General features: G+C 68.0%; 55 protein-coding genes, 5 tRNA genes and 1 other RNA gene (2 of these 61 cut by a window edge). 39 read left to right on the top strand and 22 right to left on the bottom strand.

Going from position 1 to position 57,453, the window contains the following annotated elements:
* The 37 genes from hisC to IFSED24_RS04980 form a co-directional block, all read left to right on the top strand.
* On the top strand, positions 1-84 hold the 3' portion of the coding sequence (gene hisC / locus IFSED24_RS05160; RefSeq protein WP_491334145.1) for a histidinol-phosphate transaminase. Its footprint begins 1,026 nt before the window's first position; 84 of the gene's 1,110 nt are visible here — the last part of the coding sequence; its start codon lies beyond the left edge, outside the window; the stop codon is at positions 82-84.
* Positions 85-87: 3 nt separating this feature from the next.
* Entirely contained in the window at positions 88-1,554 is a 1,467-nt protein-coding gene (gene cmk, locus IFSED24_RS05155; RefSeq protein WP_491334144.1) for a (d)CMP kinase, read from the top strand.
* Between the two features lie 137 nt (positions 1,555-1,691).
* On the top strand, positions 1,692-3,713 hold the full coding sequence (locus IFSED24_RS05150; RefSeq protein ID WP_491334143.1) for a 30S ribosomal protein S1: 2,022 nt from the start codon (positions 1,692-1,694) through the stop codon (positions 3,711-3,713).
* Between the two features lie 73 nt (positions 3,714-3,786).
* On the top strand, positions 3,787-5,148 hold the full coding sequence (gene mtaB, locus IFSED24_RS05145) for a tRNA (N(6)-L-threonylcarbamoyladenosine(37)-C(2))-methylthiotransferase MtaB (protein WP_491334142.1): 1,362 nt from the start codon (positions 3,787-3,789) through the stop codon (positions 5,146-5,148).
* A complete protein-coding gene (gene miaB, locus IFSED24_RS05140) occupies positions 5,145-6,521 on the top strand; it encodes a tRNA (N6-isopentenyl adenosine(37)-C2)-methylthiotransferase MiaB (protein ID WP_491334141.1) in 1,377 nt (458 codons plus the stop codon). Before mtaB ends, miaB begins: the two co-directional genes overlap by 4 nt.
* Before the next feature lie 78 nt (positions 6,522-6,599).
* Positions 6,600-6,920, top strand: a complete 321-nt coding sequence (locus IFSED24_RS05135; protein ID WP_491334140.1) for a LapA family protein — start codon at positions 6,600-6,602, stop codon at positions 6,918-6,920.
* Between the two features lies 1 nt (position 6,921).
* Positions 6,922-8,136 (top strand): hypothetical protein, encoded by a 1,215-nt coding sequence (locus tag IFSED24_RS05130; RefSeq protein ID WP_491334139.1) that lies wholly within the window; start codon positions 6,922-6,924, stop codon positions 8,134-8,136.
* 22 nt (positions 8,137-8,158) lie between these two features.
* On the top strand, positions 8,159-9,217 hold the full coding sequence (locus tag IFSED24_RS05125) for an SPOR domain-containing protein (RefSeq protein ID WP_491334138.1): 1,059 nt from the start codon (positions 8,159-8,161) through the stop codon (positions 9,215-9,217).
* The gene (gene mutS / locus IFSED24_RS05120; protein WP_491334137.1) at positions 9,217-11,922 is read left to right on the top strand and encodes a DNA mismatch repair protein MutS; all 2,706 of its coding nucleotides are present in this window, start codon (positions 9,217-9,219) and stop codon (positions 11,920-11,922) included. Before IFSED24_RS05125 ends, mutS begins: the two co-directional genes overlap by 1 nt.
* A gap of 71 nt (positions 11,923-11,993) precedes the next feature.
* Positions 11,994-14,246 (top strand): GAF domain-containing protein, encoded by a 2,253-nt coding sequence (locus IFSED24_RS05115; protein ID WP_491334136.1) that lies wholly within the window; start codon positions 11,994-11,996, stop codon positions 14,244-14,246.
* Between the two features lie 59 nt (positions 14,247-14,305).
* Entirely contained in the window at positions 14,306-16,180 is a 1,875-nt protein-coding gene (gene mutL / locus IFSED24_RS05110) for a DNA mismatch repair endonuclease MutL (protein ID WP_491334135.1), read from the top strand.
* The gene (gene miaA, locus IFSED24_RS05105; RefSeq protein WP_491334134.1) at positions 16,164-17,114 is read left to right on the top strand and encodes a tRNA (adenosine(37)-N6)-dimethylallyltransferase MiaA; all 951 of its coding nucleotides are present in this window, start codon (positions 16,164-16,166) and stop codon (positions 17,112-17,114) included. The genes mutL and miaA overlap by 17 nt, the downstream gene beginning before the upstream one ends.
* A gap of 78 nt (positions 17,115-17,192) precedes the next feature.
* Positions 17,193-17,268, top strand: a tRNA-Gly gene (locus IFSED24_RS05100).
* Positions 17,269-17,454: 186 nt separating this feature from the next.
* Positions 17,455-17,934 (top strand): hypothetical protein, encoded by a 480-nt coding sequence (locus IFSED24_RS05095; protein ID WP_491334133.1) that lies wholly within the window; start codon positions 17,455-17,457, stop codon positions 17,932-17,934.
* A gap of 4 nt (positions 17,935-17,938) precedes the next feature.
* A complete protein-coding gene (locus IFSED24_RS05090; RefSeq protein ID WP_491334132.1) occupies positions 17,939-18,577 on the top strand; it encodes a cytochrome c3 family protein in 639 nt (212 codons plus the stop codon).
* Positions 18,578-18,597: 20 nt separating this feature from the next.
* Positions 18,598-19,851, top strand: a complete 1,254-nt coding sequence (locus IFSED24_RS05085; protein WP_491334131.1) for a 4Fe-4S dicluster domain-containing protein — start codon at positions 18,598-18,600, stop codon at positions 19,849-19,851.
* Between the two features lie 6 nt (positions 19,852-19,857).
* The gene (locus IFSED24_RS05080; RefSeq protein WP_491334130.1) at positions 19,858-20,811 is read left to right on the top strand and encodes an RnfABCDGE type electron transport complex subunit D; all 954 of its coding nucleotides are present in this window, start codon (positions 19,858-19,860) and stop codon (positions 20,809-20,811) included.
* Complete coding sequence (locus IFSED24_RS05075) at positions 20,804-21,409, top strand: RnfABCDGE type electron transport complex subunit G (RefSeq protein WP_491334129.1); 606 nt, start codon at positions 20,804-20,806, stop codon at positions 21,407-21,409. The genes IFSED24_RS05080 and IFSED24_RS05075 overlap by 8 nt, the downstream gene beginning before the upstream one ends.
* The gene (gene rsxE / locus IFSED24_RS05070) at positions 21,406-22,017 is read left to right on the top strand and encodes an electron transport complex subunit RsxE (RefSeq protein ID WP_491334128.1); all 612 of its coding nucleotides are present in this window, start codon (positions 21,406-21,408) and stop codon (positions 22,015-22,017) included. The genes IFSED24_RS05075 and rsxE overlap by 4 nt, the downstream gene beginning before the upstream one ends.
* 9 nt (positions 22,018-22,026) lie before the next feature.
* Entirely contained in the window at positions 22,027-22,602 is a 576-nt protein-coding gene (locus IFSED24_RS05065; protein ID WP_491334127.1) for an electron transport complex protein RnfA, read from the top strand.
* Positions 22,603-22,621: 19 nt separating this feature from the next.
* Positions 22,622-24,700 (top strand): FAD-dependent oxidoreductase, encoded by a 2,079-nt coding sequence (locus tag IFSED24_RS05060; protein WP_491334126.1) that lies wholly within the window; start codon positions 22,622-22,624, stop codon positions 24,698-24,700.
* A gap of 144 nt (positions 24,701-24,844) precedes the next feature.
* The gene (locus IFSED24_RS05055; RefSeq protein ID WP_491334125.1) at positions 24,845-27,136 is read left to right on the top strand and encodes a FlgD immunoglobulin-like domain containing protein; all 2,292 of its coding nucleotides are present in this window, start codon (positions 24,845-24,847) and stop codon (positions 27,134-27,136) included.
* 80 nt (positions 27,137-27,216) lie between these two features.
* Positions 27,217-28,536 carry a DUF512 domain-containing protein gene (locus IFSED24_RS05050; protein ID WP_491334124.1) on the top strand — a complete coding sequence of 440 codons (1,320 nt, stop codon included), beginning with the start codon at positions 27,217-27,219 and terminating at the stop codon, positions 28,534-28,536.
* A 96-nt stretch (positions 28,537-28,632) separates the two neighbouring features.
* Positions 28,633-29,949: a ribosome biogenesis GTPase Der gene (der, locus tag IFSED24_RS05045; RefSeq protein WP_491334123.1), complete on the top strand. Its 1,317-nt coding sequence runs from the start codon at positions 28,633-28,635 to the stop codon at positions 29,947-29,949.
* An 11-nt stretch (positions 29,950-29,960) separates the two neighbouring features.
* Positions 29,961-30,704, top strand: coding sequence for a glycerol-3-phosphate 1-O-acyltransferase PlsY (plsY, locus tag IFSED24_RS05040; RefSeq protein ID WP_491334122.1), 744 nt, complete (start codon positions 29,961-29,963; stop codon positions 30,702-30,704).
* A complete protein-coding gene (locus IFSED24_RS05035) occupies positions 30,701-31,723 on the top strand; it encodes an NAD(P)H-dependent glycerol-3-phosphate dehydrogenase (protein ID WP_491334121.1) in 1,023 nt (340 codons plus the stop codon). The genes plsY and IFSED24_RS05035 overlap by 4 nt, the downstream gene beginning before the upstream one ends.
* 22 nt (positions 31,724-31,745) lie before the next feature.
* A complete protein-coding gene (locus IFSED24_RS05030; protein ID WP_491334120.1) occupies positions 31,746-32,162 on the top strand; it encodes a MerR family transcriptional regulator in 417 nt (138 codons plus the stop codon).
* A 101-nt stretch (positions 32,163-32,263) separates the two neighbouring features.
* A tRNA-Pro gene (locus tag IFSED24_RS05025) sits at positions 32,264-32,340 on the top strand.
* 87 nt (positions 32,341-32,427) lie between these two features.
* Positions 32,428-33,273 carry a tetratricopeptide repeat protein gene (locus tag IFSED24_RS05020; RefSeq protein ID WP_491334119.1) on the top strand — a complete coding sequence of 282 codons (846 nt, stop codon included), beginning with the start codon at positions 32,428-32,430 and terminating at the stop codon, positions 33,271-33,273.
* Position 33,274: 1 nt separating this feature from the next.
* Positions 33,275-33,970, top strand: a complete 696-nt coding sequence (locus IFSED24_RS05015; protein WP_491334118.1) for a glycosyltransferase family 2 protein — start codon at positions 33,275-33,277, stop codon at positions 33,968-33,970.
* Positions 33,971-33,972: 2 nt separating this feature from the next.
* Positions 33,973-34,872 (top strand): 5'/3'-nucleotidase SurE, encoded by a 900-nt coding sequence (gene surE, locus IFSED24_RS05010; protein WP_491334117.1) that lies wholly within the window; start codon positions 33,973-33,975, stop codon positions 34,870-34,872.
* Entirely contained in the window at positions 34,869-35,522 is a 654-nt protein-coding gene (locus tag IFSED24_RS05005; protein ID WP_491334116.1) for a protein-L-isoaspartate(D-aspartate) O-methyltransferase, read from the top strand. Before surE ends, IFSED24_RS05005 begins: the two co-directional genes overlap by 4 nt.
* On the top strand, positions 35,515-36,009 hold the full coding sequence (locus IFSED24_RS05000; RefSeq protein ID WP_491334115.1) for a COG2426 family protein: 495 nt from the start codon (positions 35,515-35,517) through the stop codon (positions 36,007-36,009). The genes IFSED24_RS05005 and IFSED24_RS05000 overlap by 8 nt, the downstream gene beginning before the upstream one ends.
* Positions 36,010-36,049: 40 nt before the next feature.
* Positions 36,050-36,127, top strand: a tRNA-Pro gene (locus IFSED24_RS04995).
* A gap of 127 nt (positions 36,128-36,254) precedes the next feature.
* The gene (locus IFSED24_RS04990; protein WP_491334114.1) at positions 36,255-36,899 is read left to right on the top strand and encodes a murein hydrolase activator EnvC family protein; all 645 of its coding nucleotides are present in this window, start codon (positions 36,255-36,257) and stop codon (positions 36,897-36,899) included.
* A gap of 17 nt (positions 36,900-36,916) precedes the next feature.
* Positions 36,917-37,432 (top strand): adenine phosphoribosyltransferase, encoded by a 516-nt coding sequence (locus tag IFSED24_RS04985; RefSeq protein WP_491334113.1) that lies wholly within the window; start codon positions 36,917-36,919, stop codon positions 37,430-37,432.
* A gap of 35 nt (positions 37,433-37,467) precedes the next feature.
* Positions 37,468-37,544, top strand: a tRNA-Arg gene (locus IFSED24_RS04980).
* A gap of 3 nt (positions 37,545-37,547) precedes the next feature.
* On the opposite strand, the gene IFSED24_RS04975 is transcribed toward IFSED24_RS04980, so the two are convergent.
* Entirely contained in the window at positions 37,548-37,943 is a 396-nt protein-coding gene (locus IFSED24_RS04975; protein ID WP_491334112.1) for a PqqD family protein, read from the bottom strand.
* A 194-nt stretch (positions 37,944-38,137) separates the two neighbouring features.
* Here IFSED24_RS04975 and IFSED24_RS04970 point away from each other — a divergent pair, with 194 nt between their 5' ends.
* Together IFSED24_RS04970 and IFSED24_RS04965 are read left to right on the top strand one after the other, a co-directional pair.
* On the top strand, positions 38,138-38,824 hold the full coding sequence (locus IFSED24_RS04970; protein WP_491334111.1) for a tetratricopeptide repeat protein: 687 nt from the start codon (positions 38,138-38,140) through the stop codon (positions 38,822-38,824).
* A gap of 58 nt (positions 38,825-38,882) precedes the next feature.
* Complete coding sequence (locus IFSED24_RS04965; protein WP_491334110.1) at positions 38,883-39,260, top strand: hypothetical protein; 378 nt, start codon at positions 38,883-38,885, stop codon at positions 39,258-39,260.
* Between the two features lie 128 nt (positions 39,261-39,388).
* On the opposite strand, the gene trxA is transcribed toward IFSED24_RS04965, so the two are convergent.
* From trxA to zapB, 21 genes are all read right to left on the bottom strand, one after another.
* Positions 39,389-39,718, bottom strand: coding sequence for a thioredoxin (gene trxA / locus IFSED24_RS04960; RefSeq protein ID WP_491334109.1), 330 nt, complete (start codon positions 39,716-39,718; stop codon positions 39,389-39,391).
* 41 nt (positions 39,719-39,759) lie between these two features.
* Positions 39,760-40,800, bottom strand: coding sequence for a DNA polymerase III subunit delta (gene holA / locus IFSED24_RS04955; RefSeq protein ID WP_491334108.1), 1,041 nt, complete (start codon positions 40,798-40,800; stop codon positions 39,760-39,762).
* A complete protein-coding gene (lptE, locus tag IFSED24_RS04950; protein ID WP_491334107.1) occupies positions 40,800-41,324 on the bottom strand; it encodes an LPS assembly lipoprotein LptE in 525 nt (174 codons plus the stop codon). The genes holA and lptE overlap by 1 nt, the downstream gene beginning before the upstream one ends.
* Before the next feature lie 4 nt (positions 41,325-41,328).
* Entirely contained in the window at positions 41,329-42,744 is a 1,416-nt protein-coding gene (locus IFSED24_RS04945; RefSeq protein ID WP_491334106.1) for a sigma-54-dependent transcriptional regulator, read from the bottom strand.
* Between the two features lie 90 nt (positions 42,745-42,834).
* Positions 42,835-43,500: a sugar transferase gene (locus tag IFSED24_RS04940; protein WP_491334105.1), complete on the bottom strand. Its 666-nt coding sequence runs from the start codon at positions 43,498-43,500 to the stop codon at positions 42,835-42,837.
* A 469-nt stretch (positions 43,501-43,969) separates the two neighbouring features.
* Entirely contained in the window at positions 43,970-44,956 is a 987-nt protein-coding gene (locus tag IFSED24_RS04935; protein ID WP_491334104.1) for a polysaccharide biosynthesis/export family protein, read from the bottom strand.
* The gene (locus IFSED24_RS04930) at positions 44,953-45,891 is read right to left on the bottom strand and encodes an SDR family oxidoreductase (protein ID WP_491334103.1); all 939 of its coding nucleotides are present in this window, start codon (positions 45,889-45,891) and stop codon (positions 44,953-44,955) included. Before IFSED24_RS04930 ends, IFSED24_RS04935 begins: the two co-directional genes overlap by 4 nt.
* 29 nt (positions 45,892-45,920) lie before the next feature.
* On the bottom strand, positions 45,921-47,234 hold the full coding sequence (locus tag IFSED24_RS04925) for a nucleotide sugar dehydrogenase (RefSeq protein WP_491334102.1): 1,314 nt from the start codon (positions 47,232-47,234) through the stop codon (positions 45,921-45,923).
* Positions 47,235-47,288: 54 nt separating this feature from the next.
* Positions 47,289-47,681, bottom strand: coding sequence for a hypothetical protein (locus tag IFSED24_RS04920; protein ID WP_491334101.1), 393 nt, complete (start codon positions 47,679-47,681; stop codon positions 47,289-47,291).
* A gap of 157 nt (positions 47,682-47,838) precedes the next feature.
* Positions 47,839-48,036 (bottom strand): hypothetical protein, encoded by a 198-nt coding sequence (locus IFSED24_RS04915; protein ID WP_491334100.1) that lies wholly within the window; start codon positions 48,034-48,036, stop codon positions 47,839-47,841.
* An 18-nt stretch (positions 48,037-48,054) separates the two neighbouring features.
* Positions 48,055-48,131: transfer RNA gene (locus IFSED24_RS04910), tRNA-Arg, on the bottom strand.
* A gap of 61 nt (positions 48,132-48,192) precedes the next feature.
* A complete protein-coding gene (locus IFSED24_RS04905; protein WP_491334099.1) occupies positions 48,193-49,950 on the bottom strand; it encodes a DNA repair protein RecN in 1,758 nt (585 codons plus the stop codon).
* Positions 49,950-50,888, bottom strand: coding sequence for an NAD(+)/NADH kinase (locus IFSED24_RS04900; RefSeq protein ID WP_491334098.1), 939 nt, complete (start codon positions 50,886-50,888; stop codon positions 49,950-49,952). Before IFSED24_RS04900 ends, IFSED24_RS04905 begins: the two co-directional genes overlap by 1 nt.
* 22 nt (positions 50,889-50,910) lie before the next feature.
* Complete coding sequence (dxs, locus tag IFSED24_RS04895) at positions 50,911-52,821, bottom strand: 1-deoxy-D-xylulose-5-phosphate synthase (RefSeq protein ID WP_491334097.1); 1,911 nt, start codon at positions 52,819-52,821, stop codon at positions 50,911-50,913.
* Positions 52,822-52,863: 42 nt separating this feature from the next.
* On the bottom strand, positions 52,864-53,325 hold the full coding sequence (locus tag IFSED24_RS04890; RefSeq protein WP_491334096.1) for a divergent PAP2 family protein: 462 nt from the start codon (positions 53,323-53,325) through the stop codon (positions 52,864-52,866).
* Positions 53,307-54,215, bottom strand: coding sequence for a polyprenyl synthetase family protein (locus IFSED24_RS04885; protein WP_491334095.1), 909 nt, complete (start codon positions 54,213-54,215; stop codon positions 53,307-53,309). The genes IFSED24_RS04890 and IFSED24_RS04885 overlap by 19 nt, the downstream gene beginning before the upstream one ends.
* Complete coding sequence (folD, locus tag IFSED24_RS04880; protein ID WP_491334094.1) at positions 54,208-55,086, bottom strand: bifunctional methylenetetrahydrofolate dehydrogenase/methenyltetrahydrofolate cyclohydrolase FolD; 879 nt, start codon at positions 55,084-55,086, stop codon at positions 54,208-54,210. The genes IFSED24_RS04885 and folD overlap by 8 nt, the downstream gene beginning before the upstream one ends.
* 28 nt (positions 55,087-55,114) lie before the next feature.
* The gene (rny, locus tag IFSED24_RS04875; RefSeq protein ID WP_491334093.1) at positions 55,115-56,677 is read right to left on the bottom strand and encodes a ribonuclease Y; all 1,563 of its coding nucleotides are present in this window, start codon (positions 56,675-56,677) and stop codon (positions 55,115-55,117) included.
* 68 nt (positions 56,678-56,745) lie between these two features.
* A non-coding RNA gene (ssrS, locus tag IFSED24_RS04870) (6S RNA) lies at positions 56,746-56,924 on the bottom strand.
* A gap of 10 nt (positions 56,925-56,934) precedes the next feature.
* Entirely contained in the window at positions 56,935-57,243 is a 309-nt protein-coding gene (locus tag IFSED24_RS04865) for a cell division protein ZapA (RefSeq protein ID WP_491334092.1), read from the bottom strand.
* Positions 57,244-57,313: 70 nt separating this feature from the next.
* On the bottom strand, positions 57,314-57,453 hold the 3' portion of the coding sequence (gene zapB, locus IFSED24_RS04860) for a cell division protein ZapB (protein ID WP_491334091.1). Its footprint extends 130 nt past the window's final position; 140 of the gene's 270 nt are visible here — the last part of the coding sequence; its start codon lies off the right edge, out of view — the gene reads right to left on this strand; its stop codon occupies positions 57,314-57,316.

The raw sequence follows: 57,453 nt of genomic DNA, 5'->3' as shown, positions 1-57,453 counted from the left end.
GGCGAGGGCGCCATCCGGATCTCCGTGGGCTTGCCGGCGGAGAACCAGCGCTGTGTCGAGGCCCTCACCAAGGTTCTGGGTTAGCCCATGCGTCCGTGGCCCACGGCCGACGAGTTGCAGGCGGCGGCCCACCTGGTGCCGGCCGACGCGGTGGTGGCCATCGACGGCCCGGCCGGATCGGGCAAGTCCACCACCGCCAAGGCGCTGGCGCGGCGGTTGGGCCTGCTGTACATCGACACCGGCGCCATGTACCGCGCGCTGACCCATGCCGCGCTCCAGGCCGGAGTCGATCCCGCCGACGAGGAACGCCTGACCGCCCTGCTCGCCGGCGCCGATCTCCGGCTGCGGCCGGGGGAGAAGGAGTCGCAGGTTATCTGGGACGGTCGCGACGTCTCCCGCGCCATCCGTGCGCCCGAGGTCGACGCGCGGGTGTCCCAGGTGGCCGCCCACGGGGCGGTGCGCCGGCTCATGGTGGAGCGCCAGCGCGAGTTCGGCCGGCGCGGCGGCGTGGTCATGGAGGGCCGGGACATCGGCAGCGTGGTCTTTCCGCTGGCCACGGCCAAGATCTACCTCGACGCCAGCGCCGAGGCCCGGGCCGAACGCCGCTGGCGGCAATTCCGTGAACGCGGGCAGGAGACGGACCGCCAGGCGGTGCTCGCCGACCTGCGCGAACGTGACCGGCAGGATAGCAGCCGCACCGAGAGTCCGCTGACCATCAGTCCCGACGCCCTGGTTCTCGATTCGAGCAACTGGTCGCTCGACCGCCAGCTCGACGAGGCGGCCCTTGCCTGCCGGGTCAATCCCTGGCTCGATGCCCGGATCGACTGGGACAGCGAGTGGGCCTGGCGCCAGCTCTCCGCCAAGTACAAGCTGTTCTACAACATCTTCGGCATGGTGGCCGGCCTGGTGGGGGGCCGCGTGCTCGGGCGTCCCCGGCCCACGGTGCCCGCCGGCGTGATCCTGGCCAGCAATCACATCTCGTGGTACGACCCGCCGCTGGTGGGCGGCTCCTTCCGCCGCGGGCCCATCCACACGCTGGCCAAGCAGGAGCTCTTCGCCGGCCCCATGGGCCGGGCGTTCTTCCGCTTCCTCGACGCCATTCCCATCAACCGCAAGGGTTACGACGCCGATGCCTTCGCGGAGGCGCGCGACGCCCTCGATCGCGGCGAAAACCTGTTCATCTTCCCCGAGGGCACCCGCCGGCCGGTGGGCCGGCCGGGCCCGGTCAAGGGCGGGCTGGGCATCCTGGCCCAGGAGACGCGAGCCCCCATCCAGCCCATCTTCGTGCGTGGCACCTGCGCCCTGGATTGGGGCGGGAATCCCCGATCGCCCTTCGAGGTGCGCTACGGACCGCTCCTGCGCCTGCACGCGCTGGACCGACTTCTGGCCGACCTCGACCGCAAGGACGTCAGCGCGCGGGTCGGCAACCTGTTCCAGTCGGTGATCGAGGAACTCCAGGCCCGCTCGTACGAGGCTTGTCCAGAATCGGCGCTGGAACGGGCCCTGCGCCAGCGCCAGGAGGAAAAGCTCCGGCGCAAGCGGCCCTTCGAGTGACCGCCGCCGGGGGGATGCGGCCCGGACCACGCTAACCCCTTAAAATCTTGTCAGATTCTGCCCGATCGCGTATATTAGCCAGCCTGCCAGTCCAGAAAGGACTGGTGAATTCGCATGCCAGAGGAGGCTGAGTACCCATGTCCGTTAACCCCAACGCCGGGTCCGACGAGGTGCGCGACGATGCTCAGAACGAGCAGACGCCGCCCCCCGCGGACGTTGCCACCAACAACCCCCAGACCAACGAGCCCGCTCCCCGTTCCGAGGCCCCCGCGGCCGCGACCGTGGATACCGAGCTGGCTCCCCGCTTGACCACCGACCTCAACGAGATCGTCATCATCAACGACGATTTCCGTGACGAGGACGAGGAGCAGGACGACCTCTCCGCCGAGGAGATGCTCCAGCTGGTCAACACGTACGAGGAAACTCTCACCGACGTCGCCGAGGGCAAGATCCTCCGTGGCACCGTGGTGGAGGTTCGCGAGAACGAGGTGCTGCTGAACATCGGCTTCAAGAGCGAGGGCGTGATTCCGCTCGACGAGTTCGGCGGGGCCGAGATCAACCCTGGCGACGACTTCGACGTCTTCCTGGAGAAGCTGGAGAACCAGGACGGCCTCGTCGCTCTGTCCAAGGAGCGCGCCGACTTCCTCAAGGTCTGGGACAAGATCAAGAACGCCCATGAGAACAACGAGATCGTCCGCGGTACCGTGGACCGTCGGATCAAGGGCGGCTTGGTGGTCAAGTTGTGGGGTGTGGACACGTTCCTGCCTGGTTCCCAGGTGGCGCTGCGTCAGGTGCCCAACCTGGAGGACATGATCAACCAGGAGATCGACTGCCGGATCATCAAGAAGAACAAGCGCCGGCGGAACGTGGTGGTCAGCCGCCGCATCGTGCTCGAGCAGGAGCGCGAGGAGAAGAAGAAGAACCTGATCTCCGAGCTGGAGAAGGGGCAGATCCGCCGTGGCGTGGTCAAGAACATCACCGATTTCGGTGCGTTCGTCGACCTCGGCGGCATCGACGGCCTGCTGCACATCACCGACCTGAGCTGGGGACGCGTGCAGCATCCCAGCGAGGTCGTCCAGATCGGCGACGAGATCGACGTCAAGGTGCTCGACTTCGAGCAGGAGCGCGAGCGCATCAGCCTAGGCCTGAAGCAGCTGCAGAACTACCCGTGGGAGGACGTGGAGAAGAAGTACCCCGAGGGCAGCGTCGTGCGCGGCCGCGTGGTCTCCATCACCAACTACGGCGCCTTCGTCGAGCTGGAGAAGGGCGTGGAGGGTCTCATCCACATCAGCGAGATGTCGTGGACCCGCCACATCAAGCACCCCTCCAAGGTCGTCAACATCGGTGACGAAGTGAACGTCATGGTGCTGAAGATCGACAAGGAGAACGAGAAGATCAGCCTCGGCCTCAAGCAGACCGAGGAAGATCCCTGGCTGTCGCTCACCGAGAAGTACCCCAGCGGCACCATCATCGAGGGCAAGGTGCGCAACCTCACCGACTTCGGCGCCTTCGTCGAGGTCGAGGAGGGCATCGACGGGCTGGTCCACATCAGCGACATGAGCTGGACCAAGCGCGTGCGCCATCCCAAGGAAGTGCTGCGCAAGGGCGAGAGCGTCGCGGTCCAGATCCTGGACATCGACACCCAGAAGCGCCGCATCAGCCTGGGCATCAAGCAGCTGCAGGAGAACCCCTGGCCGAACCTGGCCGAGGAGTTCCCCAGCGGCCGCGTCATCGAGGGCACCATCACGCGCATGCTCGACCACGGTCTGATCGTGGATCTGAGCGATGAGCTGGAGGGCTTCGTGCCCACCGGCCATCTGGGCCTGACCATGCCCAAGGAAGACAAGCCGCAGTACTACTTCAAGGAAGGCGAGGCCGTCGACCTGAAGGTCATCAAGATGGACATCGAGAACCGTCGCATCGTGCTGTCCATCAGCGAGCGCCTGAAGGATCAGGACGAGTCGGTCACCGAGGAGTTCATCAAGGCGCACCCGCGCCTGGATGACGTGGCCGAGGCCGACCAGGCCGCCGGCAGCCAGAGCGAGCCCATCCCCGGCGACGAGGATCTGGCCCGCGAAGCCGCCGACTACGCCCTGCCCGAAGACAACTACGACGTGCCGGACGCGCTCGACGACGAGGAGCAGGAGCGCACCGAGTAGGGCGCCCCTTCACCGCGGTTTACCGCCAAGGGGTGGAGGTTCGCCTCCACCCCTTTCGCATGCAGGGACGATGATGACGGATCATGATCGCAGACCGCCGCTGCGGGTGGCGTTCCACACCCTCGGCTGCCGGCTGAACCAGTACGACACCGAGGGCATCAAGGCCGCCATGCGCGACGAACGCCCCATCGAGGTCGTGGCCTGGGACGAGTCGGCCGACCTCTACCTGCTGAACAGCTGCACCGTCACCGGCAAGGCTGATCAGGAATGCCGGCGGCTGGCGCGCCAGGTCAAGCGCCGGCATCCCGAGGCGCGGGTGGTGGTGGCGGGCTGCTATGCCCAGACCCAGCCGCAAGACCTGGTCGCCGTGGCCGAGATCGACGGCGTGGTGGGCAACACCGCCAAGGAGCAGGTGGCGCGCTGGTTGCCGGCGGTGCTCGCCGGCGCCAGGACCGAACCACCGGTGGTGGTGGTGGAGGATTTCGACCGCGAGGCGGTGCTCGACACGCCGCTCATCGAGGAATTCGAGGGCCGTAGCCGCGCCTTCGTCAAGATCCAGGACGGCTGCGACCTCCGCTGCAGCTATTGCCTGATCTGGCAGGCCCGGGGGCCAGGCCGTTCGCGACCGCTGCCCGCGGTGCTCGAGCAGATCGGCCGCCTGCACCGGGATGCCGGCTACAACGAGCTGGTGCTGACCGGGGTGCACATGGGCAGCTGGGGCCGTGATCTGGAAGGCAGCGAGGGACTGCTGGCGCTGGTGGCCGCGGTGTGCGACACCTTCCCGGACCTGCGGATCAGGCTCTCCAGCATCCACCCCAACGAGGTCTCGTCCGAGTTCCTGGCGCTGGTGGCCTCCCGGCCCCAGCTCCGTCCGCACCTGCACATCTCGCTGCAGAGCGGGAGCGATAGCGTGCTGGCCCGGATGAAGCGCCCCTATCGGGGCGACCATGCACGCGAAGCCGTGGCCCGTGTGGGCGAGGCCGTGCCGGGCTGCGGCCTGGGCGCCGACCTCATCGTGGGCTTCCCGGGCGAGAGCGAGCGCGAATTCGCCGACACCGTGGCCATGGTGGAGGACCTGCCCTTCACTTACCTGCACGTGTTCCGCTACTCACCACGGCCGGGCACGCCCGCCGCGCTGCTGGAGCCCGTGCACCCCGAGGCGGTGAGCGAACGGTCGCGCATCCTGCGCGAGGTCGGTCGCCGCAAACGTGAGAGCTTCCTGCGCGCCCAGGTGGGACAACGCCGCGAGGCCGTGATCGAGAACCTGGACGATGCCGCGGACGGCCGACGACTGGCCACCACCGACAACTACGCCGCGGTCACCGTGGCGACCGACCTTCCCGCCGGGACCCTCGTCGAGGTGCATCCGGATCGCTGGCACGAGGGACGGCTTTATGCCGGACCACCGCGGGTGCTGAGAGAGGTGCGAGCTTGAGCGATTCCCTGATTCCCGACCTGGCGCCCCGGGCGCCGCGCACCGCCGGATCCGGCGGCCGGGTCTACGTGGAGACATACGGCTGCCAGATGAACGTCTACGACACCCAGGTGATCCTGGGCCTGCTGGGCGAACTGGACTTCGCCCCGGTGGACGACCACCTGGCGGCCGACCTGATCCTGATCAACACCTGTTCGGTGCGCGAGCACGCCGAGCACCGGGTGATCAGCCGGGTCGGCGAACTCCGCCATCTCCGGGCCCAGGCGGGCCTCGAACCGGCGGTCCTGGGCATCTGCGGCTGCATGGCCGAACGGCTGCAGGATGAATTGACCCGCCAGAAACACCGCATCGATCTGGTGGTGGGTGTCGACCGCTACGACGACCTGCCCCGGCTGATCCAGGACCGGTTCGCCGCCCGCGACCAGGTGCCGGCCGTGGCGGTGGGGCACGACAGCGAGGTTCACCACGTGGCCCCGGTGGAGGCCTATCCCACCAACAATTCGCATCTGGTGACCATCCACAAGGGCTGCGATTACCGCTGTACCTACTGCATCGTCCCCTATACGCGTGGACCCCAGAGCGAGAAGCGGCCGGGTGTGATCCTCGACGAGGTGCGCCGCATCGTCGACGGTGGCGGTCGCGAGGTCACTCTGCTCGGCCAGAACGTCACGGCCTACCGCTGGGAGGACCGACTCGATTTCGCCGGCCTGCTCGAACAGGTCGCCGGTATCGAAGGGCTCGAGCGCATCCGCTTCCTCACGGGGCATCCCTGCGACATGCACGAGCATCTCATGGACGTGATCGGTGGCGAGCCCAAGATCTGTCCCTGGCTGCACGTGCCCGCACAGAGCGGCAGCGACCGGGTCCTGCGCCGGATGAAGCGCTACTACAAGCGCGACGAGTATCTGCACATGGTGGACTACGCCCGGCGCGTGATCCCCGACGTCACCTTCAGCAGCGACTTCATCGTGGGCTTCCCGGGCGAGACCGGAGAAGACTTCGAGCTGACTCTCAGCCTCTTGCGCGAAGTGTCTTTCGATACAGTATTTTCCTTCAAGTACAGTGAGCGACCCGGCGTCCCGGCCGCCCGCATGGACGACGACGTGTCCCTGGGCGAGAAGAAGGCCCGCCTGGCCGCGCTGATGGCCTTGCAGGACGAGATCTGGGCCGACCTCGCCGGCCGGCAGGTCGGGCAGGTCTGGACCGCCGTGGTGGAGGAACCCGCCCGACGTCCCGAGGGGCACTGGCGCCTGCGCACCGACAACAACCGCAAGGTCGTGGCGCCTTTGACCGAACCCGAGGTCGGATCGCGCCGGCGGGTCCGGATCACGGGCTGGCGCCACAGCGCCTTCTTGGGCGAGGTCGTGGGTTAGGCTTGGAAGGTCACGGCGATTCGGCTACATTGCAACGGTGGGCGTTTCCCCTTTCGGAACCCAAGCGAGGTGCAAGCCGTGTGGGTGATCAGGCTGGTCTTCTTCCTGCTTCTGCTCTTCCTGCTGGTCTACGTGTTCGCGACCAACTGGGATCAGACCGTCGACCTGCAGTTCTTCGGGCGTGAATTCCTCGATCTGCCGCTGTTCTACGTGGTGGCGGCGTGCTTCGGGCTGGGGTTCCTCGCCGCCCTGCTGGGCATGGGATTGCGCGAATGGCGGTTACGCCGCGAGATCGGCCGTCTGAAGCGGCAGAGCGGCACCCTGGACCGGGAGCTGGCCGAGCTCCGCTCGCTGCCCTTGCAGGAGCTGTCCGGCCAGACCACGACGAAGGGCGAGTGAGGTGTGGCTTGACCTCTGGCCCTGGCTGCTCGGCGCCCTGGTGGTGTTCCTCGCCGCGGTCGCTCTCTGGCTCGCACTACGCCGCCCGCAAGCCGCGGCCGATCCCGATCTGCACGGTCAGGCGCTCGAACGCTGGCTCGCCGGCGACCTGGCCGGCGCCCGCGAGCTCCTGCGTCAGGTGGTGGCGCGCGACCCCCACCGCAACGAGCCCTATCTCCAGCTCGGGGTGCTCCTGCGGCTGACCGGCGATCCTGGCCGTGCCGCCGCCCTGCACCGGGGACTGGCCGTGCGCCCGGACCTGTCGCCCGGGCGGCGGGTCACGGTGGGGCTCGAGCTGGCCGCGGACCTGATCGACCTCGAACGCTTCGACGAGGCCGGAACCGTGCTGGCGCAGCTATCGGAGCTCGCCCAACAGGACGAGCGGTGGTACCGGCTCCGTTTCGCCGCCGCCGTGGGGCGCGACGACGTGGACGAGGCCCGCCAGGCGTTGCAGGCCGGGGCCAAGAAACTCCGCGGCGAGCGCGCCGACAGCCTGCGGTCGCTGCACGCGGCCTGGTTGAGCGACCGGGCGCTCATGCACCTCCGGGCCGGCGAGGTGGCCAAGGCGCGGGACGTGGTGCAGAAGGCCAAGGGGCTCGAGCCCGCCGCCGGTCGCATGCTCCTGATCCGGGCGCTGATCGCTGCCGAGGAGAAGGACCCCGAACGTGCCGTGCGGGCGGTGGCCGAGGGGCTGTCCGCGTATCCCGCCGAGATGGCGCCGGTCCTGGGGCTGCTCGAAGGCGCGCTCCTGGAGACCGGACGCTTCACCCTGGTGGTGCCCATCCTTGAGGATGCCTGCCGCGATGATTCCGCTCCGCCGGCGCTGTGGATGGCGCTGGCGCGGCTCTACGAGAAGCTCGGCCGTCGGGACGAGGCTCTGCGGCTGCTGGCGGGCAAGCGCGGCGATCCGCGCCTGACACCCGATGCCGCCGCTCCCTACCTCCGCCTGCTCACCGCCGAGGTACCCGATGCGGCCTTCAGCAAGGTCTGGAACCTGCTCAGCGAGCCTGGCACCGACCATGGACTGGACTGCCGGCATTGCGGGCGGCACGAGCGCCAGTGGCGCTGGTTCTGCCCCGATTGCCTGAGTCCCGATTCCTTCGTGATCCGTGTGCCGGAGGTCCCGTCACGGGCCAGCACGCCGTCCGTGCCGCCGGCGGGCCCGCCACGCTTCTGAGTCCTGACTCTGGGAGAACGTCTTGGCCCTGCGCCGCATTCACTTCGGTCGCCTGTCCCCGCTCTGGGGTGGCCTGCTGGTCATGTCGGTCCTGCTGGTGCTGCACGCCCGGGGATCGCTGGGCGAAGTGGCCGACCTCTTCCGGTCGGCCCGCTACGACGCGGCCCGCGAAACCCTCGCCGCCGAGCCAGAGGGTGACGATCCCGGCGCCCGCCAGCTCTGGCAGCAGCGCCTGGCTCAGGATCCCGACGAGGCTTACGACCTCGCCCTCGGTCTGGTCCGCGACCGCAGCCAGCCCCAGGAGCGCCGCCTGCAGGCGGCGCTGGACGCCGCCTCGATCTCGCTGACGCGCCAGCAGCCCGAAGCCGCCTGGCAGGTCCTGGCGCCGCTGCTGGAACTGATGCCCGAGACCCTGCCCGGCGAGGCGTACCTGATGGCAGGACGCACGCAGCGCCTGGTGGGGAACCGGCAGCGGGCGCGGGAGATGCTCGCCTCGGTGCGTCCCGACGATCCCGCCTTCGTGGCCGCCCGCAGCCTGCTCGGACGCATCGGCCTGGAGGCCGGGGACAACGAACTGGCCCTGCGCTACTTCGAGTCGGCGGCCCGCCATGCCGGCTCCGAGGCCGGCCCCGACCTGCTGGCCGGCCGCTGGCAGGCCCTGCGCCTCCTCGGCCGCGACGTGGAGGCCCGCGAGACCGCCGAGCGCCTGCGCCGCGACCACCCCACGTCGCTGGCCGCGCTGGAAGTGGGCGAACTGCTGCGTCAGGAAGAGGAGGAGCTCTCCTTGCTCGCCGACACCACCGACATCGCGGCCCCCGAGGTCCTGGCCGCCACCGTCTCGGGGCGCTACGCCGTGCAGCTGGCGGCCTTCCGTGACCGCGCCCTGGCCCTGCAATTCGTGGCGCGCTGGCAGCCCGAGATTCCCGAGTTGCGCATCGAACGCCAGCTCGACGAGCTGGAGCAACCGCTCTACAAGGTCCAGGTGGGCAGCTTCGTCAGCCGCGCCCAGGCCCGCACCGAGGTGGCCCGGATCGAGCACGCCCACGGCCTCCAGGGCTTCGTGGTGGGAAGCGGCGATTGATGGCCAAGCGTAAGGACGCCACCAGCCCCGGGGGGGCGCGTCTGACGCCCATGCTCGCCCAGTACCTCGAGATCAAGAGCCAGCATCCCGACACCCTGCTGCTCTATCGCATGGGCGATTTCTTCGAGACCTTCTTCGAGGACGCCGAGGTCCTGGCCCGGGTCGCCGGCGTCACCCTGACCAGCCGCGACAAGGACAGCGACCACCCGGTTCCCCTGGCCGGCGTGCCGCACCACGCCCTCGACACCTACCTGGCCCGGCTGCTCGAGGCGGGGCTGACCGTGGCCATCTGCGAGCAGGTGGAGGATCCGGCCGCCGCCAAGGGCCTGGTCAAACGCGCGGTGGTGGAGATCATCAGTCCGGGAACCGCGACCGCGCCCGAACTGGTCACCGGCGATAGCGGACACTATTGCCTGGCCTACCTGCCGGACGCCTCCGGGGAGGCTGGCTGGGCTCTGCTCGACGCCACCACCGGCGAGTACCGCTGCGGCCAGGAAGCCGTGTCCCTGCCCGCCCTGTGCGAACGCCATCCGGTGCGCGAGGCGCTGGTCCGCGAGAGTACGGCCGAGGCCGAGCTGCGATCCTGGCGCCAGGCGCTGCCGGGCCTGGTGCTGACCCCGGTGTCGGACACCTGGTTCCACCCGGCCTTCGCCCAGCGCACGCTGCTCGACCATTTCGCGGTGGCCAGCCTCGGCGTCTTCGGGCTCGAGCAGGACGACCGCCATCTGGCCAGGACCGCCGCCGGCGCCGTCCTGCGCTACCTCACCAGCCTGAGCCTGCGCCGGCCCGCCCAGATCACCGGCCTGCGCTTCACCGCCCGCAGCGATCGGCTGCTCCTGGACGAGGAGACCCTGCGCAATCTCGAGGTCTTCCGCAGTTTCCGCGGCGAGTCGGGGCCGGGGACCCTGGTCCATCACGTCGACCGCACCCGGACCGCTCCGGGCCGCCGCCTTCTGGAGGAGCGGCTGGCCGAACCCCTCACCGATCTCCAGGAGCTGGCGCGCTGGCACCAGGGCGTGGCCTCGCTGCGCACCGCCGGCGACTGGCGCGCCGACCTGCGCGCGGTGCTGGCCCGGGTCGGCGACCTGGAACGCCTGGCGGCGCGCACCGCGTCCGGCCGCATCCGGCCACGACAGCTCCGTCAACTCGGCGAAGGACTCGCCGCCTGCGCCGACCTGCGCGCACTCGCCGCCGCCGACGGTCGACGGGACCATCCGGTTTGCGACTGGGCCGACGCCATGCCCGACCTCGCCACCCTGGCTGACGATCTCCTGGCCAGGCTGCCCGACGAACCCCCGGCCAACACCCGCCAGGGCGGGTTCATCCGCAGCGGCGTGGACCAACAGCTCGACCAGCTGCGGGCCATCGCCAGCGACACCAAGGGCTTCCTGGCCGGGCTGCAGCAGCGCGAGCGAGAGCGTACGGGCATCACCACGCTGAAGGTCGGCTACAACAAGGTCTTCGGCTACTATTTCGACGTCACCAAGAAGCACCTCGAGAAGGTCCCCGCCGAGTACGAACAGAAGCAGACCCTGGTCGGCAGCTGCCGCTTCATCACCGACGAGCTGAAGGAGGCCGAGCGGACCATCCTCGATGCGGAGGAACGCGCCGAGGTCCTCGAGACCGAACTCTACACCGCGCTGATGGCCGCGGCGGCCGAGCACCTGGGCCACATCTATCGCACCGCTGCTCTCCTCGCGCGCATCGACCTGATGACGGCGTTCGCCACGCTGGCCGAGGAGCGCCGGTACGGCCGGCCAGAGGTGGATGACAGCCTCGAACTGGAGATCCGCGAGGGCCGCCATCCGGTGATCGAGCAGCTCCTGCCCGAAGAGGAATTCATCCCCAACGACACCGTGGTCGGCGGGTCGGCGCACCAGCTCATCCTGCTGACCGGACCCAACATGGGCGGCAAGAGCACCTACCTGCGGCAGACCGCGCTGATCGTGCTGCTGGCTCAGGCGGGCAGCCACGTGCCGGCACAGAGCGCGCGCTTCGGCCGCACCGATCGGATCTTCACCCGGGTCGGCGCCAGCGACAACCTGGCCCGCGGCGAGTCGACCTTCTTCATGGAGATGAGCGAGACCGCGCACATCCTGCACCAGATGAGCCGGCGCAGCCTGGTGATCCTCGACGAGATCGGCCGCGGCACCTCGACCTACGACGGCCTCTCGCTGGCCTGGGCCATCACCGAGTTCCTCCAGGACGAACGCGGTCCCCGGCCGCGCTCCATCTTCGCCACCCACTACCATGAGTTGACCGAGCTCGAGGATGCGCTGCCCGGGCTGGTGAACCTGCAGCTGCAGGTGCGCGAGTGGGAAGGGAAGATCATCTTCCTGCATCAGGTTTCACCGGGCCGTTCGGACAAGAGCTACGGCATCCACGTGGCGCGTCTGGCCGGCGTTCCGGAACTGGTCCTGCGGCGCGCGGAGAAGCTCCTGGAGATCCTGACCCGCCAGGACAGCCGCAGCACCGCCGCCGGCCTGTCCCAGGTCAGCGGTGGAGCCGGCCTGGCCGCCGACCGCTCGTTCGCCGCCGACCCGGCGAGCGGAGGCCAGGGCCAGCAACTGAGTCTCTTCGCCGAACACGAGCGTGATGCCCTGGACGCGCTGCGGAGCCTCGACCTGGAGCAGATCTCGCCCGTGGATGCTTTCATGTGGTTGGTGCGGCTCAAGCAGCAACTCGCGGGCAAGGATCGCTCCTGATCCCCGACTCAAGCCCTTGAGATCCCGGCCGATGCAGGAGACAGGAAATCCTGCACCGCAAGGCGGAGGCCATGCAAGAACGGAAGATCATCATCCTGGGTGCGCCCGGCGAGGCGGAGATGCCGCTGCTCGCCGAGATCGGCGTGCGCGATGATCTCGAGGTCCTGGCCGTCATCGATCCCACGGGCGAGGCCATCGGGTCGTCCATCGCCGAGATCATGGGGCTGCCGGTGCTGTCGTCGCTGGACGAGCTGGTTCTCGCCGATGGTTTGCGGCCACCGCTGGTCCTGCCGGCCGCACCCGATTCGGTGGCGGCGGCCCTGGCCAAGTCGGCGACCGATCATGGCCTGCCGACCATCCATGCCGAGGAGCTGCGCCTCAATTTGCTCCGTCGGCTGGCTAAGCCAGAACCGCCGGCCGAGACCGGCGAACGACCGGGTCTGGCCGAGATCGAGCGCGAGAGCGCGGCGATCCAGGAGGCGATCACGGGACTGGAGGACGCCCTGGCCGGCGACACCATCCTGCGCCGCCTGCTCGATCTCTGCACCCGCGCCGTGGGCGCCAGCGGCGGCTCCATCATGCTCTACGACGAGGCGAGCGCCGAGCTCTACATCGCCTACGCCACCGGCCTGAGCGAGGGCACGCTCCACCGCACCCGGGTCAAGCTGGGCGAGGGCATCTCGGGGCGGGTCGCACGCACACGACACGCCGAACTGGTGGAAGGCGCGCAGAGCACCGCGGTGCGCCACCGCGATCGCCCCGACATCGCCACTGCGATCTGTACTCCCCTGGTGGCGGATCAGCGGCTCCTGGGGGTGCTCAACGTCTCGAGCCAGGCCGGCGACACGCCACTGGACCGCGCGGCACGCGATCTGCTGCAGGGACTGGCGGTCCGGCTCGGCCGGATCCTCGACGGGGTGCAGCAGCTGCAGCAGCAGCGCACCAGCCGGATCTTCAACCTCACCGAACAGCAGCTGCGCCGGCTGGCCGGCGATCGTCCCGAACTGCCCGACATGCTCACCGCCTGGACCAGCGCGCTGGCGGTCACGGCCGAGGCCGAACGGGTCGAACTGGTGGTCCCGTGCGAGGATGGCAGCCTGCTCGTCTGTACCAGCAACACCACCGAGGAGGGGGCGCACCGTTACGAACCGCTGCGCAATCCGGCTTGGCTCGAGGTGCTGGGCAAGGGCCTGCCGCTGGTGGTCCGCCAGGACGACTCGCTGCTCTCCGACGAACCCCCCGTGACCGTGTTCTACCTGCCCGTGGGCCGCGAGCCGGTGCGGGCTGGCCTCTCGGTGCACTTCTGCAGTTCACGCGCCGCCCACGCGTTCCATGCCCTGGCGGGGGAGACGGTGTTCCTGCTCGAACGGCTGCTGCCGGAACAGGTCGATCACTGGCGCCAGCTGCACCGCAGCGAACGCCTCACGCGCCTCTCCGAGACCCTGGCCGAACTGGCGGGACACGAGGGCTCGCCGGGCCAGCTCGGCAACGCCATCTGCTCGGCTGCGGCCAGGCTCACCGGCGCGCAGCAGGTGGGTGCGGTGATGGCCCTGACCGGCGAGGATATCAAGCTTGGCGGGGGCAACATCGAGGAACAGGCCACCTGGCTCGTGGAAATCCCACGACTGCTCACCGCCGCCGCGGGCGAGACCTGGCGGATCACCACCATCGAGAACGAGGCGGGTCCGCTGAGCGTCCTGTGCGCGGTTTGCCGGACGGGACAGCCGACACCGGCTCTGGTGCTCGTCGGCAAGGCCCGCACCGGCGTGCTCGACGGGCGCGTGTTCTCCGCCGAGGATGCCGAGCTGATCCAGCCTCTGGCCAGCATGCTCTGTCGCCTGGAGATCGTCGCCGATCCCGAAGGGCCGATCATGGACATGGTCCCGCTGGCCGTGGATGTTGGCGGCGGTCTGCGCCTGACGTCCGAATCCGACGAGGTCGATGCCGAGGAACGGCTGCTCCGGGATCTCCGCTGCGAACTGGATCGTTGCGACCGCTACCACAACGTCTGCGGACTGATCCTCTTCCGGCCGCATCTGCCCGCGGACGCCGCCCAGGAGCTGATCGTCGCGTCGGCCCGCCGCATGGCCGCCTTGCTGCGGACCAGCGATCGGGTCTACACCTGCAGCGACGGCACCCTGGCGGTGCTCGTGCCCGAGGACGTTCAGCAACTCGACCGCCTGCAGGGTCGGCTGCGGGCGGAACTGGTCAGTGTGTCAGGCGATGCCTCGCTGCAGATCGACTGCGCTCGCGTGGCCTACCCCTCCTCGGGCGGGCCGGCCGAGACCCTGCTGGCCAAGGCGCGCCAGCGTCTGGACGTCTGAGACCTCCCCACGGCCGGGCCGTTGACGCCGTCGCCACCGGCGCCTATCCTACAGGTCCGATGACCGCGTCGATCCAGTCCACCCACCCCTCGGGCGACACCATGCACGACCTGCCAGCTCCCATCCGCGTCCTCGACGACGCGACCATCGATCGCATCGCCGCCGGCGAGGTGGTCGAGCGGCCGGCGTCCATCGTCAAGGAACTCTGCGAGAACGCCCTGGATGCCCAGGCGACACGGATCAGCATTCGCTTCACCGAAGGCGGGCTGGCCAGCCTCACCGTGGAAGACGACGGTCACGGCATCCCGTTCCGCGAATTGCCCCTGGCGTGTGAGCGGCACGCCACCAGCAAGATCGCCTCGGCCGCCGACATCCTGCGCGTGGGGAGTTTCGGATTCCGCGGCGAGGCCCTGGCCAGCATCGCCTCGGTCAGCCGGACCCGGATCACCAGCCGCTGCGAGGCCGAGACGACCGGGGGGCTCATCGAACTCGACGGCGGCGCCATCCAGCGGCGTGAGCCGGCGCCGCGCAATCCCGGCACCACGGTCACGGTGGAGGACCTCTTCTACAACACGCCCGCCCGCCGCAAGTTCATGAAGACGCCGCAGGCCGAGAAACGCGCCATCGTGCGTATGGTCACGGTGCTGGCGCTGGCGCACTGGGAGGTGCGCTGGCAGCTGCGCGAGGGGGAGACGGTCCTGCTGGATCTGCCGCCCACCACGGCCCTGCCCGACCGCGTCCGCGATCTGCTGGGCAGTTCGGTATGCGAACACCTGACGCGTTTCGAGAAGGAGGCCGGGGGCTTCAGCGTGGCTGGCCTGGCCTCGCGCCCCACCTGGACCAGGGGCAATCGCGAGCAGCAGTTCCTCTTCGTCAATCGCCGCCCGGTGGAGAGTCCGGCGCTCTCGCAGGCCATCATCCAGGCTTACAAGGAGGCGGTGCCGCCGGGGAAGCATGCCGTGGTCGTGGCGTTCCTGCAGCTGCCTCCGGGTGAGGTCGACGTGAACGTGCATCCGGCCAAGACCGAGGTCCGGCTGCTGCTCGAACGGCAGGTCTTCGGTCTGCTCAAGAGCGCGTTGCAGGAGGGGCTGGATCTGCACGCGGCGAGCCATTTCCACATCGAGGACCGGCCCGCAGCGGGCGCCACCGCGGTGCCGGGCTTCGGTGAAGGCGGAACCGGGAGCCTGGCCGAGGCCGAGGCGGATTTCCTGCGCCGCCATTTCCAGCGGGGAGGCTCGGCGGGTTACGAGCACCGCGGCGTGCCCAGCGGCCAGGGCGAGCTTTTCGGCGCGGCGGCTACCCGGCACGGCAACGATCCCGCTCAGGGATCACCGTCACTCAGCGACGAGCCGCCCCTGCATTCGGCGCCGTTCTGGCAACTGCATCGCACCTACATCGTCACCCAGATCCGCGGCGGTCTGGTGATCATCGACCAGCACAACAGCCACGAGCGCATCCTCTACAATCAGGCCAAACGGGTCATCACCGGCCAGAGCCGGCGCCTCGCCACGCAGCAGCTGCTGTTTCCGGCGCATCTGGACCTGTCGCCGACCCAGCTGCAAGCATTCCAGCAGAACCAGGAGCGCCTCGAGATCCTCGGCTTCGTGGTCCAGCCCTTCGGCGGCCAGTCGGTGCTGGTCCAGGGCATCCCCACCAGCCTCAAGAACTGGCAGGAGGGCCGTCTGCTCCTGGACATGCTGGACGATCTGGGCGGCGGGAGCGACCCGGCCAACGAGCAGCAGGACGACCTGCTGGCCAGCTTCGCCTGCCACGGCGCCGTGCGCGCCGGCGAGCCGCTGACCGTGCCGGAGATGCAGAACCTGGTCGACCAGCTCTTCGCCACCGATCAGCCGCTGAGCTGCCCCCACGGCCGCCCGACGCTCATCAACTTCACCCTCGAGGAGCTGGAGAAACGGTTTGGGCGACGGAAGTGACACCCGGCCTTTGATCTGCCCCGTCATCGTGGGGCCCACGGCCGTGGGCAAGACCGGGCTGGTGGCCGCCCTGGCCGCCGAATTCCCCCTCGAGGTCATCTCTCTGGACAGCCGCCAGGTCTATCGTGGGCTGCGCATCGGCACCGCCCAGCCCACGGCCGACGAACAGGCGCGCTGCCCGCATCATCTCGTCGACTTCCTGCCGCCCGAGGAGGTCTACTCGGCACAACGGTTCCGCCGTGATTTCGAGCAGACCTGGCCGCAGATCGTGGATCGGGGCAAGCTGCCGCTGCTGGTCGGTGGCGCGGGACTCTACCTGCGCGCGGTCACCGAGGGATTCCTGGCCCTGCCGCCCGGGAGCGAAGAGCGCCTGCCGGAGGTGCGGGAGGCCGTCGCCGCCCTCGACGACGAAAAGCTGGCCGCCGCGCTGGCGGCCGCCGATCCGGCGAGCGCATCCCGGCTCCATCCCAACGACCGCTATCGTCGCCAGCGCGCCCTGGAGATCTGTCGTCTGTCGGGTCGGTCGGCCAGCGAACTGGCCCGTGAGCAGGTCGCCGACCCGGCACTGGGGCTGCGCTTCCCGCTCTGCGTGCTCGAGCGCCCCGTGTCGGAACTGGATGCGCGGATCGCGGACCGCACCGCGGCCATGCTCGAGGCCGGCTGGCTGACCGAGACGCGTGGGTTGCTCGCCGACCACGCTTGCGACTGTCCGGGGCTCGCCAGTATCGGCTACGCGGAGATCGTGCGATTCCTGGCAGGTGAAATGGCGGAGGAGGACCTCCAGCCCGCGATCACCCGGATGACCCGACAGTACGCCAAGCGGCAACGGACCTGGTTCCGGGCGCTTTCACGGGAGCTGGCGGGATCGCCGGATGATCCACGCCTCGCCGACGGCCTCGGTCGGTTGATCCGCGCCGCGCTCGCCAGGTCCTGACGCCCATCCGCCTGTCCCGCGCCAGCTTGTCGCCGTCTTGACAGTGCCTGGGGCCCGATGTAAGTTAGCGCCCTCGGAGCGGGCTTAGCTCAGTTGGTAGAGCATCAGCTTCCCAAGCTGAGGGTCGCGAGTTCGAGCCTCGTAGCCCGCTCCAGCTTTCTCCCCACTCGATCGCCATCTTGATCCTCCGGCCGTGCTCACGCACGTGCCGGCCTGACCTGTTAAATAATTCCATGTATTTCTGTATGATTTTGAAATGTTTGCATTTACACGATTCAGGATCTAGAGTTCTCCCACCGTCTCGCCCTCCGTTGAACAGCTCGTATGAACGGAGTCCAGCATGAATGATGACAAGAAAAGCGGCTCCGGCCCGGGTGAATGGCAGAGCAGGTACTGGGACCGGCGGCAGTTCAATGAGCGCAAGTTCCTCAAGACTGGTTCCTATCTGGATTGCTACTGCCCGCACTGCGGCCTGAGCATCATCGAGGACAAGCTGGCGCGCTTCGAGATCATGGCCCCCGATGGCCAGGTCGGCAGCCTCACGGTCACGCCCTATCTGAACGTCTACGAACGCCACACCGACATCACCCTGCCCGAGGGCGAGGAGGCCAAGGATCTCCGCTGCCCGCACTGCCACGCCTCGCTGGTGGTGCCCGGACGTTCGTGCGGGCGCGGTGACAGCCGGGTCGCCGGGATCCTCATCACCGTGGGCAACAGCAAGGTCCCGTTCTTCTTCTGCATGCGCGTCGGCTGCACCTGGCACGAGATCCATCCCGATGCCGCCGACCAGATCATCCTCGACGAGAGCCGGGAGTGGTAAGAACGTGATACCGACAAGAACCGGGCGACTCTGGCTCGCAGTGGCCGCCCTGATCCTGTTCGTCATCGGTGGGGCTGGCTACCTGCAGGAGGACCAGGAACACGACACGGGGCGTGTCTACCTGGCCAATGGCGGGGGCGGCGTACTCTTCGACCACGCCGCGCACGGCGAGATCGTCGGGGAATGCGCGACCTGCCACCACGACCTGATCATCGCCGGAGGCTTTCCGTCCTGCGCCGCTTGCCATGAGGATGTCGACTTCGCCGACGCGGGCCTGACCCACACGGAGATTCTCGAGTTCCACGCCGACGCCGACCTCTCGTGTACCGACTGCCACGAGGTCGCTGCCAGCGAGGCGGCGCGACACTGCAAGCAGTGTCATGGCGCCGAGACGGCCGAACCCGAGATCGCGGCAGGCTGCCTCGGCTGCCACGACGACGCAGAATACAGCGTCTTCGCCGACCACGGAGAGATGCTCGCGACCCACGCCGACGCCGAACTCACCTGTCAGCACTGTCATGCGGTACGCGCCCTGACCGACGCCTATCACGGCCAGTGCAGCGACTGCCATCTGGCCATGGCGCCCACTGAGTTCGCCGACGCCGAGGGCCGCACCCTTTGCGCCCGCTGTCATCTGAAGTAGGACAAACGCCAAGGAGCACCATGAATCTCGCCAGTCTGGCCCGACCGCTCGCCAAGGTCCGGCGCCTGTCGAAACCCGAAGCCGGCATCAAGCGTGTGGTCCCCGCCTCGGTGGCCATCCCGCTCGAATATCCCGGCCAGATCATCTTCGAACCCCTGGTGAAGGCCGGCGACAAGGTCATGCGCGGCCAGCCCATCGGGGAGAGCGCCCTGGGGAACGTGATCCACGCCTCGCTGAGCGGAACCGTGCGCGAGATCGTCTCGCTCTGGTCCTACCAGAGCGTGCACGTTCCGGCCGTGGTCATCGAGGGTGACCCGGGGGACAGCCAGGCCGTGCCCCACTGGCAGGACCTCGCGCGGATCGACCTCCTGCGCGCCAGCGGCGTCATTTGCCCATGGACCTTGCCGGGCGTTGGCTACCGCGAAGAGGAACTGTCCGGCCTGCCCGACGTCAAGCACGTGTTCGTCAAGGGCGTGAACGAAGAGCCGTCCATCTTCGTGTTCGAGCAACTGCTCCACGAGTTCGCCGAACGCATCGGCCAGGCGCTGGGCGACACGCACCATATCCTGCCCCGCGCCAAGTTGTACTTGAGCGTGCCCGAGGAGATGGCCGAATGGGCACGGCGGACTTTCGCCGAGCACGCCACCATCATCGCCCGGCCCGACGACTATCGGGCGCGCCTGGAACGCGTGGTGGTGCCGTCCATCACCGGATTGCGCATTCCCCACACGCACTCGTTCCGCCAGCACGGCGCAGCGGTCCTGTCGACCGAGGACGTGCTCAACATGGCGCAGGCCTTCGATCGCGGCGCGCCCGTGGTGGACAAGCACCTCACGGTGGCGGGGCACGGCCTGGATCGTCCTGTCTCGGTCCGCGTTCCTATCGGGACCAGGATCGGCGATGTCATGCGCGCGCTCGAGCTGGACCTCGAGGCGCCCGCACGCATCGTGGTCGGCGGTCCCATGAAGGGGATCGCTCAGTTCAGCCTCGACACCCCGCTGACCAAGTTCAGCCATGGCCTGCTCCTGATGGGCCCGGGGGAGATTCCCGACCAGTCACACCTGACCTGCGTGAACTGCGGGCGCTGCGTCCGCGCCTGTCCGGTGCATCTGGCGGTCAACATGATCGGTCGCCTGGTCGAGTTCGATCAGTTCGACGATGCCCGCCGCCTGCACGCCGAGGCTTGCATCGGCTGCGGCCTCTGTACGTACGTCTGTCCGGCGCACCGCCCCTTGCGCCAGCTGGTGGGCATGGCCCAGCAGCGTCAGGAGTAGCCAGGCATGGAGATCCCAATCCGTCGGCTCGACGTGGCCGCGAATTCACACTGGCACGACGGCAGCAGCCTCATGGTCATCCAGGCCGGCTGGCTGCTGGGACTGCTGCCCGCCGCAGTGGCCGGCGCGCTCCATCACGGCTGGCCGGGACTGAGGGTGCTGGCGCTCGCCGTGGCGGTCAGCGTGCTCACCGACATCGTCGCCAGCCGCTCCTTCGGTAACAAGGACTACCCCGAGAATCTCAGCAGCGTGACCCTGGGCCTGCTACTGGGCATGCTGCTGCCAGCCACCGCGCCGTGGTGGCTGGTGGTGCTCGGATCCGTGCTGCTGATCGTGGTCGGCAAGAAGATGTTCGGCGGCTGGGGTGGGTGGCCGGTGCATCCGGTGGCCCTGGTCTTCGCCATGTTGCTGGTCAGCTGGCCCGGACACCTCGACTACACCGCCGCCGACCTGGTCCACGAACCGGTGCGCGTGGTGCGCAGCCTCGGGGCCGCCGCGGCCGGCGACTTCAGCATCGTGGATATCCTGCGCGGCCAGCAAGCGGGCGGGGTCGCCAACGGTCAGGGACTGTGGCTCCTGGTGGGCGGCATCCTGGCCGCCGCCCTCGGCAGCATCCCCTGGCGCATCCCGCTGGGCTTCCTGGCCGGCACCGCGTTGACCTCGTGGCTGCTGCAGGCGCTCGGCGTGGTGGGGGCCGCACCGCCGCTGTTGAACCTGGTGGCGGGCAGCACGCTGTTCTGCGCCTTCTTCCTGGCCACCGACCACACCACGGCGCCGGTCTACGACCGGCCGCAGGTGGCCTACGGTCTCCTCGGCGGCATGCTCCTGGTCATGATCAGGACCTTCGGCCTCTATGCCGACGGCGCCGTGTTCACCATCCTGCTCCTGAACCTGACCAGTCCGCTGCTCGACCGCTGGGCGCCGGCCTCGCTGGGACTCGAGGAGGAACGCCATGCGTGAAATCGGAAGACTCGCCCTGGTCCTGGTGGTGATCTGCGTGGTCGCGGCGGGCGGGCTGGCGGCGATCCGCGAGGCCCTGGCCTCCCGCATCGAGATGCAGAGTGACTTCTACGTGCGCGGCCCGGCGCTCGAACGGCTGCTCGACCGTCCCGCCGACGATCTGCTGGCCAACAAGGTCAAGTTCGTCAGCGAGGGCACCGAGTTCCCCGTGTTCTACCTGGTCCAGGACGACAAGGTCGCCATGCTCGCCATCGAGGCCGCAGGCCGTGGCGGTTACGGGGGCGACATCCAGCTCATGATCGGCCTGGACCTGGCCACCGACACCATGCTCGGGCTCGAGATCATCGCCCACAGCGAGACTCCCGGCGTCGGGTCCAATGTGACCAAGGACAGTTTCCGCCAGCAGTGGCGTGGGTTGTCGGCCAACACTCCGGTGGAACTGGGCAAGAACGTCGACGCCATCAGCGGGGCGACCTACTCCTCCCGTGCGGTGGCCGACGGCACCAACCGCATCGTGGATCTCCTGAAGAACCAGCGCGAGGAGATCCTGGCGGCCATCGCCGCGAGCCGCGCGGCCGCCAAGGAGGCGACCTCATGAATTTCCGCCAAGCGTTGACCCACGGCTTCTGGCGCGACCTGCCGCCGTTCCGGCTGGTGCTCGGACTCTGTCCTTCGCTGGCGGTGACCTCGTCCGCCGACAACGGACTGGGCATGGGCATGGCGGTGACCTTCGTGCTCATCTTCGCCAACATGTTCATCAGCATGCTGCGGCAGGTGATCCCGGACAAGGTGCGCATCGCCAGCTACATCGTGATCATCGCCACGCTGGTGGTGGTGGTGGAACTGGTGATGAAGGCGTTCTTCTTCCCGCTGTCGCAGCGGCTCGGCATCTACATCCCGCTCATCGTGGTCAACTGCATCATCCTCGGCCGCGCCGAGGCCTTCGCCTCGCGCAACCCGGTGATGCTTTCCATGGCGGACGGTCTGTCCATCGGACTCGGTTTCACCATGAGCCTGACGCTGGTGGGTTCGATCCGCGAGATCCTGGGTGCCGGCACCTGGTTCGGGATCGATCTGTTCGGTCCATCGTTCGAGCCCTTCACCTTCATGGTGAAGGCGCCCGGTGCGTTCCTCTGCCTGGGAGTCATCCTGGGCCTGATGAACGCCTGGAGCCGCAAACGCGGCGAGATCTTCGTGCAGACGTAGGAGGCGGTCGTGGACCTGGTCTTGCTGGCCTTCGGGGCCATCTTCGTCAACAACATCCTGCTCGCTCAGTACCTGGGCAACTGCCCGTTCTGTGGCGTCTCCAAGCGGCTCGGGACGGCCGTGGGCATGGGGGCGGCGGTGATCTTCGTCACCGTGCTCGCCTCGATCTTCACCTGGCTGGCGCACCACAAGCTGCTGATGCGCTTCGGGCTGGATTACCTGCAGACGCTGGTGTTCATCCTGATCATCGCCGCGCTGGTGCAGCTGGTGGAGATCTTCCTCAAGAAGAACAGCCGCGCGCTGTACGATGCGCTCGGGATCTACCTGCCGCTGATCACCACCAACTGCGCGGTCATGGGTATCGCGCTTCTGAACATCAAGAACGAGTACGGATTCGGCGAGATGGTGGTCTTCTCGCTGGCCAGCGCCTTCGGTTTCGCGCTGGCCATCGTGCTCTTCGCCGGGGTGCGCGAGCGCCTGTTCCTTGCCCCGGTTCCTCATGCCATGCGTGGCACCGCCATCGCCCTGGTCACCGCCGGCGTCATGTCCCTGGCCTTCATGGGTTTCCAGGGCATGGTCCAGTGACCGCAGGAGGATTTGTGACATGTTGATGCCAGCACTCGTCCTCGGTGGAATCGCCCTGGTGGCGGCCGTGGGTCTGGGAGTGGCCGCGCGGGTGTTCTTCGTCCCGGAGGATCCCCGCATCGCCGGAGTCACCGGTCTGCTGCCCGGCGCCAACTGCGGTGGTTGCGGATTCGCGGGCTGCGCCGCCTGTGCCGAGGCCATCATCAGTGGCGAGGCCGAAGTGAACGCCTGCGTGGTGGGACAGACCGAGACGGCCAACGACGTCGCCGGCTACCTGGGCCTGCCCATGGTGGGCACCGAGCCCAAGATCAGCCACTCGGAGTGCCAGGGCGGCGTGCGCGCCACCCGCAAGTACGAATACAGCGGCTATGCCGATTGCCGGGCGGCCATGACCCTGTTCCGCGGCGCCCTGCAGTGCGACCACGGTTGCCTCGGCCTGGGCACCTGCATGCGCGCCTGCAAGTTCGGCGCCATCACCATGGGACCGCTGGGCCTGCCGATCTTCGACCCCAATCGCTGCGTGGGCTGCGGTGCCTGTTCCCGGGTGTGCCCCAAGGGCATCATCAGCATCATCTCCGATCGGACCCAGATCCTGCACTGGAACCACTTCGACGAGTGCCTGGCGCCCTGCCGCCAGCGCTGCCCGGCGCAGATCAACATCCCCAAGTATATCCAGCACATCAAGAGCGGCGAGTACGCCGAGGCGCTGCTGACCATCAAGGAGCGCAACCCCATGCCGCTGAGCATCGGGCGCGTGTGTCCCGAACCCTGCGCCTCGCGTTGCCGGCGCACGCTCAACGACGAGCCGGTGGCCATCAACTACCTCAAGCGTTTCGTGGCCGACTGGGAGATGGCTCAGGACGAGCGCTTGCCGGTGTCCGTGGCGCCCGACACGGGCCACCGGGTCGCCGTGATCGGCGGCGGCCCCGCCGGCCTGAGTTGCGCTTATTATCTGCGGCGCCTCGGCCACGCAGTGACCATCATCGAGGGTCAGCCCGAACTTGGTGGCATGCTGCGCTACGGCATTCCCGAATACCGCCTGCCCAAGCAGATCCTCGACTGGGAGATCGACGGTATCCTGGGCCTGGGCATCGAGGCGCGGACCGGTGTCCAGTTCGGACGCGACGTGTCGGCCGACTACCTGCGCACCGAGGGCTTCGAGGCCATCTTCCTGGGCGTCGGGGCCTGGGACGAACGCAAGCTCGGCATCGAGGGCAGCGATCTCCAGGGCGTGGAGAGCGGTATCGGCTGGCTGCAGAAGTTCGCCAAGGGCGAGGACGTGCCCAGCGGCCGCAACGTCATCGTGGTCGGCGGCGGCAACACCGCCATCGACGTGGCCCGCAGCGCGCTGCGCCTGGGTGCCGACACGGTGACCATGGTCTACCGCCGCAGCCGCGACGAGATGCCCGCCAACCCGCCGGAGATCGTGGCCGCCGAGGAGGAGGGCGTCCGCTTCCACTTCCTCAGCGCACCGAACCGCGTGCTCGGGAAGGACGGCAAGGTCACCGGCCTGGAGACCCTCCGCATGGAACTGGGCGCGCCAGATCCAAGCGGGCGGCGCCGGCCGGTTCCCGTGGAAGGCAGCGAATCGGTCATCGCCTGCGACATGATCGTCGAGGCGGTGGGGCAGCTGCCCGACCTGGCCTTCCTCGACCACCACGGCATCCCGCACCTGACGCGGACGCGCTGGAACACCCTGGAGGCCAGCGAGGCCACGCTGCAGACCGAGGTGCCCTACGTCTTCACCGGCGGCGACTGCTTCACCGGTCCCGGTCTCGCCGTGGAGGCGCTGGGCGCGGGCCGGTTCGCGGCACGGTCGATCCACTACTGGCTCACCGAGGGCAGCATCCCGCCCATCGAGAACCGGCAGACCGACATGATCGCCGACTCCCTGCTCGAATCCATCTCGGGCGTGACGCCGAGCTGGAAGGTCCACGAGGAGGAACTGCCGCTGGCCGAGCGCATGGGCAACTTCATCGAGGTGGAGCACACCATCACCGAGGACCAGGCCCACCAGGAGAGCGAGCGTTGCCTCAACTGCGGCACGCTCTGCTACGGGCACAGCGAGGAACTGGTGCAGTTGCAGCTCGCACGCTGAACGACCCGCGCAGAACAGCAGGCACGGCCCCGTCTCAGGCGGGGCCGTCTTGTCGGAGGCGGCCCCAGGCTGGAATTCTGGCGTCGAAACATGGTATCATTCGACATGGTCGATCAGTCTGGATGAAGGGATTGGAGGGATTCCATGCGCCAGCTTCTTCTCGTCCTCGCCTGCGTGGCGACAATGCAAGCCGCCCCGGTCCTCGCCGACCAGTGGGGCACTGAATTCCATGTCACCGGTACCGACGGCGTGGTCAACGTACTGACCACCTGGAACGGCAACCTGTTGGTCGGCGGGAATTTCACGGCACTGGGGCCGCAGCCTGCTTCGCGGGTGGCCGTCCGCGTGCTCGACACCTGGGAGCCGCTGGGCGACGGGCCGATCGGCGAGGATGTCTATGACCTCACCGTGTACCAGGGCGACCTGATCGCGCTGTGTCGGGGAGTGGACTACCTGGCGATCACGGTCAGCCGCTGGACCGGTGACACGTGGGAGCAGCTCGGCGCCGATCTGCCAGCCGGGAACAAGGTGCTGACGGTGTTTCAGGACCAGCTTCACGCCGGTTCCCTGGTCTGGGACGGCGCCGGTTGGACCGAACTCTTCACGACCAACGGCTGGATCTTCGACACCACGGTCTGGAACGACATGCTCCTCGCGGGCGGCGCCTTCGACACCGCCGACGGCCTGGCCACCGGTCATGTCCTCGCCTGGGACGGCACCCAGCTGGTGGACCTCTACGGCGGGCAGACCGAGAACGTGGAGGCGCTCGCCGTCTGGCGCGACGAGCTCTACATCGCCCGCACTTGCTTGACCGACATGGCCTTCGACGCCGGCGTCCAGGTCTGGCGCGACGGGAGCTGGGTCGACATCCCGGAGCTGGGCAATATCCACTACTTCAAGCCCATGCACGACCTCCACGCCACCGCGGATCGCCTCTATGTCTGCGGCGACGAGAATCCGCCGATCATCCAGAGCCGCGACCGCTGGGCCTACTCGTTCGTCAACTCCTGGGACGGCGACAGCGGCGAAGTGGTATACGAGGCCGCCGGATATCACATCTTCCGCGAGATCCTGACCGTGGCAGACGACCTCTACCTTGGCGGGAGCTTCCAGTCCTTCGCGGAGCCTCCCGCCAGCAACATCGTTCGCATCGAGTCCGGCGGTCCTCACCCCGTCTGCGTGCCTGGCCTGGGCGCCAATGCCACGGTGCGCCACCTCTGCCCGGGCAGCGGTGGGCTGGCGGTCGGTGGCTACTTCGCGAGCGCCGCAGGCATGGTCGCCCAGGGCGTGGTCCTTCACGACGGCGACGCGTGGCACTCCCGCAGCCTGGCCCTCGGCGTGCCGGATGATCCCCAACGCCTGCCTATGGCCATGACCTGGCACCAGGGCAAGCTGAGCGCCCAGGTCTCGGGCCACGCCTCGGTGTCCATGGCCTACTGGGATGGGGACCACTGGGAGATCCCCGATGCCTGGAGCTGGTTGCCCGAGGTCGCAGAGCTCGTGTCGTGGCACGGCCTGCTTTTGGGACGCACCAGCGCGTTGCTTTACGACTACTCGAGCTATTCCGAACCCGATGTCTACCTCGAGCTACCTGCCGGCTGCACCATCGGGGCCATGCTGGTCGAGGGCGCCGACCTGGTCATCGGCGGTGAATTCGAATCCCTCGCCGGCGTGACCCTGAACAACATCGGGGTGTGGAACGGCGAGACCTGGACCGCTCTGGGGACGGGCCTGCCCGGGCCGGTCTGCCACCTCGCTCACTGGCAGGGCGACCTGCTGGTGGCCTACGAGCTGGATGCGGAGCAAAACCTCGGTCTCGCCAGCTGGACCGGAACAGATTGGCAGGCGCTGCCGGACTGGACCGGGACCGTGGTCAAGGACGTGGCGGATTATCGCGGCCGGCTCTACGTCTCCGCGGTGCACACCCTCGAGGGCGGCGATCTCGAGCCACGGGTCGATCGCTTCGACGGCGCGGCCTGGGACGAGATCGGGCCGTTCGACAGCGTGGTCGCGGAGCTGGCGGTGCACCAGGACGTGCTCTGGATCGGGGGTTCGTTCCGGAACGTGGCCGGCATCCCGGCCGCGCGACTGGTGACCTTGACCACCGGGCCGATGGGCGTGGAGGAGGGGCCATCCGAGCCCGGCGCCACGGTGCCCACCGCGATCACCCTGGCCACGCCGACACCCAACCCCTTCAACCCCGTCACGTCCCTGAGCTTCACCCTGCCGTCCGCCTCGCCCGTCCGCCTCGAGGCGTACGATCTGAGCGGCCGCCACCTCGCCACCATCCTGGACGAGCCGCGCGCGGCGGGCACGCACACCGTCACCTGGACCGGCACCGACGCTGGGGGCCGCGCCCTGCCCAGCGGGACGTACCTGCTGCGCCTGGATACTGGCACGCGCGTGATCAGCACCAAGGCCACGCTGGTGCGCTAGAACTCGACCCGGGGCCCGCCACCCGACGGGCCCCGTCTTCCCCCTTGCGGAACGGAGCATTTCCTGACTAACTGGCCTGCATGATCGATCTCGTCACACCCCTGCCCGCGCCCCACGACCGCCGCTACGAGTGGCGGGAGGGCGACCAGCTCAGCCACCTCGACGGCCGTCCCGTCGAGGACGTGCTCGACCTCTACTACTACCAGCCCGAGGACGACACCATGGTCGTGACCATCCGCCGCGCCACCGGCGAGACGGTCGACCTGCCGCTGCCGCCCACCGCGCTGGACGCGCTCACCGCAGCCTTCGCGCCCATGGAGTTCAAGCGCTGCGCCTGCAACTGCGTCTTCTGCTTCATCGACCAGAACCCGCAGGGCATGCGCGAGCCCATCTACGTCAAGGACGAGGACTACCGCTTCAGCTTCCTCTACGGCAACTACATCACCCTGACCAGCCTGGGCAAGAAGGGGCTGGCGCGGGTCATCGAGCAGCGCATGACGCCGCTCTTCGTCTCGGTCCACTGCACCGACACCGCGGTCCGCACGCGCATGCTCGGCATCAAGCGGCAGTACGACGTGTGCGAGGTGCTGCGCGCGCTGGCCGCCAACGGCATCGAACTGCACACGCAGATCGTGCTCTGCCCCGGCTGGAACGACGGGCCCTACCTGGAGCAGTCCTTCCGCGACCTCTTCGCGCTGCGCCGGTGCTCGGTCGGCGAGGGCGGCGTGGCCTCGCTCGCGGTGGTTCCGGTGGGGTTGACGGCGCACCGTGAAGGCCTGACCCGCCTCGATCCCGTGACTCCCGAGATCGCCGCCGCGGTGATCGACCAGGTGGCGGCGCTCCAGGCCGAGGCAGCGGCGGCGTGGGAGGGACCGTTCATCCACCTCAGCGACGAGTTCTACCTGCTGGCCGACCGCCCGTTCCCGCCCGCCGACCACTACGCGGGTTTCCCGCAGGAGGACAACGGCATTGGGTTGACCCGCCGCCTGCGTGAGGCCTGGCTCGAGAGCCTTGCCTGGTCGCAGGAGGAGCGGCGGGCGCCCCGTCGCCCCCTGACCATCCTGACCAGCGAGCTGGCGGCCCGCGCCTTCGCGCGCGAGCACGTGCCGGCGCTGCGGGCCGCGGGTGCGCCGCCGCTCGAGGTGATCGGCGTGCCCAACGCGTTCTACGGCCACACCGTCACCGTGGCGGGGCTGATGGCGGGCCGCGATCTGCGCGGCGCCTTGCTCGCGTTGCCGGCGGCGCCGCCGCGGACCGTGTGCCTCTCGCCACGGGTCTTCAACAGCGATGGTCGCACCCTCGACGACCTCACCCTGGCCGACATCGCGGCCGATCAGCCCCACGAGATCCTGGTCCCCGACGAGGAGGGCTTCGTTGACTTCTGGGCTGATCTGGAATAGCTTATCTTCGCCGCAAATTTCACTGTTTCCGTGAGTTGCGCCGGCCATGCCGGCGCCGCCTTGCCACCTTCGCAGCGCGGCCTCGCCGCTGGAGCCATGAGCCTACGCACCGTCGCCATCGTCGGCCGCCCCAACGTGGGCAAGAGCACCCTGTTCAATCGCATCGTCGGCCGCCGACGCGCCGTGGTCCACGAGCAGGCCGGCGTCACCCGCGACCGCCTCATCGAGACCGCCGAATGGTCCGGCCACGGCTTCTACCTCATCGACACCGGCGGGATCATCCCCTACGGCGAGACCGTGAGCGACTTCGACGAGGCGGTCACCCAGATCGCCCGCGACGCCATCATCGAATCCGACGTGGTGATCTTCCTGGTCGACGGGCAGACCGGCGCCCTGGACTGGGACCAGACCATCGCCCGCGAGTTGCGCCGCGCGGGCAAGCCCGTGGTCCTGTGCGTGAACAAGACCGAGAAGGAAGCCAACCGCATCGGGGCCGCCGAGTTCTACAGCCTGGGTCTGGGCGAGCCTTATCCAATCAGCGCGCTGCACGGCGTGGGGGTGGGCGACCTCATGGACCGCGTCGTGGAAGGCTTCCCGGAGGTTGTGGCCGAGGAGGCGCCTTGCGATTGCCGCATCGCCATTTTGGGGCGTCCCAACGTGGGCAAGTCGAGCCTCCTGAACCGTCTGGTGGGGCGTGAAGAGGCGCTCGTCTCGGACATCCCGGGCACCACCCGAGACTCCATCCACACCGACCTCAACTGGCACGGCAAGGTGCTCCGGATCATCGATACGGCCGGCTTGCGGCGCAAGGCCCGCGTCAAGGGCGCCATCGAGTACTTCAGCAACCTGCGCAGCCTGCGCTCGCTCGAGCAGTGCGACGTGGCGGTCATGATGATCGACTCGGAACACGGCGCCGTCATGCAGGACAGCAAGATCGCCGGCCTGATCCACGACAGCGGCAAGGGCGTGGTGGTGGCCTTCAACAAGTGGGACCTCCTGGAGGACAAGGCCACCAACACCCACCTGCAGGTCTGGGAGGAATTCTGCCGCGAGATCCCCTTCCTGACCTACGCGCCTTGGTTCACGTTCAGCGCGCTCACCAAGCAGCGCATCGGGCGCATCCTGGAGACGGTCTGGGACGTGCACGAGCAGCGACAGAAACGCGTCGGCACCAGCGAGTTCAACGGGTTCCTCGAGCGCATCGTGTCGCACCAGCCACCGCGTCCGCACCAGAACGGCATCGGCAAGATCTACTTCGGCAGCCAGGTCGAGTCGGCGCCGCCGGTGTTCATGCTCTCGGTGAACGAGCCGCGCTTCTTCGCCCGGAACTACCTGCGCTACATCAACAACCAGATCCGCAAGACCTACGGCTTTCCCGGCAGTCGAATCTTCGTCAAGCTCAAGAAGCACTGAGAGGTCCGCCCATGTTGATCATCGCCTGCCTCGTCTTCAGCTACCTGCTGGGCGCCATCCCCTTCAGCCTCATCATCGGCAAGCGGGTCAAGGGGATCGATCTGCGCGAGCACGGTAGCGGCAACCTCGGCGCCACCAACGTCTACCGTAACTTCGGTGCCACCTGGGGTGGTCTCTGCCTCGTGCTGGACATGGCCAAGGGCGCCCTGGCCGTGGTGCTGACCTCCATCGTGGTCGGCACGTATCCCGAGGGGCAGACGCTGCCCCTGCATTTGACCGGCGACATGTACCGGATCATCGCGGCCCTGCTGGCCATCCTCGGCCACAGCTTCTCGCCGTTCGTCGCCTTCAAGGGCGGCAAGGGCATCGCCACCACCTTCGGCGTGTTCCTGATCCTCGAGCCGTTCCCGGTCCTGGTGGCCTTCGGCATCTTCCTGGCTGTCTTCTTCGCCACCAGGATCGTCTCGCTGGGCTCGCTTTGCGCCGCGGCCGTGTTCCCCTGGGCGGTGGTCTTCTTCGAGGTCCGGTCACCCAAGCCCTTCAGCCTGACGCTGATCATCTTCTCGTTCGTGCTGGCCTTCCTGGTCATCTGGCGCCACCGCGCCAACATCCGGCGCCTGCAGGACGGCACCGAGAAGCCGCTCCGACACGAGGGCAACGATATCGAGGTCGCCAGGCGGGCCGCCGACGCCGCCCTGCAGGAGCTTGCCGGCGACGCGCCGCCGACCGGGAAGAAAGAGGAGGATCCGTCATGAAGGCCTGCATCCTGGGCACCGGCAGCTGGGGCAGCGCCTTCGCGCGCCACCTCGCCCACAAGTGGGACGAGGTGGCGATGTGGGGGATCGAGGAGGACCAGATCGCCAGCATCAACTCCACCGCCATGAACCCCGACTTCCTCGGCGACTTCCGCCTGCCGCCCAACGTCGGCGCGACCCTCGACCTGAAGGTGGCACTGCTGGGCGCCGAGGCCGTGTTCGCGGTGGTGCCCAGCCAGGCGGTGCGCGGCGTGATGGCCCAGGTGGCTGCCACCGGCGCCTTGCCGCCCAACATCCCCGTGGTGAACCTGGCCAAGGGCCTGGAGCTGGGTACCCTCAAGCCGCTGAGCGCGGTGATCCGCGAGGAACTGCGGCAGGGGGGGCACGAGAACCCGGTGGCCGTCCTCCTGGGACCCAGCCACGCCGAGGAAGTGGCCATGGAGATGCCCACGGCCCTGGTGCTCGCCGGCGATCCCGGCTTCGACTGGGAGGAATGGCAGCGGCTCATCTCGGGGCCCTATTTCCGGGTCTACACCAACGACGACATGCTCGGCGTGGAGATCTCCTCGGGCTTCAAGAACGTCATCGCCGTGGCGGTGGGCCTCTGCGACGGCCTCGGCATGGGGGACAACACCCGCGGCACCGTCATGACCCGCGGCATGGCCGAGCTGGCCCGCATCACCGTGGCCCTGGGCGGCCGGCAGGAGACCTGCTTCGGCCTGGCCGGCATCGGCGACATGATCACCACCGCGATCAGCCGCCACAGCCGCAACCGGAACTTCGGCGAGGCGGTGGCGCTCGGACGCGAGGACCCGTCGGCCATCCTCCACGGCTCCAAGCAGGTCGTCGAGGGTTTCTACATGACGCAAGCGGGCTTGAAGTTGGGTGAGAAGTTTGGTATAGAACTACCTATCGTCAAAGCGGTTCACGAGGTCCTGTTCGAGGACAAGGCGCCCATGCGGGCCATCCGCGACCTCATGTCGCGGGTGCCGCGCTCGGAGGCCGACCCCGAGCGTTGACCCCAAGCGGAAGGTGTCCGGCATGGCCGAGATGCCCGATCTCTCCGGCAAGCTGTACTACACCATCAGCGAGGTCAGCGAGCTGACCGGGGTCAAGCCGCACGTGCTGCGCTACTGGGAGAGCGAATTCAGCACTCTGCGGCCGCGCAAGGACCGGGGCGGCAGCCGCCGGTATCGGCGCCGCGATATCGAGGAAGTCCTGGCCATCAAGACCCTGCTCTACGAGGAGGGCTACCGGATCGCGGGTGCGCGCAAGACGCTGCAGCAGCGGCGGCAGTCCTCGGAAAAGACCAGCGATGCTCCCCAGCAGCTTGCCATGACCTTCGGCCAGCTCGACCAGCACCAGCAAATGGCGGTGATCCGCGAGGAGCTCACCGCAATCCAGGAACTGCTCCGGGATCTGGCGCCGGCCAGGAAGGCGCGCAAGGCCCAGAGTTGAACCGCAGTTGTGAAAATCGACCTTGTGCCGTGGGGGACCTCTTGTTACATTTCCGATCCCCGAAAGGGGAACCCCCTGCCGGCGGGTCGCCGGCGAATGGTCGGGGCGTGGCGCAGTCCGGTAGCGCACTTGCATGGGGGGCAAGGGGTCGGAGGTTCAAATCCTCTCGCCCCGACCAGCTTTGCATCTCGCAGGAGCGGGTCCCCGGGACCGGCTCTTTTTTTGTCTCGTAGAACCGACCTCCCACCTCACCGGAGGTACCGTGATGGCCCACCGTTGGCTGCCCCAGGCGCCCCGCTGCTGCAGTTGCGACAGGATGCTGGAGGTCGTGCGTCAGGACGAGATCTTCTCGGCGGGTGCCGGATTCCTGCCCAACCTCCCCGGTGCGGTCTGCAACGAGTGCCTCGACCACGTCGACGGCCTCGCCGTCACCGACCTGCACGCCAGCGCGGCCGGCCACTTTCTGCGCACCAGCGAGTTCGAACTGCGGCCCCGTGCCGCGGTTCAGGTCTTCCTGGACGTCTTCGGCTGGACGCCCGAGGTGGTCGCCGGGGGCGCCATGCGCCTGTTCGTGGACGCCAAGCAGGGGGAGGCCCGGGCGCTCTTGAAGGCGGCCATCGAGCATGGCGACCGGCCCGACTGGTTCCGCGTCGAGCTGGCCCACCTGCTCCTTCTCGACGGCGAGACCGGCGAGGCCCACGACCTGCTGACCGCCACCGACGCGGACAGCCACCCCCGCTGGCACCTCAACCACGGCGTGCTCGCCTACAGCGTGGGTCGGCCGGATGCGGCCTACCAGCACTGGCTCGAGCAGATCGTGGCCCACCCCGAGGAGCCCCTGGGCTGGACCACCCTCGGCTTCCACATCTACCGCGAGCGGGGCGAGGTCGACGCGGCCGAGAAGCTGTATCGCGAGGCCTGCGAGGCCTTTCCCGAGCGCATGGAGTTCCGGGCGTGGCTGGGGGACACCCTGCGCGCGCAGGGCCGCCTGGAGGAGGCCTTGACCGAGTTGGAAGCATCGTTGAAGCTCGACCCCGTGGACGACGAGTTCACGCGCGGGGTGGAAGGCCACATCGCGCAGTTGCGCAACCAGATCGCCGAGGGGAGCTGAAATGCCCGGCACCGGCGTCATCCTGCCCGCCTACAACGCCGCCCGTTTCCTGACGCAGGTCATCGCCGACATCCGCGCCCAGGACCCCGAGCTGCGGATCCTGGTGGTCGACGACGGCAGCAGCGACGGCACCGCCGAGGTGGCGCGCCAGGCGGGTGTGGAGGTGAGCGTCCATCCCGAGAACCGCGGCAAGGGCGGGGCCCTGGCCACCGGATTCGCCTGGGCGGTGGACGCCGGCCTCGAGTGGGTCTACACCATGGACGCCGACGGCCAGCACCTGCCCGGCGAGATGGCCGGCTTCATGGCGGTGGCCCTCGCGGAGGATTTCGACGTCATTGTCGGCAACCGCATGGACGCCAACGCGGACATGCCCTGGCTGCGCGCGCGCACCAACGAGTTCACCTCGTGGGTCGTCAGTCGCCTGGCCGGAGTCCGGATTCCCGACTCCCAGAACGGCTACCGGCTCTTCCGCGTGGCCAGCCTCGAGGGTCTGGAGCTGCGGACCACGCGGTACGACACCGAGTCGGAGGTCCTGGTGCGCCTGGCGCGCCGCGGCTGCCGTATCGGTTCGGCGCCGGTGACCACGGTCTACGGCGACGAGAAGAGCTCGATCAACCCGTTCATCGACACCGGGCGTTTCTTCCGGCTCGTGGGCATCCTGCTCATGAGCCGCCGGGAGCCCAAGAAGGCGCGATAGACATGACCACCACCCACATCCTGATCTCCAACGACGACGGCATCGACGCCTTCGGCCTCAAGGTGCTCGAGGAGGCCCTGGCCGACCTGCCCGGCATCCGCACCAGCACCGTGGCGCCGGCCACCCAGCAGAGCGCCACCAGTCGCTGCATGACCCTGCACGAGCCATTGCGCATCAAGGCCAGGGGCGAGCACCGCTGGTCGGTGAGCGGCACGCCCACCGACGCCGTGCTGGTGGCCCTGGGCAAGATCCTGCGCGACGACCCGCCGCACTTCGTGCTCAGCGGCATCAACCACGGTCCCAACCTCGGCGAGGACGTGCACTACTCGGGCACCGTGGCCGCCGCCATGGAGGGTTGCGTGCAGGGCCTGCCCGCCGCGGCCATGAGCCTGGCCGACTGGAGTCCCAGCGACTTCGGCGCCGCCGCCGCGCTCGCGCGCCGCCTCCTGCCCGAGCTCATCGCCAACCCGCTGCCGCCCGGCACCATGTGGAACATCAACGTGCCCAACGGCCCCGAGTCCTCGCTCAAGGGCGTGCGCATCACCCGCCAGGGTTCCCGCCACTACTACGACGTGGTCAACGACATGATCGATCCGCGCGGCAAGCCGCTGGTCTGGATCGCTGGCAAGGGACCCAACTGGTCCCCGCTCGAGGGCAGCGATTACGCCGCGGTCCGCGCGGGCTACGCCAGCCTGACGCCGCTGAAGACCGACCTCACCGACCACCGCACCCGCGAGGCCCTGGACGGCCTGGCGCGCGAAGGGCTGCCCGGCGAGCCGGCCTTCGCGGCGGACGAGGACCGCTTCTCCCTGGCCAGCCGTGCCCCGCAGGGCCTCACCTTCGAGGGCCCCACCCGCGGCGCCAACCAGCCGCTCACGGACGAGGAGCCGCCGCAACGATGAGGCGCGACTACGCCGTGGCGCGGCGCCGCATGGTCGACGAGCAGATCCGCCGGGCCGGGATCACCGACCGCCCCGTGCTCAAGGCGCTGGAGACGGTGCCCCGGCACTGCTTCGTGCCCAAGATCCTCCAGCACCGCGCCTACGAACCCTGCGCCCTGCCCATCGGCTACGGCCAGACCATCAGCAAGCCCTTCATCGTCGGCCTGATGACAGCGCTCCTCGAGCTGGACGGTTCCGAACGCGCCCTCGAGGTGGGCACGGGCAGCGGCTACCAGGCCGCCATCCTGTCCTTGCTCTGTCGTGAGGTGGTGACCGTGGAGCGCGTGGTGCCCCTGGCCGAGCGGGCCGCAGCCCAGCTCGCGGCGCAGGATTGCGCCAACGTCACCGTCCTGCCGGGGGACGCCAGCTTCGGTCTCGCGGAGCAAGGCCCCTGGGACGCCATCATCGTCACCGCCTGCGCCCCGGGGCTGCCCGAGGGGCTCGGCGGCCAGCTGAAGGACGGAGGCCGGCTGCTCATCCCCGTGGGCCAGGGCCCGCAACAGGAGCTCTACCGCTATTGCCGCCGCGGCGGCGAACTCGTGGTGGAGAAGTCGGTCCCGTGCCAGTTCGTGCCCCTGCTGCGGGGGCTGGAGGAGGACTCCCGTGCGTGAAGCCGTCCAGCACTGGGCCGCGGCCAATCTGCCGCCGCCGCTGGCCATCCTGCTGTGTTCCATGCTGCCGATCCTCGAGCTGCGCGGCGGCATTCCCCTGGGTCATTACCTCATGGGGTCCGAGCGCTGGCTGGCCATCTACCTGTGGGCCGTGCTCGGCAACTTCCTGCCGGTCTATCCGTTACTGACCCTGCTCGGTCCCTTCGAACGGCTTCTGCGGCGCTGGTCGTTCTTCGATCGTCTGTTCACCTGGCTCTTCGCCCGCACCGAGAAGCGCTCGGGAGTGATCCGCCGCTACGGCAGCCTGGGCCTGATCCTCTTCGTGGCGATCCCGGCGCCCATGACCGGGGCCTGGACCGGCTCGGTGGCCGCCTACATGATGAAGCTGCCGCTGCGCTACTCCATCCCGTGCATCATCGCGGGCATCCTGATCGCCGGCACGGTGATGACCCTGGCCTCGCTGGGGGTCATCGCGCTTTGGGATTGACGCCACCTGACGCGATGACTACCTTTTGCCCTCCTCAGGTCGGGGCGTAGCGCAGCCCGGTTAGCGCGCCTGCTTCGGGAGCAGGAGGTCGGGAGTTCAAATCTCCCCGCCCCGACCAGCCAGAATCGAGCGCAGGGCGCGATCTTCCGGTCACGCCCTGCTGCTTTTCCGGTTGGACCGACGCGACTGCGGGTTTAGCATTTCCGAGTCCACCCGACTCTCCATCATCGCCACCCGGAAGCCCGATGCGCGCACCTCTTAGATCCCTGTCGCTGTTCCTGACGACCGTGATGCTGGCCTTGCCGGCGCTGGCGGACGCCGAGGGCGGCCCGGCCTGGTACGAGGTCCGCCGCGGCGATCACCTCACGCGCATCGCCGAGCTCTTCGGCACCACCCTGTCCGATCTGCGCCGGGCCAACGACCTGTCCGGCGACCTGATCCAGCCCGGCCAGCGCCTCGAGATCCGACGGCCTCTGGCGCACACCCGGGCCGCCGACATCCGCTGGCAGCGACCCTTCCGCCAGCGCGGCCGCGTGATCCACGACTTCGGCCCCTACCAGCGCGACCGCATCATCATGCCCCGCACCGGCGTCGTCATGGCCCTGCCCGTGGGCAGCGAGGTGATCGTCCCCGCCAACGGCGTGCTCCGCTTCCTCGCCGCCATGGACGACATAGGCACCCTGGCCATCATCGACCACGGCGCCGACTACCACACGGTGCTCGGCCCCCTGGACCCTGACAGCGTCCCCTGGCAGCCGGGCCAGGGCATCCTGGCCGGCGATCTGCTCGGCCGCACGGCGCCACCGCCCGATCCGACGGCCAAACCGCATCTCCACATCGAACTGCGGCACCACAGCAAGGCCATCCGTCCCGACCGCCTGCTCGACTAACCACCGAAAGGTTGACCATGGATCTCAAGAGCGTCATCGCCAACATCCCCGACTTCCCCGTCCCGGGGGTCCTCTTCCGCGACATCACCCCGATCACCGAGGATCCCGCGGCCTTCGCGGCGGCCACCGACGGCCTGGCCGCGCTGATCGCCGGCACGCCCTGCGACGTCCTCGCCGGCATCGAGAGCCGCGGCTTCGTGTTCGGCGGACCGCTGGCCCAGCGGCTCGACCGCGGCCTCGTCCTGGTGCGCAAGAAGGGCAAGCTGCCGCGCCAGACCGTGGGGGAGAGCTACGCGCTGGAGTACGGCACGGCCGAGATCGAGGTCCACGCGGACAGCTTCCAGCCTGGGCAGAAGGTGGTGGTGGTGGACGACCTGCTCGCCACCGGCGGCACCGCAGCGGCCACCGGCCGGCTGGTGCGCAAGTGCGGGGCGGAGGTGGCGGCTTACCTGTTCCTGGTGGAGCTGGAGGACCTGGCCGGTCGGACGAAGCTGACCGACGCGCCGGTGTTTTCGCTTGTGAAGTACGCTTGAGGCGGCTTATCTTGGGCGCCCGCTAGATTGACGGTGCCCCCGTAGCTCAGCTGGATAGAGCACCAGATTCCTAATCTGGGGGCCGTGGGTTCGAGTCCCGCCGGGGGTACCACCGTCATTGCGGATCCTCACCGACGCCAATCGGCTCCGCCACCGCCAGGAACCCATTCCCCACCAGCGCCGCCACATACTGGCTGACGCGCTGTTCGACCTGCTCCTCATCCTCCGGAAACGCCTCCCGGAATCCCCGCGCCAGTTCGCCCACCGTCCGCCGGCCATCCACCTGCTCCCACAACCAGCTGCCGCGCGGATCGAGGGGAACCTTGATCCAGCGCTTGTCACCGCGCAGGAACGGCTGCACCAGACGGGAATAGAGGAAATCGCGGTAACGGGGGACGAGCAGGATCACCCGGCCGAAATCGCTCTCGGGAGACGCATCGACCACGTGTCGGGGCACCAGGTCGAGGTAGTTCACGCCCTGCAGCCGGTGCCGGCGTCGGAACAAGGACAAGCCCACTCGCTTTCGTCGAGGCCGGGGGAGGTCTCCAAAGGATGGGCCGCCGGGCTGGTGTCGTCCAGTTCCAATCGGTCGGCCGGCGGAAAGTGGACCGGCTCCAGCCCGCAGTGGATAATTCCCGCAACATGGCTTATCATTGTCGGCTGTGGGATTCGAGACAACGACCGACTTTTCAGCGAGGTAGCGAAGTGGCCGCCCAGAAATTCACGAAGAAGTCTCTCAAGCAGGACTCGTTCATCACTCAGACCGAACGGGCTCTGGAATTCCTCCAGCGCAATGCGACCGCCGTGGGCGTGGGCCTGCTGGTGGTGGTCGTGCTGCTGGTCGGCGGATCCTATCTCAGCAAGGGACGCGCGGCCGCCAGGGTCGAGGCCAGCTACATGCTTTACCAGGGGCAGACCCTGCTGACCCAGGGTGAGTACGAGATGGCCATGGGCCCGCTGCAGGATTGCATCGAGAAGCACGGTGGCAGCGAGTTCGCCAAGTATGCCCGCCTCAATCTGGTCCAGGCCCTCATCGGCCTGGGGGACGCCGAGGGCGCTCTCGCACGCCTGGACGAGTACGCCGCCGATATTCCCGCGAACCACCCGGCCCACAAGAACCTGCAGATGTTGCGCGTCACCGCCCTGGCCGACGCCGGTCGGCCCGGCGAGGCCGCCGATGCGCTCGCGTCCCTGATCACCGACGATCTTTCCGATCAGGTCTACTTCCAGCGTACGGTGCGGCAGGCCGAGTTCTTGCAAGAAGCCGGGCGAGGCCAGGAGGCCCTGGCGCTGCTCGAGGCTCTGCGGAGCGAGGTGGCCGCCGGGGACCGCCAGGTCCTAGGCGACGAGCTCGACAACCGGATCGAGGTCGCCCGGATCCTGAGCCGCTAGTGTTCGCGTTGGCGGCCGTCGCCGGACGGCCGCCACCCGCCAACGGTAGGGGAGAGCCATGACCGAGGAACCCACCATTCGCGACCGCTGGCTCGGTGCGCTCTGCTATCTCAGCGTCCTGGTCGTCATTCCCATCCTCATGCGGGAACGCAGCGCGTACCTGGCGGCCCACTGCCGGCAGGGGTTCACCCTGGTCTTTGCCGAGGTCGTCCTCGGCCTGCTCGTCTGGGTCCTGGAAGCGGCCTTCCAGCTGGTCCCGGTCATGGGCGTCCTGGTGAGCATCGTCCTGCACCTGGCCTACTGGCTGTTCTTCATCGGCATCTCGGTCCTCGGCTTCGTCAAGGCGCTCAGCGGCGAGAGCTTCGAGATCGCCGGCCTCGAGGACCTCGCCAACCGCGTGCCGATCCACGAGCGCACGTCCAACGAGAAGCTCTAGAACCTGGCAGGGGAGATAAGCGACGGCGCCACTTCCGAATACAAGCGCGACTTCATAAATTGCGCATAATGTATATTATGTTTAGTTGAGCCCGTGGAATAGCGGGGCCATTCCGGCCCCGCTGCTTGCTATCCCGTGACTTCCTTCATCTTGTCGATGATGGCGTCCTTCTTCTGGCTGCCGATCAGGGTGGCCTTGCAGTCGCCGCCCTGGAAGAACATCAGTGCGGGAATCGAACGGATTCCCAGCTTCCCGGCCGTCTGCGGGTTGCTCTGGATGTCCATCTTGCCGACGATCCACTGGCCATCGGTTTCGCGAGCGACATCCTCGATGGTCGGGGTCATGGCCTTGCACGGGCCGCACCAGGGCGCCCAGAAATCCACCAGGACGGGCTTGTCGCTCTGAAGCACGGTCGCCTCGAAATCGCCGTCGGTGAAATCCTTGAGAATCTCGGACATGTCGCTCCTTTCCAGGACTCGCCGCAGCGAGCCATCTCGAGTCATTCTTGGCGGGTGATCTCGAACAATAGCTGCTCGAAGGACAATTCGGGCGGCAATGGCCGGCGTTTCTGACTGCGTTCGCAATTCAGCCCGGCCTCGAGGGCGCGACGGCAGCCGTCCACGCCGACACGGTCGATCAACGGTTTGATCTTGTTTCTCAATACCCAGGCATTGATGCCCGTGGCCGAGGAAACGGCAGCGTCGGGCATGCCGTCCTCCTGGCACGCCGCGGCCAGGGCCGACTTGCGCAGGTGCGATGAGACCAGGGGCGTCAAGGCATAGGCATCGGAACCCCAGGTCGACAGCCGCATCCAGATCCGGACCAGTTCTGCGGCGCGGCCGGGCCCGATGGCATCGGTCATGCCGAAGATCTCGAGCTGGGCCTGATCCATGACCAGCGCCGGGATCTCGTCGGCTGCAGGCGCTTTGCCCCGCGATTCCTGGAGCAAGGCCAGCTTCTCGATCTCGACCCGCAACCCCTGCAGGTCGTTGCCCACGAGCGCGATCAGGACCTCACTGGCGGCATGATCAAGATTCAACCCGGCCTTCTCGGCCGCCTTGCGGACCCAGGTCATGAGGGCCTGCCCCCGGGGCGCCTCGAAGTGGAAGTGGAAGCCGGCCTTCTTGGCCGCGACGAGCCAGCTCTTGCGGCCGTCGAACTTCTGTCCCGTCAGTACCAGGATGGTGGATTCCAGCGGTGCGGCCAGATAACCCGCCAGCGCCCGCTCGCCGGGATCGTCCTTGTTGCTCTTGATGGCGTCGGCGTGGCGGACCCAGACCAGCTGGCGGCCACCCAGCATGGGAAAGCCCTGAGCCTGCTGGAGCGCATGTTCCCAGCCGATCTGATCTCCCTGCAGGACATGCTCGTTGAAGGCTGCGGCAGCCGGGTCCAGGGCCTTGCTGCGGATGGCCGCGACCACTTGCTCGATCCGCAGCTGGTCCTCGCCGTCGAACACGTAGACTGGCCTGAAGTCACCGGTCTTCAGGTCCTGATTGAGGAGTTCCTCGAAACCGGGCAATCGTGATCGACTCTTTGCCATCACCAGTCCTCGACGACTTCGGCCAGGACGTCCTTCGTGATCTCGGACGCTGCGTCGGCCTGGGCGGTGCTCTCGTCGGATTCGCTATCATTGAGAAAGTAGTTGCCGACTCCCGTGAAACGGCGGTGCTCGAAGATGGTCTCCCCCGTCGCCTTGATCAGGAAGGTCAGCTCCACGGCGATCTGGACCTGATACTCGTCCACCTGCTGGTCGCCGGAGATGGAGGCCTGGCGGAGCCGATAGTGCGTGACCGTGCCGTCGATGATGCTGTCGGCAACCTCCCGGTCCACCACCTTCAACGTGTTGTCCTGCTGCAGCGCAAAGATGATCAGTTCGGACATGGTGATGCCCAGATCGGGCTGGGATGTCCTGTTCTCGAGATATTCCACGGCCACCCGCTGGATGTTCTGATCGACCCGGCCGCTGCTGGCCGAGTACACGCCGCAGCCCCCAACGGCCAGACTGGTCAGCAACACCATGCTGGTCGAGATCCACCGGACCGTCCCCTGTCCCATCCTTGCCATGGGCTCAGATCCCTTTCTCCAGGCCATGATTCTTGAGTCGATAGCGCAGCCGATCACGCCCCAGACGCAACAGTCTCGCGGCCTGCGACTGGTTGGAGCCGGCCGTGGCCAGGGCCTTGCGGATCATGGCCAGCTCGAAGCGGCGCTCCAGGCCGACGAGGTCGATACCGTCGGGCGGCAGTGGATCCTCCAGCGCCGCCGTCAGCGCCCCGGACAGCGAATCCTCTTGGTCCCTCAGATCCAGCGGCGACGTGTCGAAGTGCAACTGCTTCCGGGCCATCCTGGTTCCGGTTTCCAGCAGGACCGACCGCTCGATGGTGTTCCGTAACTGCCGGACGTTTCCAGGCCAGGGCTGGCTGCAAAGGGCGTCGATGGCGTCCTCGCTGAAGTCCTGGAACGTCCGCTCGAACTCCTCATTGTAACGCCGCAGGAAATGCCTGGCCAGGGCCGGGATGTCCTCCCGGCGTTCGCGCAGGGGCGGCAGGGGTAGCTGGATGACCTTCAGACGGAAGTAGAGGTCTTCGCGGAAAGCCCCTGCGCTGACAAGTGTTCCGAGATTTCGATTGGTGGCGGCGATGATCCTCACATCGACCTGGATGTCCTCCAGTCCTCCCACGCGTCGGAACGACATCTTCTCGAGCACCCGGAGCAGCTTGACCTGGATCGGCAGCGGCATCTCGCCGATCTCGTCGAGGAACAGTGTCCCCGAATGAGCCAGCTCGAGCAAGCCCAGCTTCTGCTGGCTGGCATCGGTGAAAGACCCGCGCTCGTGGCCGAAGAGCTCGCTCTCGAGCAATTGCTCGGGCAGGGAGGCGCAATTGATCTCCAGGAACGGGTAGTCGCGGCGCGGGGAGTTGCGATGGATGATCTGGGCCAGGATGTCCTTACCCACGCCGCTCTCGCCCTGGATCAGGACCGTGGAACGTCCGCCGGCAGCGACCTTGCGGACGATCTCGTAGATGGGCTGCATGCTGGCCGCCCGCCCGGGCACGGCCTCGGGCATGACCGCGAAGAGGTCGGTGGCCAGATCGGTGGCCGACTTCCGGCGGACCGACTCCCCCAGCTCGAGACCACGCTGGATCACGGCCAGCAACTGGTCGAGATTCACCGGCTTGGTGACGAAGTCGAAGGCCTGCAGGCGCATGGCCTCGGCCGCAGCCTCGCTGCGGCCGTAGCTGGTGAGGACGACCACCCGGACAGTGGGCATCCGCTCCCGCAGTGCGGCGAGCACCTCGAGCCCCCCCACGTCCGGCAACCGCAGATCGAGCAGGACCAGGTCCGGTGGCGTTGCCTGCGCCGCCTCGAGCCCCTCGGCGCCGGTGCCTGCCGTCGTGACCCGATAACCCCGGGACTGGAGCGTGGCGGCCAGGAAGAGGCGGATGGCCTCCTGGTCATCGATGATCAGGACGTGCGGTTGCATGGGGTCGGCGCACCAGGTTGGTTGGAGACGAAAACGACGCGGCCACCTCGATTATGGTGGCCGCGTCGGATCCAGGCAAGGGCAATACGCCTAGCGCGCACCTTCGCCCTTGATCACCACCCGCACCGTCTTCAGGAGGATGCCCATCTCGGTGAGCGGGCCGCAGCGCTGGATGTAGGTGCGGTCGTATTCGACCTTGCGCACCACGCTTTCCACCGAGTCGTCGTACCCGTTGCAGACCTGGGCCAGCCCCGTCAGTCCCGGCTTGACCAGCAAGCGGTCGTGGTAATGGGGTATCTCGTTCTCGAGCTGTCGGATGAAATGCAGCCGTTCGGGTCGTGGCCCGATCAGGCTCATCTCGCCCTTGAGCACGTTCCAGAACTGCGGCAGTTCGTCGAGCCGCGTCTTGCGCAGGAAGCGGCCCACGCGCGTCACTCGCGGATCGCCCTTGGTGGCCCACTGGGCGCCGCCGGCCTCGGCGTTGCTGCACATGGTCCGCAGCTTGTGGATCCGGAAGGGACGACCGGGCTGCAGGACCTTGCGCCGTTCCTGGTGTTCGCCACCCACCCGGCGACGTCGGCGATTGTGGCCGACCCGTTCCTGCGAGTAGAAGACCGGTCCCGGGCTGTCCAGCTTGATGATGAGGGCCAGAACGGGCAAGAGCACCGCCAGCACGAGCAGCCCGAAGATGGCGGCCGCAATGTCGAACGAACGCTTGCCCAGCCGGAACAGGAGGCCGGGTAACCGATCGAGCAACTCGCTTTCCTTCTCAAGGAGTCGGGGCGTGACCGGGTATCCCAGGTCCGCCGCCGTCTTCAACTTGATGCTTTCCATTTCAGCTGCCAGGGCCTGCGCTCCTCCAGATGGGTCTTCTCGTTGCTCGTTCTTCCGGCCGTGATCCTTGTCCGCCATGTCTGCTTCGACCTCCAACCATGGTAGACGCAATTGCTGCCTGGCATGTCACACCGTCGACCCAACCATGGTCCCTGCCACGTCCGTAGACTGCAGTCCCAGAAGCCCCCCAGCTCTTGGTCGGTCCAATTAAATTTCTTATCGGCATCAGGACAAATAAAATAAGCTAATATTACATAAAATAAAATCCCCAACACCGCGGATAGAATAACACATTGAGAAAAAAGCACAACAGGGTGAATCCTTTATAAAATATAAGGGTTGCGACGTATTGAACGCCGCAACCGCCAATTCAGATTCCTAGATGCTGTGCCTAGTTCGTCAATGAATCATATGCCAGCAACAAGGTCGCGGCTGAGGTCAGCGTCGTCAGGAAAAGGGGAAGATAACGTAAGGTCCAGGGCTCGCGATATTGCGGCAGGTAGATCACATCGCCAGGATGCACGATAGGATTGCCCTTGGCCTGTCCCGCCTCCAGAAAGGTCCGCATATCCACCCTGGTCGCCACGTTGGGGCCCAGACCCCCGCTCCGATGGACCCAGTTGATCTTGTGGATCTCGGCGGATTCGAGCGGCGCTCCGGCGAGCATGAGCACCGAAAGCAGCTCCATGGGCTCCTCGATGGGAACGGTGGTGGGCGTGGCGACCCCGCCGAAGACCTGCACGCCCATGGTGGCCGGCACGCCCACGGCGCCATCGGCCACGGTGGGCACCACCAGCGTGTCCCCGCTCTGCAGCACATCCGGGGGCATCTCGCCGCCACTGTGATAGCCCGCCAGGTTGACCGTCTTGGAGGTCGGTCGGCCGTTGACGATGGTGATCACGCGACACACCGCCAGGTTGGCCCCTTCGCCCGGCCCGCCGGCGGCGCGCAGGACCTCCCAGAGCGTCGGCGGCGTCTCGAATGTGTAGCTGCCCGGGGAACTGACGGCACCGAGGATGAAGATCCTGAGCGCGTTGTACTCCACCACGCTGAGCACCACATCGGAGATGGCCGGATTGAAGAGGCGCAGGCGCTGACTCAGGAACTCCTCGGCCTCGGCGATGGTCAGGCCCGACAGCGCCACCTCGCCCACCTGCGGGATGTAGGCCTGGCCGTCGGCTTGCACGGTGATCTCGCCATCGAGGGTCGCCTGCTGGGGAACGTTGAGGCGCAGGACGTCCCCCGCTCCGATGCGATAGACCTCGCCCGGGGTGGTCTGCTGTGCGTTCGCGGTGGGCACCGCGACGAAGGCGAAGACCGCCAGGATCAGCAGGACCCCGGCGCGCTGGCGACGGCTTTCTTGGTACTCGTGCCTCATCCCTGCTCCTTGTACCAGGCCACGGTGCGGGCCAGGCCCTCGGCCAGATCGATGGCCGGTTCGTAACCGAGGCGCTCGCGCGCCAGGGAGATGTCGGCGAGCGAGTGGCGGACGTCTCCCAGCCGGGCTGGCCCGTGCTCGGGTTCGATGTCGCTCCCCAGGAGTTCGCGGATCTCGAGACAGATCTCCTTGACCGTGATCCGCTCGCCGCAGGCAATGTTGTAGACCAGGCCATCGGCTCGCTCATCGGCGGCTGCCGCCGCCAGATTGGCGTGCACGACGTTGGCGATGTACGTGAAGTCGCGCGACTGGCCGCCGTCACCATGGATGGTGGGGGGCTCGCCGGCGAGGTAGCGCGTGATGAACAGCGGGATCACCGCGGCGTACTGGCTGGCCGGATCCTGTCGTGAACCGAACACGTTGAAGTACCGTAAGCCCACCGTGGCCAGTCCGTAGAGGTCGGTGAAGACCTTGCCGTAGAGTTCATCCACGTACTTGGTGATGGCATAGGGCGAGAGCGGACGCGCCGGCATGTCCTCGCGCTTGGGCAACTCCTCGGTGTCGCCATAGGCCGAGCTGCTGGCGGCGTAGACCACGCGGCGGACGCCGGCGTCCCTCGCCGCCAGGAACACCTTGAGGGTGCCGGTGATGTTGGCGTCGTTGCTGGCCAGCGGATCGCTCACCGACCGCGGCACCGAAGCCAGGGCCGCCTGGTGGAAGACCACGTCGGTACCCGGGAAGACCCGCGCCAGCAGGTCGAGATCGGTGACGCTGCCCTCGATGAACTCGATGCGATCACGGAACGCGGCCAGGTTGTGCTCGTGGCCGGTGGAGAGATCGTCGATGACCACCACCTCGTGGCCCTGCTCCACCAGGGTCTCGGTGATGTGCGAGCCGATGAAGCCGGCTCCTCCGGTCACGATATATCGCGTCATGCTGTTCTCCCTGTCCTCACGTTGCCATATCAGAGCTTGATGATCTTGGCGTCCGGGAAGCCCTTGAGCGCGTTGCGCGTGTCGACGATGGTCGGACAGGCTTCCACCAGGATCGCGTAATCGAGGTCGCGATGCGCGGTCACCACCACGGCGGCGTCGAAGCCGGCCAGCGCGTCGTGGTTGAAGGTGTCGAGCTTGGTGGCGGTGATTTTGTCGTGAAGCTCCGCGACGAACGGATCGTACCACCACACGTCACCCCCGAGCCGGGCCAGCATGCTCATGATGTCCATGGCCGGGGATTCGCGCGTGTCGTCGATGTCCGCCTTGTAGGCTACGCCGACCACCAGGATCCGGCTACCCTTGATTGGCTTGGCCAGTCCATTGAGCCCCTCGGCCACCAGGTTGACCACGTGACGGGGCATGGCGCCGTTGACCGCACCGGCTAGTTCGATGAACCGCGATTCGACACCGGCCTGCTTGGCCTTCCAGGAGAGGTAGAAGGGATCGATGGGAATGCAATGGCCGCCCAGGCCGGGGCCCGGAAAGAAGGGCATGAAGCCGAAGGGCTTGGTCGCGGCGCCCTCGATGACCTCCCAGACGTCGATGTCCATGGCGTTGCACATCATCGCCATCTCGTTGACGAGGCCGATGTTCACGCTGCGGAAGGTGTTCTCCAGCAGCTTCACCGTCTCGGCCACGCGCACCGACGAGACAGGCACCACCGTGTCCATGAACTGTTCGTAGAGAGTTCGCGCCACCGCCGTGCAGCGCGGAGTCACGCCGCCCACCACCTTGGGGATGTTCTGGGTCTTGTAGGTGGGGTTGCCCGGGTCCACCCGCTCGGGTGAGAAGGCGGCAAAGAATTCCTCTCCCACATGGCGATCTTCGCCGGCCAGCATGGGAACGATGACCTCCTCGGTGGTCCCGGGGTAGGTCGTGCTCTCCAGGATCACCAGCATCCCCGGATGGACGTGGGGCTGGATCGCCGCCATGGCGGACTGGATGTAGCTGATGTCGGGGTCCCGGGTCTTGCCCAGCGGGGTGGGCACGCAGATGTTCACCGTGTCGACGTCGGCCAGCCCGGCCATGTCGGTGGTGGCCACCAGCCGGCCCGCCTCGACCATGGCGGCCACGTCGGCGCTGCTGACATCGATGATGTAGCTCTCACCGCGCTGCAACTGGGCCACCTTGGCCGCCGAGAGTTCGAACCCGGTGACCTTGAAGCCAGCCTTGGCCATGGACACGGCCAGCGGCAGCCCGACATAGCCCAGGCCGATGACCCCGAGGTGGGCGGTGCGGTCCTCGAGCTTGGCGATCAACTGTTCATCCAGGCGTAGATTCACGGTCCCTCTCCTGTGGTCATCATGGCAGTGTCACGGAAACGCGAGCGGGCGGGATCAGTCCCCGGGCGGGCGTGTTCCCTCCTCACGCAGCTCTTGCAGCATCTGCTGGGCGATCTTCAGCTCCGCGCGCAACCAGCGGATCTCTCCGATCCGGAGGATCAGCCGTCGCAAAACAAGCACGAAGCATACCAAAACGCCACCAAGGCTCATCCGAAGATACCACGGGTTGAGATCGGCGCCATGGCTGGCGAAGAGATGGAGGACCGCCCGGGCGAAGTAGCAGAGCGCCACGAGGAAACCCACCAGGATCAGCGCCTTGATCACCTCGCCCGCCAGATCCTCGCGGAGCCGGTGGGCATGCCGGATGGGTGCGGCCTTGCGTCCAGCATCGAGCAAGCGGGACTGGAAGAGCTTGCTCTTGCGGGGGCTTCTCGGCTTCTGGAACAAGCCCAACTCGGGACCTCGTCGCAATCTGATGGTGGTCGTGTCGAGAGTTGATATTCGACCCTGGAGAATCCCGGCGCAAGTATAGATCAGGCCTGGAAGTGTCCGTCATGCAGGAAGAGGGTCCCGTGCGGGCGTGGCGGCGTCTGGCGGCAGGTGCTCAATCTTCCGGGGGAATCTCTTCGAAGTCCGCGTCGGCGATCTCCTGCTGGGTAAGGTCCCGCAGACGCTTGTCGCTGGACGGGTCCTTGGTGGCCCGAGGCCGCTCCTTGGGCTCAGGACGCGGCGGTGCCAGGAGCCGCAGCAGCCTGGGCACGATCCAGAGTCCAGCCAGGATGAGGAGCAGGATTCTCAGCATGATGTCCACTGGAAGGGTTGGTACGCCCGGCGGGATTCGAACCCACGACCTCTTGCTCCGGAGGCAAGCGCTCTATCCAGCTGAGCTACGGGCGCACCTTAAAACCAGCCACGAAGGCCTGTTGGCCGCTTCAACTTACACCTTCCCGGCCCCATGTCAAGAATCCTCGTGAACCGTGGATCCGGTAACGGATCTGGCTGCAACGGTATGCAGCAGTTGCCTGGCGTAGGATAGCTGGGCCTCGGCATCGCCCTCGCGCCAGCCCTCGCCGCCGAGCTGCCGCGCCACTTCCTGGATCCGCTCCTCGGGCCCGAGATCGTGCAGGACGACCCGGGTCCGCCCCTCGCTCACCTGCTTGTCCACTCGCCAGTGCGCCTGGCCATGCACCGCCACGGTGGGCAAGTGGGTGATGCAGATGGCCTGGGCATCGGCGGCCAGGCGGCGCAGCAGCAGGGCCACGGGAGTGGCGGCATCCATGCCCAGACCCGCGTCGACCTCGTCGAAGAGGCGCAGCAGGGGTCGAATGCCGCGCTGGCGCAGCACGGTCAAGCCCAGGTGGATCCTGGACCGTTCGCCACCGGAGGCGATGGCGCCCACCTCGCCGGGCGCCTCGCCCGGGTTGGTGCGTGCCAGCAGACACACCCGATCCGCTCCGTGGCCGGTGACCCGGCAACGCTGGTCCGCCACCGTCACCGGGCCCTCCGGATCATGGTCCGGGACGACCTGGAAGGTCAGCTCCAGCTGGGCGAGCGCCAGCGGACGGATCAACGCCAGCGCCTCGGCTGCAGCGCGTGACGCACCCTCCCGCCGTCGCTGGTGCAGCATCGTGCAGGCTTCTTCCAGTGCGCGGCGCGCCTCCTCGACGCGCGCGGCGAGTTGCTCGAGTTCATCATCCGCCCGACTCTCACGGTCCAGCCGCGCGCCGAGTTCCTCCTGGAGCGTCAGCAACCCGTCGACATCGCGGTGGTACTTCCGGCGCAGATCCTCGTAGAGCGCCTTGCGTTCGTGAAGCTCGTCGAGGCCGCGAGGGTCGACCTGGAAGCCATCCAGGAAGCGCTCGAGCTCGCTGGCCGCCTCGGCCGCCTGGTCCGCGGCCGTCTGCAGGAATTCCTCCGCCCTGGCCAGCCGGGGGCTCTTGTCGGTGAAGGGCTTCAGCGCGGCGAGTGCCGCCCCCAGCGATTGGCGGGCAGGGCTATCGCCCTCCTCGAGCGCCGCGCGGGCCAGGCTGGCGGCGTCCTGGAGCGCCCGGGCATGCTGCTTGACCGCGATGGCCTCGCTCAGCTCGCCTTCCTCGTCCGGCTGCAAGGAGGCCGCCACGAGCTCCTCGTGCTGATAGCGCCACATCTCGAGCTGCTGTCGCGCGAACTCGGTCTCCTCGCGGCGGGCTGCGAGTTCGTCGCGCAACGACCGCCAGGTGCGCAGGGCCTGGTCCACGGCCTGACGCGGTCCGGCCAGATCCAGCGTGGCGTCGAGCAGGTCCCGTGCATAGCCGGCGGTGGCGAGCTCGCGCTGCTGATCCTGGCTCTGGATGGTCAACAGCCGCGAGCCGATACGCTCGAGGACCGACAGCGAGCTGAGCGTGCCGTTGATCAGGACCCGACCACGCCCCTCGCGGCGCAGCTCGCGGCGCAACACCAGCAGGCCGTCGTCACCCAGTGGCAGGCCCAGCCGGTGCACCTCCTCGTGGAGGTCTTCGCGAGCGGACAGATCGCAGAGCGCCTCGACCCAGGCGAGGTCCTCTCCGCGACGGATGAGCTCACGACCGACCTTGGCCCCGCCCAGCACCGAGAGGGCTCCGGCCACCAGGGATTTCCCCGCCCCCGTCTCGCCAGTCAGGACGGTCAGGCCCGGTCCGAGGGGTAGCACCACGTCCTCGGCCAGGGCCAGGTTGCCGATCCGCAGTTCCAGGAGCATCAGGCGCTCCCGCCAGAGGGCTCGCCATTGGCCGGGTCCCGACGGCTGCCGGACCGGATCCGCGGCGACACGCCCCAGTTCAGTTTCTGCCGCAGGACATGGAAGAAGTCGCTGTCGTGGAATTTGACCAGCTGCAGGTTGGGGCGGGTGAGGCGACAGGTGAGGCGGTCCTGGTTGAGCAGCGGCGTGGCGACCTGGCCGTCGGCGGTCAAGGTGGCGCCGTTGCCCACCTCGTGGAGCACCAGCTCCGCGTCGACGTCATCGGCCAGGATGAGGGGTCGCACGCCCAGGCTGTGCGGACAGATGGGCGTGACCAGGAGTCCCGGCAGACCCGGCTGGCAGATGGCGCCGCCGGCCGAGAGGCTGTAGGCGGTGGACCCGGTGCCCGTGGCGAAGATGATGCCGTCCCCCACGAAGCGCCCGAGACTGGTGCCGCCCAGCCGCAGCTCCAGGTCCAGGGTCCGCGGCAGAGGGCCCATGTTGACCACCACGTCGTTGAGGCCGGACACCTCGACGATGATCTCCTGCCCGCGCCAGATGGTGCAGTGGACCCGCCGGCGCCCGGAGAGGACGAAGTCGCCGGCGAAGACCCGCTCCAGCGCCGCGGTCAGTCCCTCCACGGGAATGTCGGTGAGGTAGCCCAGCGAGCCGAGGTTGATGCCCAGCAGCGGAGTGCCGTTGCTGCCGATCATCCGGGCGGCTCGCAGCATGGTCCCATCGCCGCCGAGAGCCACCATCATGTCCACCGTCGACACCAGGCGGGCATCGGACAGGCCTTCGTCGGGGCGGCCCAGCAGCCGCGCCAGATCCCGGCTCAGGCGCACCTCCACCCCGTGCCCTCGGCATTGAGTCAGGATGGAGGTCAAGGCTGGCTGGAGGTCCTCCTTGCGAGGATTCCCGAAGAGGCCCAGACTGCCGATGGTCTTGTCGCCACTCATCGCGTCATCCCGTCGTCTTGGTTCAGCCCGCGGTGCGCTGGTCGCGGCGCGCGGCCGGCGTCGCCCAGGCCGCCGTTGCGGCGCGGGCGATCCCCTCGGCGTCGAGGCCCAGGTCGGCCAGGAGCTCGCCGCGCGAAGCCTGGTCCTGGAACCGGTCGGGGATACCCAGGCGCAACACCTGGGTCGTCTCGTGCCCGGGATCGGCCTGAGCCCATTCGAGGACGGCCGACCCGAAGCCGCCGGCCAGGGCCCCCTCCTCCACGGTGAGCACCACGCGGTGCCGCGCCCAGACGTCGGCCAGCAGCTCCTCGTCGAGCGGCTTGACGAACCGCATGTCGACCACCTCGGCCTCGATCCCCTTGCGGGCGAGGATGTCCGCAGCCTTGCGCGCCGGCGCCACCATGGAGCCGACCGCCAGCAGCGCGAGGTGGTCGCCCCGGCGCAGCGTGCGCGCCTTGCCCAGGGGCAGCGGCTGGGGATCGCCGGTCAGCGGCACGCCGATGGCGCTGCCACGGGGGTAGCGGATGGCCGAGGGACCATCCTCCCTGGCCAGGGCCGTGGCCAACATGTGCCTCAGTTCGTCCTCGTCGGCAGGGGCCATGATCACCAGGTTGGGCACCATGCGCAGGAAGGTCAGGTCGAAGACGCCGTGATGGGTCGGGCCGTCTTCCCCCACCAGGCCGGCCCGGTCGACGGCGAAGACCACGGGCAGGTCCTGGAGCGCGACGTCATGGATGATCTGATCGAGGGCACGTTGCAGGAAGGTGGAGTAGATGGCGCAGACCGGGCGCAGACCGGCGCAGGCCAGTCCGGCGGCGAAGGTCACGGCGTGACCCTCGGCGATGCCCACATCCCAGGCGCGATCGGGCAGGTCGTGCTGCAGGGTGTCGATGCCGGTGCCCGAGGGCATGGCGGCGGTGATGCCGTGGATCCGCTCGTCACGGTGCGCGAGTTCGGTGAGCGTGTCTCCGAAGACCTGGGTCCAGCTCGGGATCGAGGGCTCCTTGACCTTGATGCCCTCGGACTTGTCGAACGCCCCCACGCCGTGGTAGCGCTGGTCGTCCTGCTCGGCGAACGCGTAGCCCTTGCCCTTCTCGGTGACCACGTGCACGAGCACCGGGCCCTTGAGCTTGCGGACGTGCGCGAGGGTGCGCAGCAGGGTGGGCAGGTCGTGGCCGTCGATGGGGCCGAAGTATTCGAAGCCCAGCTCCTCGAAGAGGATCGTGGGGACCACCAGGTTCTTGAGCCCCTCCTTGACCCGGCTGGCCAGGGCCTGTGCCTTGTTGCCCTTGGGCATGATGCCCAGCAGCTTCCAGAGCTCTGCCTCGAACCGCGTGTAGAACTCGTCGCTGGTGATCAGGGTGAGGTACCGCGAGATGGCGCCGACGTTGGGCGAAATGCTCATCTTGTTGTCGTTGAGGATCACCAGCAGATCGGTGTTGGCCTGCCCCGCATTGTTGAGCCCCTCGAAGGCGAGCCCTCCCGTGAGGGCGCCATCGCCTACCACGGCCACCACCTTGTGGTGCTCACCGCGGGCGTCGCGCGCCGCGGCATAGCCCAGGGCCGCGCTGACCGCGGTGCTGGCGTGGCCGACGCCGAACATGTCGTGCTCGCTCTCGGCGCGCTTGGGGAACCCCGCCAGGCCGTCCTTGCGGCGCAGCGTCTCGAACCGATCGCGGCGCCCGGTGAGCAGCTTGTGCACGTAGGCCTGGTGTCCCACGTCCCAGACGAGCTTGTCGCGCGGCGAATCGAAGACCCGGTGCAGGGCCACCGACAGTTCGACCACGCCCAGGCTGGCACCGAGATGCCCGCCGGAGCGGCTCACTGTGGAGATGATCTCCTCACGGAGCTCGGCGCAGAGCTGGGCCAGGGCATCCTGGTCGAGCGTCTTCAGGTCTGCGGGCCCCTGCAGCCGGGGTAGGATGGGTGTCATGGCCACTCTCTTCCGGGGGACGGTCCGAACCTCGCCAACAGTCTAGAACGTGCCAATGGCCAGCGCAAAGAGAAAGCCCCAGATCAGGCCGGCCACCACGTGCACCGGAGTGTGCGCCAGGATGTCCAGATAGCCGGCCACCGTCCGTCGCCACTGGCCGGCCGCCGGAGCCAGGAGCACCAGATCGTGGACCAGGCGCCTCTGTTCCTGGGCCGCGGACCGGACGCGCATGGCATCGAAGATCATGATCGCCACGAAGAGCAGCGCCACCCCGGTCTCGGTGGATCGCCAGCCGGTCCGCAGCACCATGCTGGTCAGCAGGCTGCCCCCGACCACCGCGTGCAGGCTGGGCAGGCCGGCACTCTGTCCCAGGACCGCCAGGTGCAGCCGGCGCTGGGTGGCGGAGTACAGCAGCAGCTTCGCCAGCTGCCCCGAGAGCACGGCCAGCACCACCACGATCCAGATGTCCAGGGTCCAGTAATCTTTCAGCGCTCGCGCTCCCACATGTAGTCCGCCAGATCTAGCAACCGCGTCGCCGCGGGTCCCGGCCGCACGGATCGTTGCAGCTCCCGGCGGCCACGCAAGCCGTAGCGCCGGGTGCGGCGCCGCGCCTCGTCCATGCCCTCCAGGCGCACCCAGGTCGCCTTGCCGCTGGCGGCATCCTTGCCCGGGGTCTTGCCGAGGACACCGCTGGTGGCGGTGACGTCGAGCAGGTCGTCGGCGCCCTGGAAAGCCAGACCGAGCCAGCGGCCAGCCTGATCGAGCCGGTCCACCACGTCACGCGACGCCCCGCTGCAGATGCCCCCCAGGGCCAGGGACACGCCGATCATGGCGGCGGTCTTGCCCTGGTGGATGCGCCGGACATCGGCGACGGTCACGGAGCAGCCCTCGGCATCGAGATCGCGCTGCTGCCCGCCGACCATCCCCGCCGGCCCGGCGGCGACGGCCGCGCGCCCCACCAGTTCGGCGGCCCGCGGACCGACCCCTGCCAGCACGCCGAAGGCGAGCGCCTGCAGCCCATCCCCGGCGAGGATGGCGGTGCCCTCGTCGAAGGCCACATGGCAGGTGGGCCGGCCACGCCGCAGGACATCGTCGTCCATGGCCGGCAGATCGTCATGGATGAGGCTGTAGGTGTGGATCATCTCCACCGCCGCCGCCGCCCGGGCCACCAGCTCTCGCGACACCGCGCCGCGCACCGGACGTCCCGTGCGCAGGGCATCATAGGTCCAGAGCACGAGGATGGGCCGCAGTCGCTTGCCGCCACCGAACAGGCTGTGGGCCATGGCCTGGCGGAGGCGCGTCGGCACGCCGCGGTACGCCTTCAGCTCGGCCCGCAGGACCTGATCGACCGCCCGCCGTTCCGCGCCGAGCTGTTCCCGCCAGCGGTCAGCCACGGGGCGCCTCCAGGTGACGCTGCATGGCCTGCCAGGTGTTCTCCAGCAGCATGGCGATGGTCATGGGCCCGACCCCGCCGGGCACCGGGGTCAAGGCTCCGGCGTGGTCGACCATCTCGGCCGCCGCCACGTCGCCCACCAGCCGCCAGCCCTTCTTGGCCCGGGGATCCTCGATGCGGTTGATCCCCACGTCGATCACCACCGCGCCGGGCGCCACATGCTCCCGCCTCAGGAACTCGGGCACCCCGAGGGCCGCCACCAGGATGTCGGCCTGCCTCGTGACGGACGGCAGGTCGGGGGTCCGGGAATGGCACATGGTCACCGTGGCATCGCCCAGCCGCCCTTTCAGGTTCAGGAGCAACGACATGGGCCGCCCCACGATGACGCTGCGCCCAACCACCGCGACCCGCTTGCCCTGCACCGGGATGTCGTAGTGCTCCAGGAGCCGCAGCACGCCCTTGGGCGTGCAGGCCACCGTCTGCGGCCTGCCGGCCACCAGCAGGCCCAGGTTGTAGGGATGGAAGCCGTCCACATCCTTGCCCGGGTCCACCGCCGCCAGCACCCGGTCGCTGTCGATGTGCGCGGGCAGCGGCATCTGGACGAGGATGCCGTCGATGGCCGGGTCGGCATTCAGGCGCTGGACCAGGGCCAGGATCTCGCCCTCGGGCGTGTCGCCAGGCAGGCGATGTGTCACGTGGTGATAGCCCACCCGCTGGCATCCCTTCTCCTTGTTGCGCACGTAGACCTGTGAGCCGGGATCCTCGCCCACCAGGACCACCGCCAGGCCGGGCGGGCGCGGGGCGGTCTCCACCTTCTCGGCGAGTTCGGCCAGGACCAGATCCCGGACCTTCTTGCCATCGAGCAGCAGCATGCAGTCGTCCTCTCTCGCGTCGACGGCCTCAGCGGGCCAGGGCCGTGGCCCGGGTCTCCCTGATGACCATGATCTTGATCTGCCCCGGATACTCGAGCTCCGCCTCCACCCGGCGGCTGACCTCTTCGGCCAGCAAGGCCGCCTCCTCGTCGGTGACCCGGGCCTGATCCACCAGGATGCGGATCTCGCGACCGGCCTGGATGGCGTAGCACTTCTGCACGCCCTCGAAGCTGCCCGCGATGCGTTCGAGGTTCTCCAGCCGGGTGATGTAGCTCTCCAGACTCTCGCGCCGGGCGCCGGGCCGGCTGGCCGAAGCCGCGTCCGCGGCGGCCGTGATGAAGGCGTAGGGCGTCTCGGGATCGACATCGTGATGGTGGCCCTCCACCGCGTTGACCACGGTCTCGTGCTCCCCGAACTTGCGGAGCATGCGGCCGCCGATCATGGCGTGGGGCCCCTCCACCTCGTGGTCCACCGACTTGCCGATGTCGTGGAGGAAGCCGCAGCGCCGGGCCAGTTTGGGATCCAGGCCGAGTTCGCTGGCGATGGTCCCCGAGATGGCCGCCACCTCCTTCGCGTGCCCCAGGAGGTTCTGCCCGTAACTCGTCCTGAAATTGAGCCTTCCGATGTATGGCGCCAGGTCTGGGTGGATGTTCTGGACCCCCACGTCGAGGCAGGCCTGCTCCCCGAGTTCCCGCAGGTGGTCCTGCACGTCCTGGTTCGCGCGCTCCACCACTTCCTCGATGCGACCGGGATGGATCCGGCCGTCCTTGATCAGCTGGCGCAGCGCCTGGCTGGCCACCTCCCGCCGTACGGCGTCGAACGCGGAGATGATCACCGCCTCGGGCGTGTCGTCGATGATCACGTCGACCCCCGTGGCCTCCTCGAAGGCACGGATGTTGCGACCCTCGCGCCCGATGATCCGCCCCTTCATCTCGTCGCTGGGAAGATTCACCACCGAAACCGCTTCCTCGGCCACGTGCTGGCCCGCATAGCGCTGGACCGCCAGCGCGAGGATCTTCTGCGAGTTCCGCTTGGCCGTGCGCTCGGTCTCCTCCTGAAGGCGCTTGATCTCGATGGCGGCATGATGGCGGGCGTCGCTGACCATGGCGTCGGAGAGGCGGCGCCGGGCCTCCTCGGCCGACAGTCCGGCCACCTCCTCGAGGCGTCGGCGCTGCTCCCCCTCCAGATTGGCAACCTCCTGCTGCGCGGCCTCGACCTGCGACTGCAACTGCTTCAGCTGCTGCTCGCGCTCGTCGAGTCGGCTCTCCTTCTGGTCGAGATGGTCGACCTTGCGCGAGAGAGCGTTCTCCCGCTGGTCAAGGGCCTCCTGGCGGCGGTTGAGGTCGGAGCGGCCCCGGTCGGTCTCATCCTCGAGACGCTGCCGCGTCTGCAGCAGCTCCTCCTTGGCCTGGAGCTTGGCGCTCTTCAGGAGGTCGTCCGCCTCCCGCCGGGCCTCGGACAGGATCTCCTCGCGGAAGCCCTTCGCGAGTCCGTGCAGCCGCGTGTATCGAGCCCGGTGACCCATCCAGCCGGCCACGAAGGCCAGGGCCGCCCCGAGCGCTATATAGGCAAACGCCGGTGCCTCGAGCATGGCGTCTCCTTTCGGTGCATTCTATGTTGAGAGGATTGGCGACCAGGGGTGGGCAGGGCACGAAAAAAAGGTTCCCCGCCGGGTCGTGTGCGTCAGATGCAACTGAACCGAGTTGCACCAGGTGGGTCTCCTGTCCCTTCCTTCGGCCAGCGCCCCGTGGGGAGCTGCTTCCAGTCGGAAACCGCGGAATCCCATTGTAAGTGTGTTGGCTCACTTGAATGACGCATCACGGGCCAAGCAGGGAGACCTTTCTCTTATTATACCCCTTCGGACCCCTCGTTGCCAACCTCGGTGGCGAGGAGCTGGAACAGTCGGTCGGTTCGTGATCCGAACTGATCGTGATCCTCCGTGCGCGCCCGGCGTTCCCGGGCCAGTTCATCGGCGAGATTCAGGGCCGCCAGGACCGCGATGCGATCGGGGCCGCTGGCCCCGCCGGCGCCCGCCGCTTCTCGCATGCGGGCGTCCACCTCGGCCGCCAGCTCCGCCACCAGCGCCGGATCGGCATCGCTGCGCAGCGTGTAGCGGTTGCCAAAGATGCTCACGGTGACGTCCCGCGGTCCGGACATGTCGCCTCCGGTAGCGGTCATGCGGTCGCTGCCAAGGAAGCCCCGGGCGAGCCCAGGGAGGGCGCCACGGCTAGCCCATGGCCTCCAGCTTGCTCAGCAGACCGCCGACCTTGTCCTCGATGATCCTGCGCTTCTCCTCGAAGAGGTCGGCCTGAGCGGCCACCTCGCGGGTCTCGGCCAGCTGGCGCTGCAACCCGTCGCGCTCGCCCT

The sequence above is a fragment of the Candidatus Latescibacter sp. IFSED24 genome (assembly GCF_058273205.1).
Note: the sequence above shows the minus strand (reverse complement) of the source record. Positions and strands in the feature narration are given on the sequence as shown.

Coding starts and splice junctions, on each gene's coding strand:
- holA (WP_491334108.1), bottom strand. CDS start 40,800: ATGGCAAAGAGTCGATCACGATTGCCCGGTTTCGAGGAACTCCTCAAT.
- IFSED24_RS05115 (WP_491334136.1), top strand. CDS start 11,994: ATGCAAGAACGGAAGATCATCATCCTGGGTGCGCCCGGCGAGGCGGAG.
- surE (WP_491334117.1), top strand. CDS start 33,973: ATGACCACCACCCACATCCTGATCTCCAACGACGACGGCATCGACGCC.
- IFSED24_RS05005 (WP_491334116.1), top strand. CDS start 34,869: ATGAGGCGCGACTACGCCGTGGCGCGGCGCCGCATGGTCGACGAGCAG.
- IFSED24_RS04990 (WP_491334114.1), top strand. CDS start 36,255: ATGCGCGCACCTCTTAGATCCCTGTCGCTGTTCCTGACGACCGTGATG.
- IFSED24_RS05085 (WP_491334131.1), top strand. CDS start 18,598: ATGAATCTCGCCAGTCTGGCCCGACCGCTCGCCAAGGTCCGGCGCCTG.
- IFSED24_RS05150 (WP_491334143.1), top strand. CDS start 1,692: ATGTCCGTTAACCCCAACGCCGGGTCCGACGAGGTGCGCGACGATGCT.
- IFSED24_RS05095 (WP_491334133.1), top strand. CDS start 17,455: ATGAATGATGACAAGAAAAGCGGCTCCGGCCCGGGTGAATGGCAGAGC.
- mutL (WP_491334135.1), top strand. CDS start 14,306: ATGACCGCGTCGATCCAGTCCACCCACCCCTCGGGCGACACCATGCAC.
- IFSED24_RS05030 (WP_491334120.1), top strand. CDS start 31,746: ATGGCCGAGATGCCCGATCTCTCCGGCAAGCTGTACTACACCATCAGC.
- mutS (WP_491334137.1), top strand. CDS start 9,217: ATGGCCAAGCGTAAGGACGCCACCAGCCCCGGGGGGGCGCGTCTGACG.
- rny (WP_491334093.1), bottom strand. CDS start 56,677: ATGCTCGAGGCACCGGCGTTTGCCTATATAGCGCTCGGGGCGGCCCTG.
- IFSED24_RS04945 (WP_491334106.1), bottom strand. CDS start 42,744: ATGCAACCGCACGTCCTGATCATCGATGACCAGGAGGCCATCCGCCTC.
- dxs (WP_491334097.1), bottom strand. CDS start 52,821: ATGACACCCATCCTACCCCGGCTGCAGGGGCCCGCAGACCTGAAGACG.
- IFSED24_RS05075 (WP_491334129.1), top strand. CDS start 20,804: ATGCGTGAAATCGGAAGACTCGCCCTGGTCCTGGTGGTGATCTGCGTG.
- IFSED24_RS04905 (WP_491334099.1), bottom strand. CDS start 49,950: ATGCTCCTGGAACTGCGGATCGGCAACCTGGCCCTGGCCGAGGACGTG.
- folD (WP_491334094.1), bottom strand. CDS start 55,086: ATGCTGCTGCTCGATGGCAAGAAGGTCCGGGATCTGGTCCTGGCCGAA.
- plsY (WP_491334122.1), top strand. CDS start 29,961: ATGTTGATCATCGCCTGCCTCGTCTTCAGCTACCTGCTGGGCGCCATC.
- cmk (WP_491334144.1), top strand. CDS start 88: ATGCGTCCGTGGCCCACGGCCGACGAGTTGCAGGCGGCGGCCCACCTG.
- IFSED24_RS04900 (WP_491334098.1), bottom strand. CDS start 50,888: ATGAGTGGCGACAAGACCATCGGCAGTCTGGGCCTCTTCGGGAATCCT.
- trxA (WP_491334109.1), bottom strand. CDS start 39,718: ATGTCCGAGATTCTCAAGGATTTCACCGACGGCGATTTCGAGGCGACC.
- IFSED24_RS05055 (WP_491334125.1), top strand. CDS start 24,845: ATGCGCCAGCTTCTTCTCGTCCTCGCCTGCGTGGCGACAATGCAAGCC.
- IFSED24_RS04935 (WP_491334104.1), bottom strand. CDS start 44,956: ATGAGGCACGAGTACCAAGAAAGCCGTCGCCAGCGCGCCGGGGTCCTG.
- lptE (WP_491334107.1), bottom strand. CDS start 41,324: ATGGCAAGGATGGGACAGGGGACGGTCCGGTGGATCTCGACCAGCATG.
- IFSED24_RS05020 (WP_491334119.1), top strand. CDS start 32,428: ATGGCCCACCGTTGGCTGCCCCAGGCGCCCCGCTGCTGCAGTTGCGAC.
- IFSED24_RS05050 (WP_491334124.1), top strand. CDS start 27,217: ATGATCGATCTCGTCACACCCCTGCCCGCGCCCCACGACCGCCGCTAC.
- IFSED24_RS04865 (WP_491334092.1), bottom strand. CDS start 57,243: ATGTCCGGACCGCGGGACGTCACCGTGAGCATCTTTGGCAACCGCTAC.
- IFSED24_RS05060 (WP_491334126.1), top strand. CDS start 22,622: ATGTTGATGCCAGCACTCGTCCTCGGTGGAATCGCCCTGGTGGCGGCC.
- rsxE (WP_491334128.1), top strand. CDS start 21,406: ATGAATTTCCGCCAAGCGTTGACCCACGGCTTCTGGCGCGACCTGCCG.
- IFSED24_RS05035 (WP_491334121.1), top strand. CDS start 30,701: ATGAAGGCCTGCATCCTGGGCACCGGCAGCTGGGGCAGCGCCTTCGCG.
- IFSED24_RS04930 (WP_491334103.1), bottom strand. CDS start 45,891: ATGACGCGATATATCGTGACCGGAGGAGCCGGCTTCATCGGCTCGCAC.
- mtaB (WP_491334142.1), top strand. CDS start 3,787: ATGACGGATCATGATCGCAGACCGCCGCTGCGGGTGGCGTTCCACACC.
- IFSED24_RS05015 (WP_491334118.1), top strand. CDS start 33,275: ATGCCCGGCACCGGCGTCATCCTGCCCGCCTACAACGCCGCCCGTTTC.
- IFSED24_RS04965 (WP_491334110.1), top strand. CDS start 38,883: ATGACCGAGGAACCCACCATTCGCGACCGCTGGCTCGGTGCGCTCTGC.
- IFSED24_RS04985 (WP_491334113.1), top strand. CDS start 36,917: ATGGATCTCAAGAGCGTCATCGCCAACATCCCCGACTTCCCCGTCCCG.
- der (WP_491334123.1), top strand. CDS start 28,633: ATGAGCCTACGCACCGTCGCCATCGTCGGCCGCCCCAACGTGGGCAAG.
- IFSED24_RS05080 (WP_491334130.1), top strand. CDS start 19,858: ATGGAGATCCCAATCCGTCGGCTCGACGTGGCCGCGAATTCACACTGG.
- IFSED24_RS04915 (WP_491334100.1), bottom strand. CDS start 48,036: ATGCTGAGAATCCTGCTCCTCATCCTGGCTGGACTCTGGATCGTGCCC.